The sequence below is a fragment of the Arthrobacter sp. P1_H7 genome (assembly GCF_056405215.1).
In genome coordinates, this window is sequence record NZ_JBFUCO010000002.1 from 162,978 (window position 1) to 220,648 (window position 57,671).

Genomic DNA, 57,671 nt, shown 5'->3' on the forward strand with positions numbered 1-57,671 from the left:
CCCTGGCCCGAGACCGCCACTGTGGCCCCGGTGGGGCGCCCCGGCGCGTAGCCCACGGCGATCCTGCTCGGAATGCCCTCCAGCCTGGCCATCACGGCCATGGCGGAGGCGAAGTGAATGCAGTAGCCGCTCTTCTGGATCAGGAAGTCCGCCAGCACGGACAGGCCGTTCCCGTCGTAGCCGCCCTGCACGGGGGACTGCAGGGAGTAGCTGAACTCGGTGGAGCGCAGGTACCTCTGGATGGCCATGGCCCGCGCATACGGCGAGTTGGCACCCGCCGTCACCGTGTTGGCCGTGCTGCGCACAACCTCCGGAACATTCGACGGTTCCCGGAGGAACTGCTCGGGGACTCCGCGCACCGGCCCGGAAGCCCCCGCCAGCAGTGCTGCCGTGAGCTGGGGAGTGACGGACGAGACCACGTATTGCTGGTCGCGGGAATTTGTGTCCACCCCCTTGATGCTCAGCGTGGCAGGATCCCAGCTCCAGCGCCCCGAGAGGCCGTTGACAGCTTCCGGGGCATACGGTGCCGGCAGGTACGGGCTCGTGTATTGGCCGGTGTTGACGGCCGTAAGCACTCGGATCTCGGCCGGGGCGGCCTCATGGCCGGCCTCGATCCTGCCGGTTCCCGGTTGCCGGGTCGACTCCCGGTCATCGGGTGACCAGGAATCGCCGTCAAAGTTGTCCACCGTCACCGAGCGCAGGTACGGCGTCGTCGGCGCGTTCGTGGCGAAGGTGATCCGGCCCTCGCCGGAGGGGCTGCGCAGGCTGTTGCCCAGGCTGATCATCGGATTCAGGCCGGTTGCGCCGCCGAACGGGTTCAGCCGCGAGCCCTGCGGGAACGTGCCCTGATCGAAACCCGGGATGACCAGCTGCAGCACCAGCGTGAGTGTCAGCGCCGCGACGGCAGTGACCGCGCCGCGCCGAAGCTGGCCGGGGTTGCGGGCGGTGTCGGCCAGGGTGCGGGTGTCCGGCGTGTACCAATGGCTGCACCCGAGGATCAACAGGTACCCGACGGCGGCGCCCACGAACCCCAGCACCCCCACGCTTTGCGGCTTGACCATGGCCGGCACCACGAGGATTGCCAGGATCCCCATACCGCTCGTGGCCGGCAGCGCCAGCGGGAACGCCAGGGCATCGATCAGGATCACCAGCAGCCCGAGGACCGCGCAGATCAGCATGACGATTCCGGCGTTGGGGGCCACCGGGGTGCTCTCGGCCAGGACCGTCTCGCTGGCCCGCCGGAGGAACTTCCCCAGGTAGTTCATGGTCTCCGGGGACGGGATGAACCCCGCAATGCTGTGCTGCCGGAAGAAAATGAAGGTCACGGACACAATCAGCGCCACCAGGCCCCCGGCAGTCACCAGCCAGGGCCGGGCACGCAGGGACCGGAGCACCGCGAGGGAGAACGCAACGGAGAGGACCGTACTGAATACCGGGGAGTACCAGGCCCACCCACGCAGAACGCCGTTGAATCCGAGGGCCGCGCCCGCGACGGCCACGGCGACGGCGGCCGCCATCACCCAAGGCTGGGCGCCGCGTCCGTCCGGCCGGGACGCTGCGCCGGAGGGCAGGACTGTCGGTTCTTCCGTGCCGGCCGTGCCTGTGCCGGATCCGTGGCTGCGCTGCGGGGCGAGCGTCATGGCCGGCCTCCCACGCCGCGGCGGACGTCTGCCGCGGCGGACATCGCCGGGTCTGCCTGGTCGAAGGCTGCCCAGGCGTCAGGCAGCGAGCTCTGGGCGGATACCGCCAGGGCCCGCCATCCGCCCCGCCGGAGCGCCTCCAGCACCTCGGGCATTTCGCCGGAATCCTGTGCATGGTCCGTGACCAGCAGCGCGAAGGCGTTCGCGCCGAACCCGGCGGCCGGGGACAGCGCCCGGGCCTCGGCCGGGGTCAGGCCGCCCAGAACTGCCAGGACCGGTCCCCGCAGCCGGTGGGCGGAGAGTTTGTCCATCAGGGTGTCCTCGAAGGCCTGCGGGGCATTCCCGGTGCCCGCCGCGGCCCCGGAACGGAATCCACCCGGCGCGGAGGATCCGGTGTTGGTTCCCGCCGCGGCCTCCTGCGGGCGGGCCTGGGGGCGGGGCGCCGTGCGGTCACGGTGCGGGTGGGTGTGGTGGTGGGTGTGGAGCGGGCCGGAAAGCTCGATGGCGGCCAGGCTTTCGGCGATGGACTGCAGCCCGGCCGTTCCGGTGTATTCCTCGGCTTCCGGATCGGGAGCGGACGGCGAATTCCGGAAGGCAGGCGCACCCGCGGTGTCCAGAAACCGCAGCGAGTAGTTGCGTTCCGCGAGGTGCGCCCCGATCGACATCGCCGCCGTGACAGCCCATTCGAAGGCATCAGAGGTCAGCAGGTCATGGCCGTCCCACTCCCCGCTCCCCGGGTGGCCGCCGGAGGAATGGGCACTGTGGCCGAACACGCCGTGGGGGTAGGCCGAGAGCCGCTGGTCCAGGATGATGGTGGCCTCGGGGGTAGTGACGGATTCCTCCTGCCGCACCATGAGGGACCCGTGGCGGGCGGTCGCGGCCCAGTGCACCCGGCGCAGCGGATCCCCGTGGCGGTATTCGCGGGTCATGACGTCGTCGTCGCTGGGATTGGCCCGGGCCCGCGTGGGCGTGACACCGTCGTGTCCGCGGGCGCCGGCCAGCCCCGTCTCCGGGAGCTCGATGGCTGCGGGCGTCACGGTGAGGAGGTCGCCGTCGTCAATCGCGTGGCGGTGGAAGGAGAGCCCGAAGGGATCGCTGAATTCCGCCGTGACGGGCCCGATCAGGAACTGGCCGCGCCTGGCCGAGCGGAGGTGGTATTCGTAGCGGCTGGTGCCGCCGGCGGCCGCACGGGCCGGGAACCGGAAGACGGGCGATTCGCCGAACCGGGCCGGCAGGTGTTCCTCCATGACCGCGTGGCCTGCACCGGTCCCGGTCCGCGCGACGGCCAGCCGCACCGTGGCGCGCGCGGACGTTTCAACCGGCGACGGGCTGAATTCGCGGTAGACCCGGAACCTCGGCTTCAGGACCCGGGTTCCGGCCAGGGCCAGCACCGGCAGCACCAGCAGCAGGAGGGCCAGTGCCAGCAGGTCCCGGCGCCCCATGATCTGCGCGGCCAGCAGCGACACCGCACCCGCGCCGAGCAGGCCCCAGCCGCGGCTGCTGAAGAAGTGCCCGGGGAACCGATCGCTCAACGCCACGGCGGATCCACTCCCTAGCGCGGATTGGGCAGTTTGGGCGACGGCGCGGCGGCCATGGCCGAGGCCTTCCGGCCCGGGCGGCCGGTTCCGTTGGGTGAGGCCGTCACGTCCGGGGTGACGGGAATCTTGGCGATAATGGCCCGGATGACGCTTTGCGGCGTCTCACCCGCGCTGGCCGCCTTGCGGTCGAGGATGATCCGATGGGCGAGCACCGCTTCGGCGACGCTGACGACGTCGTCCGGCAGCACGAAGTCCCGGCCCTCCAGCGCGGCGGTGGCCTTCGCCGCACGCAGGAGCTGCAGCATGGACCGGGGACTGGCGCCGAGCCGGAGATATCCGCTTTCCCGCGTGGCGCGGCCCACGGCCACCGTGTACTCCTTGATGGACCGGGACACGTACACCTGCTGCACCGTGGCAATCATGGCGGCCACTTCCGCCGCGGTGACCACTGCCGTCACGCGGGCCAGCGGAGAGGAGGCCTGGTGGGTTTCGAGCATCTCCATCTCGGACTCGCGGTCCGGGTAGCCCATGGAAATCCGGGCCATGAAGCGGTCCCGCTGCGCTTCCGGCAGCGGGTACGTGCCCTCCATTTCAATGGGGTTCTGCGTCGCCACCACCATGAAGGGCTCATCCAGCCGGTAGGACGTGCCGTCCACCGTGACCTGGTGCTCCTCCATGCACTCCAGCAGGGCTGACTGGGTCTTGGCCGAGGCGCGGTTGATTTCGTCCCCGATGACGATGTTCGCGAACACCGCGCCGTGCCGGAACTCGAAGGTCCGGGTTGCCTGGTTGTAGATGGACACGCCCGTGACGTCGGAGGGGAGCAGGTCCGGGGTGAACTGGATCCGGCTGACGGAACAGTCGATGGTGCGGCCCAGCGTCTTGGCCAGGAGCGTCTTGCCCACCCCCGGGACGTCTTCCAGGAGCAGATGGCCCTGGGCGAGGAGGACGGTGAGCGCCAGTTTGGCTGCTTCGGCCTTGCCGTCGATGACCGTATTGATCGCCGTCAGGATCCGGGTGCTGGCTGAGTGGAAAGCGTCGGCGTCCATGGCCGGCAGTTCATGCCGCGGGGGCCGCTGTCCGGCTGCGTTTGGGTCCACGGGGGCGCGGCCCGGGAGGCTCTGTCCTTGGGGGAGGATGTCGTCTACGGAAGTGCGGTGGTAATCCATCGGCAGCCTTTCAGCCCTGGTGGGTCCCGGATCTGACCGCCCGCGGCGGCCGGGCCCCGCAGTGGCGTTCACCTGTTTCCTAACGGGGAAATTACAGAGTATTAACAGACTACTAACACAACTGCCGGCCCTGACAGAGAGTTCCGGGGAAATCTGGCCTCCGGTTAGGGTGGATGGATGCTCAATCCCCTCACCCCCGTTCCGTTCCGGTCGCCTGGAAGCGACGGTACCGGACGCAGCGGGTATCCGCCCGCACCGGAACCGCTCCCCGTGCCGGTCATGGATAACCACACGCATCTGGACTTTCCCGACGCGGAACTCGAGGTGGGCGTCAAGGACGCCCTCGACGCCGCCGCCGCGGTGGGCGTCCAAGGTGCGGTGCAGGTGGGCTGCGACCTCGAATCGTCCCGGTTTACGGTCAATGCGGTCGACCTCGATTCGCGGCTCCTGGGCGCCGTTGCCCTCCACCCCAACGATGCCCCCGGCTACGCCCGCCGTGGCGGCCTGGAGGAGGCCCTGGCCGAGATTGAGGCGCTCGCCGCCCATCCGAGGATCCGGGCAATCGGGGAGACCGGCCTCGACTTCTTCCGGACCGAGGGGGAGGGCCTGGCCCACCAGCGCTATTCGTTCCGCCGCCATATCGACATCGCCAAACGGCTCGGACTGACGCTGCAAATCCACGACCGCGACGCCCATGACGACGTCGTCCAGGTCCTGCGCGAAGAGGGGGCCCCGGAGCGGGTGGTCTTCCACTGTTTCTCCGGCGGCGAGGCGCTCGCCCGGACCTGCAACGCGGAGGGCTGGTACATGTCCTTTGCCGGAACCGTGACATTCAAGAACGCGACGGATCTGCGGGCAGCGCTGGCCATCGCGGAGCCGAGCCGGATCCTGGTCGAGACCGACGCGCCCTTCCTCACCCCGCACCCGCATCGCGGCCGCCCGAACGCGAGCTACATGGTGCCGTATACGGTGCGGGCCATGGCCAATGTGACTGGGTCGGAGCTGTCCGGGCTGTGCGCGCAGATCGCCGCAAATACGGTGCGGGCGTACGGATCCTGGGACTGAACTGCCCTCATCCAGGCCCCCGGCATGGATACCGGGTATGCACGATTTCTTGGTTCCTTTATAACGCTTCGATTACAGTGGTCAACTATTAGCCGGGGTCGGGGAAGGCCTACGGATAATTTCACTCCAGCAGGGCGTGCATTGTGGCAAACAAACCACATGCGCGCTCTCGTTTTGGGTGAGGCAGTGCACGCATGTTCCGTGACGCTCGACGCAGTCTGGAGCCGCCGTTGGCGCGCTCGCGGAGGATGGCCACGTGCACTTTTCCCCGTGCCCGGAAGGTCCAAGAGATTCGGGCAATTGTGGTCAAGTTCTTCACATCGGACGGCAAGTTCAGCTTCGTCAAGGTTGGCACGCAGCTCGTGGTGCTGGTGGCACTGGTGCTGGGTCTCGTGGCCTTCGTCGGCAATAACAAGACGATCACACTCAACGTGGATGGCAAAGTCAGCTCCGTCCAGACCTTCGGCGGAACCGTCGGAGAAGTCGTCAAGAGTGCCAAGGTTGAACTGCAGCCATCTGACAGGGTCTCGCCTTCGGCGGACGCCCATGTGCAGGACGGGTCAGTCATCAACGTCAACCTCGCCAAGGCCGTCAAGGTCAGCCTGGACGGCGCCGAACGGACCATCTCCACCACCTCGCCCACCGTCGAAGGGCTCGTGACCGAACTCGGCGTGGCCAGCGCCTCGCAGGTCTCCGTGCCGAAGGACGCCCAGCTAGCCGTCTCCGGCTCCTTCGTCGCCATCTCGACGCCGAAAAAGGTGAGCCTCGTTGCGGACGGCAAGGCCGTTGCGACCACCACGACGGCGGCCACAGTGGCCAAGGTGCTCGAGGATGCCGGGCTTAAGCTCGGGGCCAGCGACCGCGTCTCCCAGCCCGGGAACGCCCCCGTGGTCAACGACATGGTGATCAAGGTCTCCAGGGTCGACGTCAGCAAGACCGCCAAGACCACCGAGCCGGTCGCCTTCGAAACGCTCACCACCGAGAGCGCCGACATGTTCAAGGGTGAGAAGAAGGTCACCCAGGCCGGTGTCGCCGGCACCACCAGCAAGAGCTTCAAGCTGGTCCTCGTGGATGGCCGCGAAGCCTCCCGGACCCTGGTGTCCGAGACCGTCAGCGCCCAGCCGGTCACCGAAAAGGTGACTGTCGGCACCAAGGAGAAGCCCAAGCCCGCCGCCAACACCGGCGCATCCGCCCCTGCCATGATGAACCAGGGCATGTGGGACAAGATCGCCCAGTGCGAATCCGGCGGCAACTGGTCCATCAACTCCGGCAACGGCTACTACGGTGGCCTGCAGTTCGACGTCAGGACCTGGCTCGGCTCCGGCGGCGGCGCTTACGCCCCGAACGCCGCGGCGGCCACCAAGGCCCAGCAGATCGACATTGCCAACCGCGTCTACGCCCAGCGCGGCCTGCAGCCCTGGGGTTGCGGCTGGGCCGCCTCCAGCTAGCAGGCCAGGCCTGCGGCTGACCGCCCGCCGCTGAACCGCCCAACTCCCGCTGCTGTCGACCACAGCCAGGGAGAACACAGGCCGGGTCCGGATTCCCTCCGGACCCGGCCTGCGGCGTACCGGCGCCGGGATAGGATACCTAGGTGACTGAACCGAGCCCCTCCGCCCCCGAAAGCCTGCCCGGAGCGGCGCCCGCACCGCTGATGGGTGCCTCCGATATCCGCCGGCTGGCAGAGGAAATCGGCGTGCGGCCCACGAAGACCCTCGGGCAGAACTTTGTCATCGACGGCAACACCATCCGGCGGATCGTGAACACCGCCGACATCCGGGCCGATGAGACCGTCCTGGAAGTCGGCCCCGGGCTCGGGTCCCTGACCCTTGGCCTGCTGGACGCCGCCCGCAGCGTGGTCGCCGTCGAAATCGATCCGGTCCTCGCCGGGCGGCTGCCGGCCACTGTCGGCGCGTGGCGGCCGAACGCCGTCGGGAATTTCCACCTTGTCCTGGCCGACGCCATGCGGGTCACCGAGCTTCCCGTCGAGCCGACCGCGCTCGTGGCGAACCTTCCCTACAACGTGGCCGTTCCGGTGGTGCTGCACCTGCTGCAGCACTTCCCGAGCTTGGAGCACGGCCTGGTCATGGTCCAGGATGAAGTCGCCGACCGGCTCGCGGCCGGGCCCGGCTCCAAGACCTACGGCGTTCCATCAGTCAAGGCCGCCTGGTACAGCAGCATGCGCAAGGCCGGCGTGATCGGCATGAACGTCTTCTGGCCCGCGCCCAAGATCCATTCCGGGCTCGTCGCTTTCACGCGCCGGGAGCCCCCTGTCACGACTGCCACCAGGGAGCAGGTCTTTGCCGTGATTGACGCCGCCTTCGCGCAGCGCCGCAAGACGCTCCGGGCCGCGCTGGCCGGCTGGGCCGGCAGTGCCGCCGAGGCCGAACGCTGCCTGCGGGCCGCCGGCGTCGACCCCACCGCGCGCGGTGAAGTGATCGACATCGCGGCGTTCGCCAGGATCGCCGAAGCCCACGGGCAGCCGGACTCCTGAGCTCCTCCTGCGTTCCCCTGGGGGCCGGTGCGTGCTTGGAGCCCGGGCCGCGATGCCATAGCGTGGAGCCATGAACGCAGTGAGAGGGCGCTTTGCCGCGAGGACTGTCCGGGTGAAGGCTCCAGGCAAGGTTAACGTCTCACTGGACGTCGGACCGCTGCGGCCGGACGGCTACCACTCCGTGGCCAGCGTCTACCTGGCTGTCTCGCTCTACGAGGAAATTGCCGCCACCAGCACCGATACCGGCGAGATCACCGTCAGCATCAGCGATGCGAGCACCGTGGACCTCGATGGGGTGGACATTCCGCTCGATCACCGCAACCTGGCCTACAAGGCCGCAGCCATCATGGCCGACGTCTCGGAACACTCCACCGGTGTCCACTTAGAGATCACCAAACGGGTGCCCGTCGCTGGCGGCATGGGCGGCGGGTCGGCCGACGCCGCCGCCACCCTGCTGGCCTGCGACGCGTTGTGGAACAGCGGGCTCTCCCGAGATGAGCTGGCCCACCTGGCCGCCGAGCTCGGCGCCGATGTCCCCTTCGCGCTACTGGGCGGCACCGCCGTCGGACTGGGCCTGGGCGATGAGCTCTCGCCGGCGCTGGTCAAGGCCCAGACGGACTGGGTCCTGGTCACCGCGGACTTCGGCCTGCCCACCCCGGAGGTCTACCGCACCCTGGACCGCCTGCGCGCGGCCGAGGGCGTGGCAGTGGACGAACCCGACGCCGTCGACCCCGGCGTGCTCACCGCCCTGCGCAGCGGCGACGCCGACGCCCTGAGCCGCGTCCTGGTCAACGACCTCCAACGCGCCTCGATCGAACTGGCCCCGGGCCTGCGCGAGACCCTGGGCCGCGGCGAGGCCTGCGGCGCGATCGCAGGCATCGTCTCCGGCTCCGGACCCACTGTCGCGTTCCTCGCGCACAGCCCCGCCGCGGCCGCCGGACTCGCCGAAGAGCTCCGCCACCACAGCCTTGACGCCATGGCAGTGCACGGGCCGGTGCACGGGGCCCGCATCATCTCCGATACGCTCCTTTAGGAGCTTTTGACGCACCGCATCTCATGACTTCACCGCTTCACTTCACCGATACACCTAAGAAAGCAGTTCCCAGTGGCACACCTGCTCGGCGGCGAGAACCTCACGGTCTCGTATGCAACCCGTACCGTCCTCGATGGCATTACCCTCGGCCTTGAAGAGGGCGACCGGATCGGCATGGTGGGCCGCAACGGCGACGGCAAGTCAACCCTGATGCGGCTGCTGGCCATGCGCTCCACCCCGGACTCCGGCCGCGTGACCAAGCGCAGCGAGGTCAACATCGGCTACCTGGACCAGAGCGACGTGCTCGACGGCGACCTCACCGTCGGCGCCGCGATCGTGGGGGACCAGGCCGACTATGAGTGGGCCCGCAATCCCCAGATCCGCGAAGTCATGGGCGGGCTGGTGTCCGACGTCGACTGGCACGCCAACGTCCATGCGCTCTCCGGCGGGCAGAAGCGGCGTGTGGCGCTGGCCAAGCTGCTGATCGAGGACCACGACGTCATCATGCTCGACGAGCCGACCAACCACCTCGACGTCGAAGGCGTAGCGTGGCTGTCACGGCACCTGAAGACCCGCTGGCGGGCCAACCAGGGCGCCTTCCTCGTGGTCACCCACGACCGCTGGTTCCTCGATGAAGTCTGCACCAAGACCTGGGAAATCCACGACGGCATCATGGACCCGTTCGACGGCGGCTACGCCGCCTACGTCTTGGCCCGCGCCGAACGCGACCGCGCCGCTTCCGTCACGGAGGGCAAGCGCCAGCAGCTGGTGAAGAAGGAGCTCGCCTGGCTCCGGCGTGGTGCCCCGGCCCGGACCGCCAAGCCCAAGTTCCGGATCGAGGCAGCCAACGCCCTGATCGCGGACGTCCCCGAGCCGCGCGACTCGACGGCGCTGAGCAAGATGGCCACCGCCCGGCTGGGCAAGGACGTCCTGGACCTCGAGCACGTCTCACTGGACTTCGTCGGCGGCGAGGCCGGGCAGAAGCTGTTCGACAACATCACGCTGCGCCTCGCTCCCGGAGAGCGTCTGGGCCTCGTGGGCGTCAACGGCGCCGGCAAGACCACCCTGCTCAAACTCCTCAACGGCGAGATCCAGCCCACCTCCGGAAAGGTCAAGCGCGGCAAGACGGTGGTCACCGCGGTCCTGACCCAGGAGGTCAAGGAACTCGACGACGTCTCGGACCTGCGCGTGATCGAAGTGATCGAGCGGGAAAAGCGCTCCTTCAACGTCGGCGGCAAGGAATTCACCGCCGGCCAGCTCGTGGAGCAGCTTGGCTTCACCAACGAAAAGCAGTGGACCCCGGTCAAGGACCTCTCCGGTGGCGAACGCCGGCGGCTGCAGCTCCTGCGCCTGCTCGTGGGGGAGCCGAACGTGCTGATGCTTGACGAGCCGACCAACGACCTCGACACCGATACCCTCGCCGCCGTCGAAGATGTGCTCGACGGCTGGCCCGGCACGCTCGTTGTGGTCAGCCATGACCGGTACCTGCTGGAGCGCGTCACGGACCACCAGATGGCGCTCCTTGGCGACGGCAAGATCCGTGCCCTGCCGCGCGGCGTGGACCAGTACCTCGAACTGCGCGAAGGGGCCCTGGCCGGCTCCACGATCACCGGCGGCGGGAATCCCGTCACCTCCGCCGGCGGGGGTTCCGCGCCCGCCGCCAGCGGCCCTTCCGAGGCCGAAAAGCGCGACGCCCGCAAGGCCAAGAACCGGATCGACCGCCAGCTGGGCAAACTCAAGCAGCAGGAAGACAAGATCCACGCCCAGATGACGGCCGGTGCCGGGGACGCCAGCAAGTTCGACGAGCTCGCCGGGCTCAACGCGAAACTCCAAGAACTGGCCGGGGAACGCGAAGCCCTCGAACTCGAATGGCTCGAGGCCCTGGAAGTGCTGGGGGAGTAGCCTCCTGCCCTCCCCGGGACATGCCCAGTGTGTGCGCCCACCGCTGGACATGTCCCTTGTAGCCCATCAAATCCGCAGGACATGTCCCGCTGCGGAGGCCAGCACTGGACATGTCCCCGGCAGGGCTAAAATCCCGCAGGACATGTCCGTCGGCGCGGGCCACCACTGGACATGTCCTTTGCAGGGCCTAGATCCCGCTGGGCATGTCGCTCGGCGCGGGCCAGGGATGGGCATGTTGGCATTATGTTCATTGCTTGGGACCAACGCTGGGCATATCCCGCTTAGGGAACGGCTCTCGGCGCGCGCCCAGGAAGACACGTTCCGCGGAGTGCGTGAATCCTGCAGGGCATGTCCCGCCGCGTAGACCAACACTGGACATGTCCACTGCAGGGCCGATCTCCCGCAGGACATGTCCCTCGGCGCGGGCCAGGGATGGGCATGTTGGCATTATGTTCATTGCTTGGGACCAACGCTGGGCATGTCCCGCGGAGTGCAGGGATCATGCAGGACATGTATCTTCGCGCCGACCAAGAATGGGCATGTCCCGTGGCGCCGGCCGCGCCGCCCTCCCGCACCTGCCGGCCGCCCTTCCGCGGCCCTGAGTCGCACGAGCATCAACCTTCGTGGCAGAATTGATTCTCGTGCCACAGGTCAAGCCTGTGCACGGTCCGCTCTGGTGTAATGGCAGCACCCCGGCCTTTGGAGCCGTGGAGTATAGGTTCGAGTCCTATGGGCGGAACTTGGCGAGACACACTGCGCAACCAAGCAAGGAGAGCCAATACGTGAGCCCCGAGAATACTGGCCCAGCCGCCGTGATCGTCCTAGCTGCAGGGGCCGGTACCCGGATGAAATCCCGTACCCCCAAAATTCTCCACGAGATCGGCGGCCGCTCCCTGGTCGGCCACGCGCTCCAGGCGGCGCGCAGTATTAACCCCCGTGAGCTGGCCCTCGTGGTCCGGCACGAACGCGACCTCGTGGCCGCCCACGTCGCCGCCCTCGATCCGCAGGCCCTGATTGTGGACCAGGACGATGTACCCGGCACCGGCCGCGCGGTCGAAGCGGCACTTGAAGCGCTCGACGCCGGAGGCCAGCTGGGCGGAACGGTCGTGGTCACGTACGGCGACGTCCCGCTGCTCACCGGCGGCCTGCTCGCCGAACTCGTCACCGCCCACGAGGCCGAGGGCAACGCCGTCACCGTCCTCACCGCCGTGCTCGATGACGCCACCGGCTACGGTCGCATCCTCCGCGCAAAAGACGGAACCGTCACGGGAATCCGCGAACACAAGGACGCCACCAGCGCCGAACGCGAAATCCGTGAGGTCAACTCCGGCATCTACGCCTTCGACGCCGCCGTGCTGCGCGACGCGCTGGTCCACGTCACCACGGACAACGCCCAGGGCGAAAAGTACCTCACCGATGTCCTGGCCCTGGCCGGCGCCGCGGGCGGCCGCGTCGCCGCCGTCGTCACCGAAGACCGCTGGCAGGTGGAGGGCGCCAACGACCGCGTCCAGCTCTCGGCGCTCGGCGCTGAACTGAACCGCCGCACCCTCGAAGCCTGGATGCGCGCCGGCGTGACCGTCGTGGATCCCGCCACGACGTGGATCGACGCCACGGTGACGCTCGACGAGGACGTCCGCCTCCTGCCCAACACCCAGCTGCACGGGAGCACCACGGTGGCGCGCGACGCCGTCGTCGGCCCGGACACCACGCTGACCGACGTCACGGTGGGAACCGGCGCCACGGTGATCCGCACCCACGGCTCCGGCTCCACGATCGGGGCGCGCGCCAGCGTGGGGCCCTTCACCTACCTGCGCCCGGGCACCGTCCTGGGCGAGACCGGCAAGATCGGCGCGTTCTACGAAACCAAGAACGTCACGATCGGCCGCGGCTCGAAGCTGTCCCACCTCGGCTACGCCGGGGACGCGGAAATCGGCGAGGACACCAACATCGGCTGCGGCAACATCACCGCCAATTACGACGGCGAGAAGAAGCACCGTACGGTGATCGGCTCGGGTGTGCGCACCGGTTCGAACACCGTGTTCGTGGCTCCCGTGCGCGTGGGCGACGGCGCCTACAGCGGCGCCGGTGCGATCATCCGCCAGGACGTCCCGGCCGGCGCCCTCGCCGTCACCCTGGCCAAGCAGCGGAACTCCGAAGGCTGGGTTGCGGCCAACCGCCCCGGTTCCGTCTCCGCCGCCCTGGCCGAGTCCGCCCTGGCCGGATCAGCCCTGGCCCAATCCGCCGCCGCGGTCGATACAGTCGCCGCGGGCGCCGCCCCAACATCCTCCACTACTCCGGCACCGACAGAAGAGGGCTAGCAATCATGAGCGAAATTACGGCACACGGCGAGAAGAAGCTGGTGCTGGCCGCGGGGCGCGCGCACCCTGAGCTGGCGAAGGAGATCGCGAAGGAGCTCGGCACCGAGCTGCTGCCCCTGGACGCCTACGACTTCGCCAACGGCGAGATCTATGTGCGGGCCGGCGAGAGCGTCCGAGGCACCGACGCCTTCGTGATCCAGGCCCACCCGGCCCCGTTGAACAACTGGCTCATGGAACAGCTGATCATGATCGATTCGCTCAAGCGGGCCTCCGCCAAGCGCATCACTGTCGTATCCCCGTTCTACCCCTACGCCCGGCAGGACAAGAAGGGCCGCGGCCGCGAGCCGATCTCGGCACGCCTCGTCGCCGACCTGTACAAGACCGCCGGCGCCGACCGCATCATGAGCGTGGACCTGCACACCTCCCAGATCCAGGGCTTCTTCGACGGCCCCGTGGACCACCTGATGGCCATTCCGCTCCTGGCCGACTACATCCGTACCCGGGTCGGCTCGGACAAGGTCACGGTCGTCTCGCCGGACACCGGCCGCGTCCGCGTGGCCGAGCAGTGGGCTGAGCGCCTCGGCGGCGCGCCGCTGGCGTTCGTGCACAAGAGCCGGGACCTCACCGTGCCCAACCAGGCCGTCTCCAAGACGGTCGTGGGCCAGATTGAAGGCCGCACCTGCGTCCTGATCGACGACATGATCGATACCGGCGGAACCATTTCCGGCGCCGTCCAGGTGCTCAAGAACGCCGGCGCCAAGGATGTCATCATCGCCGCGACCCACGCCGTGTTCTCCGATCCGGCGGCCCGCCGGCTGTCCGAGTCCGGCGCCCGCGAAGTGGTGGTCACCAACACGCTGCCGATCACCGCGGACAAGCGCTTCCCGCAGCTGACCGTGCTGTCCATCGCGCCGCTGATCGCCCGCGCCATCCGTGAAGTGTTCGACGACGGTTCCGTCACCAGCCTGTTCGACGGCCAGGCCTGAGCCGGCCGGCGGAGGGACCGGTTTCAGAAACCGGTCCCTCCGCTGGTAGCCTTGTACCGAAACCTTGGCGAGGGAGCGCGCCGGCATTCCGTATTGAATTCCGTATTGATGGGAAATTAATCGGAATCCGGACTGCTGGTCTCCGTGATCGACTGGGTCTGAATCTCCTTCTGAAGGGCAGCCGCACGGCAGCCCGGCGTTGAAGGTCGTAAACAGACCTCCGCCCTTGCTGAACACCGTTTAGTCCCACAGCTTGAAATCCCACGAGGAGATATCCATGTCTGAGCAGAAGCTCGCAGCAGAAGTCCGCACCGAATTCGGCAAGGGCTTCGCCCGCCGCGCCCGCATGGCCAACCTGATCCCGGCCGTCATCTACGGCCACGGCGCCGAGCCGATCCACATCACCCTGCCGGCGAAGGCCACCACCCTGGCCGTCCGCACCGCCAACGCCCTGCTGACCCTGGACATCGACGGCGAGCAGCACCTGGCCCTCGTCAAGGACATCCAGCGCAACCCGATCAAGCAGATCATCGAGCACCTCGACCTGCTGACCGTTCGCACCGGCGAGAAGGTCACCGTTGACGTGCCCGTTCACCTCAGCGGCGAACTGGCTCCGGGCAACGTGCACAACCTGGAAATGACGGTCGTTTCCGTCGAGGCCGAGGCAACGCACCTGCCGACCGCCATCGAGGTCAGCATCGAAGGCCGCAGCGCCGGCGAGCACATCCACGCTTCCGACCTCGTCCTGCCGAAGGGCTCCACCCTGCTGGCTGACCCGGAAGCACTCGTCGTCAACATCTCCGAGGCCACCGAAAACGTCGAAGAGGGCGAAGAGGGCGAAGCAGCTGCCCCGTCAGCCGAAGCCGCAGCCGAGTAATTCCGGCGAATTTGCCGGCGGCCGGGTCCCTCAGGGGCCTTGGCAACCCCGGATCCGAGTACAGCCACAACCGGCACAACGTCGGCCAGATGGTCCTGGACGAACTCGCCTCGCGCGTCGGCGGCGGCTTCAAGTCGCACAAATCGCGGGCCCAGGTCCTCGAAGGGCGCCTGGGCATCGGCGGGCCGCGGATCGTGCTGGCCAAGCCGCTGTCCTACATGAACGTCTCCGGCGCCCCGGTGTCTGCCCTGGCCCAGTTCTACGGGATCGATCCGGCCCATGTCATTGCCGTCCATGACGAGATCGACATCCCCTTCGACACCGTGCGGCTCAAGATCGGCGGCGGCGAAGGCGGCCACAACGGACTGCGCGATATCTCCAAGGCCCTGGCCACCAAGGACTACCTGCGCGTGCGGGTGGGCGTCGGGCGTCCGCCCGGACGGATGGAGACCGCGGACTTTGTCCTGCGTGACTTTTCCGCGCCGGAGAAGAAGGAACTGCCCTTCCTGATCGACTCAGCCGCCGACGCCGTCGAAGTCCTGGTCCGGGACGGCCTCACCGCCGCCCAACAAAAGTTCCACCCCGCCAAGGCGACGTAGCGCCTCTCGGACGTCAACGCAGGCAAAATAGCACGCGGCCAAAATGCCCCGACGGCGTGCCGGCCCGGCCCGCGGCAGGCGCCGGACAATTTAGTTGCATCCGTATTGTGGGTTTTCTTTCCAAGCTTTCGGCATTCCAGCTATGATCTGTCTACTCTCATGTCGGGGGATAGGGATACGCTACTTCTAAGTGGGCAGTCCGGGGTTGCTGTCTGCAAAGCGGTACGAAGGAAACTACATGTCGAGGGATTCGCTGGGCTGGGGGAATGTTTCCACTACATTGGCACCCGCCGAAGAAGAACATGCTGCCGGCCAGGTCGCGAGACACGGCTGGTCCGGTTTGGCGCGGAACGCTGATGCCGAGCGTGTCCGCCAGGAACTGCTGGCCCACGACCGGATGGGCGTCGTCATCACGGGCGACCGCGGTGTGGGCAAAACGCTTGTCGGCAGGACTGCCCTCGCGGGCTTCGGGCCCGAGGTTTACACCATCCAGCTCCGCAGTTCAGGGCCAGGTTCGGCAACGCCGTACGGCTGCCTCGCCTTCACCCTTGCGCGGCTCCCGCAGAGTTCCCTGGGCTCGCCGACCGCCATCCTGCACGGCATTACCTCGCTGATACGCGACGACGCCGCCGGCCGCCAGTGCGTGATCCTGCTGGACAACGCCGGCGCCCTCGACGAACTCAGCACCGGGGTCCTGCTCAACCTGCTCCAGACCCGGACCGCCCGGTTGATCGCAACTGCCCAGCGCACAACCGACCTTCCGCCCGACTTCTACTGGCTCATCACCTCAGGCCAGCTTGCCGAGGTCCGGCTCGCCAACCTGACCGAACTCGAGACCCTGGAGGTGCTGCAGTCAGCCTTGGGCCACCGGGTCTCGACCGCCCTGGCAAGCCAGCTGCACCAGCTGGTCGGCGGCAGCCCCACGCTCCTGCAGGCCGTCGTCTCCGAACAAATCGAACGCGGAAACCTCGTCCTGTCCGGATCCGTGTGGACACTGCTCGATGAAGTTGTGCTCGATGGCCGCACGGCGCTGGAGGATATTGTCCGGGCCAGGTATGCCAGGGAAACACCCGTGGCCCGGGAAGTCATCGACGTCCTCTCCTGCGCCCGGACCCTGCCCCTGTCCCGGCTCGCCCGGATGTACAGCCCCGGTGTTATCGCCGACATGGAAGAGGCCGGCCAGATCGTGGTCGACCGCGCGGACCGGCACCTCGTCACGCTGGGCGACCGCTACCTCGGCGACATTGTCCGCAATTGGCTCAGCGTGGAGCGCCGGCTGGAGCTCCGGGACAAGGTCCCCGGGCACCAGGAACACGAGCTGGACGAGCTGACCGTGGAAGACCTGCTGGCCTACGCGGCGTGGACCCACGACTGCCACGCCCAGCTGGCACCCGCCCATGCCGTGGCGGCTGCCAGTGCCGCCGTGAAGCTCTTCGACCCGAAATTTGCCCTCAAATGTGCCGGCAGCCTCTCACCCTCGGACCCTGAGTGGGCCGAAGGACAGCTGCAGAAATCGGCCGCCTACCTCCAACTTGGCCTGCCGCTGCAGGCCATGTCCGCGCTGGACGACGTCTCCGAACGGCAGGTCAACGACCTCGCGGCGGAGAACTTTGCCGAATTCATCGCGGCCAAGGCTGACTGCATGGCCTGGCTGGACGACCGCTCCGGCCAGGTCCCCGAACTGCTCCAGCAGGCCAGGGTCCGGCTCCAGGACCTGAGCCTGGACGAGCCGTCCGCCGCCCCTGCTGCGCTTGCCAGGGCCGGGCTTTGCCTGGATCTGTGCGAGTTCAACTATTTCTCCTTCATCGGGGATTTCAAGCCCATGATGGAGCGGCTTACCACCGCGGCCACCACGGACGTCCCGGGGGCCGATCCCGTGCACCGGCTCAGGTCGGCCATCATCCTGATGGAGGCCTGGTCCATGACCGGTCACGAACTCGATGCCCGCAAACTCATGCGGGAAATCGGCGGGCAGCTGGGCGAGTGGTCCAACGTGCCGCGCATCCGCGAAAACTTCGCGTGGCGCTCGTTCAACGTGCTGCTCCTCTCGGGCCTGTGGCGCCAGGCCATCGACATGCTCAAGGACGCGAGCGGCCGGGCCGGGCACGGGCTGCATTCCGGCAGCGCCGCAACAGACCTCGCCGTCGGGCTCGCCTATGTCTATGCCGGCCGCGGGTACATGGCACTGGATCCGTTGCTGGCCGCGATCGCCCAGCTGGAGGTCCGGGCGAGCCTGCAGTCCCTGCGCCAGGCCTACGCCGCCACTGCTTTTGCCTATGCCCAGACCGGCAATTCGATCCAGGCCACGGTCTACCTGGACCGGGCCCGCTCGGCTGACGGCCCGGCCCGCTTCACGGTTGGCAGTGCCACCGAGTTCTGCATGGATATGGCGTCGCGGTGGCTCGGTGACCCCGAGGCCAAGGACCGGCTGATACGGTCCGCGGAGGAACATTTCCGGAAGGGCCGCTACACACTGGCCGGCATCTGCATGCTCGGGGCCACCGTCAACGGAACCGTCAAGGATTTTCTTTTCATGGAGGAAATCGCCGGGTTGCGGCAGGGACCGCTTGCCGAGCTGTCCCGGACGGTCGCCGTCGGCAGCCGGAAGAAGGACGCCGCGATCATGCTCGAAGCCGCCGAGCAGGCCGCTGGCCTCGAGCTGGACGCCGTCCAGGCCCGGTGCGCCGCGCTCGCGTTCGACTTCGCCAAGGGCGCCGGGCTGACCGCCAGCGCCAACGCCGCCTACAGCATGCTTGAGAGCCTCTCGGAGTCCGTACCGGCGCTGCCCGTCATGCCACGCAACAAGGGCCCGCTGCTGACGGACCGGGAGCGGCAAATCGCCACCCTGGCCGGGAACGGGGTCTCCAACAAGGACATCGCCCTGGAAGTGGGCATTTCCGTCAGGACTGTGGAGGGCCACCTGTACCAGGTGTTCACGAAGCTCGGCGTTTCTTCGCGAAGTGATCTGCTTGGACTCATCTAAGGGGCCGGCGGGAGCTCCCGGCACGGTGCCGAACCGCGCCTTGACCGGGAGGTCGGAAGATTTGATGTCGGCAGTGGAAGCCCTCCAGGGCGGCAGTCATGTGGCCGTGTTCGTCCTCGGCGACAGCGGGATGGGCAAATCAAGGCTCATCGATGCCGTTGTCGGGGAGCTGGGCCCGGAGGTGACGCCGGTGCCGATCCACGGCAGCGCGTCGCTGACCAAGGTGCCCTACGGTGTCCTCGGCCCCTTCATCGTCGGACTGCCGGTCCAGGAAGCAACATCGCAGCTGGCCGTGTTGAGGACGCTGTGGGCGCATCTGGAGGAGCAGAAGCGGGCCACCCAGAAGCCCCTCCTGCTGGTCGTCGACGACGCACACGATCTCGACGAGGCGACGGCCGGAATCCTTGCGGAGCTGGCGGCGGCCGGCTGGGCGAAACTGCTCGTGGGCGCCGCCGCCCGGCCCGGGCTGCCGGAACCGCTCCTGCAGCTCTGGTTTGAAGGCATCGCCGAACGGCACGACCTCCGCCCGCTCACCCTCGCGCAGACCACAGAGATGCTGGAGGGCGAGCTCGGCTCGCAAGTGCTGCCAAACGTCGCCGAGATCCTCTGGGAGGCCTCCGGCGGCAACCCGATGCTCCTCAACGGGCTCCTGGACGACGCCAGGAACGACGGCACGCTGCTGCGGCGCAACGGTGTCTGGTTGTTCACCCGGCACCTGAACAGCCACGGCGACCGGCTGACCGACGTCGTTCGCCGCCAGTTGCTGATGCGCTCGCCGGAAGAACGGCAGGCCTTGAACCTGGTGGCGCTGGCCGAACCCGTGTCCCGGGAACTGATCGAGTCTGTGGCCGGCGAAGAGGCCGTGGGATCGCTGATCGACAGCGAACTGATCCGGGTCACGGACACCGGGTCGGGTGAGCTGCGGCTGTGGCATACCGTGTACGGCGACACGCTGCGGAACCTGATTTCGCCGGCCAGAAGCCTGCAGCTTCGGCAGAGCCTGCTGCGCAAGATGGACAGCGAGCCGACGTCGGCCGAGGGACTGTTGCGGCATGTGAGCTGGTCGATCGAATGCGGCGCGGAGGTCGAGGACCGGCAGCTCCTGAGGGCCGCCGTGCTGGCAAGCCGGCTTTACGAGGACGAGCTCGCCCGCAAGGCTGCCGTCCTTGTCAAGGATCCGGAACTGAAGATGGCGGCCCGCGCCGTGATAGCACGGACCCGCTACAACGCTTCTGACTACGCGGCGGCCCGGGACATCCTCGACGCCGATTTCGGCCAGGGAAACAGCATCCCCGGGCTCCTGACCGGATCCCTCCTGTGGGCCGCAGCGATGTCAGCACTGGGCCACACGCCGGCAGAGATCATGAAGCGGGCACAGGCGCTCCGACGCGCCGCCGAACGCCTCGCCGCCGCCCGGCCGGACGACGCCGAAGCCATTCACCGTGCCACGGAAGAGCGTCTGGAGACCATGGAAGCCATGGTCCTGGCGCTGGCAGGCGAGTACGCGGCCGCCCCGGCCGCGGCGGCGTCCGCCGAGGACGCGGCTGCCGGCACCCCGCCGTCGAACACCCTCGTACAGGCGTTCCGGCTCTGCCTCGACGCGGAGCGGCTCCTGGCCAGCGGCAAGGGACTGAGCGCCCTCGCCGCGATGACCCGGGCCATGGAGGCCGCCGGGGCCGATCACGATGAGCTCTACTTCCTCACCGACTTCCTCGTGGTCCGGTCCGCAGCCGCCGCAATCCACTCCGGCGACTGGCAGGGGGCGGAAAGCCTCCTGACCGGCTTCGTCGCCGGTTCCGGGCCCAACTTGATTTCCTTCGGCGGGGGAGTGCATGCGGCTCACGGCATCATCCTGCTCTACCAGGGCAAGGCTGCCCAGGCCCTGAACACGCTCAGTGCCGCGCTCGAAGCGTTGCGGTTGACCGACCCCCAGCAGCTGTTCGCGCTCACGGCGGCCATGGCCTTCGCGGCAGCCGCCGAAGTCGGTGCCCAGACGAAGGCGGAGCTTCTCCTCGCCGACTTCGAGGCAGCCCCCGCGGCCTTGCCGAGGTACATGCGCTCGCTGGCCGCGATGGCCGTGGTCTATGGAAAAGCCCGGCTCGGGAACTACCCCGGTGCCATCGCGGAACTGAAGCGGCTCGGCCGCCCGTACCCGGAGGTGGACACCGCCGGCCTTGAGCTCGACGCGCTGGCCTTTTGCCTGGCCCTGGGGGACACGGACTCTGCGCCGAGGCTGCTCGAACTCCGGGCCGGGCTTGAGGGCCGAAGGCCCGCCGCGATCTGCGCCTACGCCGCAGCCATCAGCACGGACAACGCCGCCGACCACCTTGAGGCCGCGAAAACCTGTGAGGCGGCGGAGCTGTGGGCCTTTGCCGCCCTTGCCTACGACGCCGCGGCGCACGCCTACCGGGCCGCGGGTGACACCCTCAGGGAGCGCATGGCCAACTCCCAGCGGAAGCGGTGCCTGGACCGGGCCGACGACCTTCCCGGCGACGAAGCGGCCAAGAGCGATGACTCACTCGGCATACTGACCCGCCGCGAGCGCGACATTGTGGCGCTTGCGGTACGCGGCCTCACCGACCGGCAGATTGCCGCGGAGCTGCAGGTGTCCGTACGCACGGTTGAAGGCCATCTCTATCGCAGCTACGCCAAGCTCAACGTCAAGGGCCGTGAACAGCTTCCCGGCATCGGCGGGCACTAGCGGCAGGCAAAGGGAGAGGTGCGCTTGGGGCCGTATCCGGAGCGACGGCGGCCCCTGGCGGGCCGTAGCTCCCGTGTCCGGGCCGCTACGGTCGCCGGACACGTGCAGCAGGATTGCGACTACTTGGTTTGGGCCTTGCGGTGGCGCCGGTCCAACTGAGTACAGCTACGTAGAGCGGGCCGAATACTCGCTGCGTAATCGAGTACTACTTACGCATCCGGAAAATACGCGTAGTCCCTACCGTTGAGGTATCACCGCTCACACTTTGATTGCGAAGGTCTCTCATATGTTCCAGCAAGACGCCGGCTTGCCAGCGGGCAGCGGCCAGACAGAAGTAGTTTTTCCGGCGCAAAGAAGCGGTTACGGCCGCAGTAAAGACAGACCCTTCACGCGCCAGGAAGTCGTTGCCGACATTGTCGGGACCCTGACGTCGGGTTCTGGCTGCGGCATAGTACTCGTGGGCGACCACGGGGCCGGCAAGTCCTTTATCGCCCAGCGCGCCCTTGAGCAACTCGGCGACGAGTACCTGGTAGTCCAGGTCAGGGGCAGCTCCATATCCTCCAAGCTTCCCTACGGTGCCCTGAGCGTCCTGCTCAACGACCTCGACGCCTCCCACCTCGAGCACCCGCTGATGGTGCTGCGTGGACTGACCCAGCTGCTCCACACCAAATCCGAGGGCCGGCAAATCGTCCTCTTCGTGGACAACGCCCACGACCTCGACGAGCTCTCCAGCATGATGGTGGCCCAGTTGAGCGCCGGGTCCCATGTCACGTTGCTGGCGGCGTGCGTGGACATGCCCCACATCGGCGGCGACATCATGGGCCTGTGGAAGGATGACCTGCTCCGACGGGTGGACCTCGGACCGTTCGACTTCGAAGAGACGGCAGCAACGTTGCACCACGAATACGGCGGCCGGTTCTCCCTCACCGCCGCCCGGGCGCTCTGGAGCGCGAGCGGTGGCAACCCCTTGTTCCTCCATTCCCTGGCCCGGGAGCAGATCAAGCTGGGCACAGTCGTCCGCCAGGACGGCGTATGGTTCCTGGGCAACGGCCCCATCGCCTTGACCGGAGAGATCCGGGACGTCGTGAAGGCACGCCTCAACCGGCTCGGCAACGGCCAGCGCGACGTCTTTGAACTGCTGGCACTCGCCGGGGCGGTCCCGCTGCAGACTCTCATGCTCATCGCCAACCCGCAGGATATGGACGCGCTCCAGGAACGGGCCCTGATCCGGGTCACCCATGACCATCCGCCGACGGTCAGCGTCGCCAACCCGGTCACCGCCGGCATTGTCGCTAACGTGGTCCCGCCCGGGCGCAGCGCCGAACTCCGCCGCCGGCTCACGGCCGTGCTCCAGGAGTCGGACACGCCCGACACCGGTGGCTCGGCCGGTGTCGCCTGGGCTCTGGACTGCGGGGAAGAGGTGAGCACCGGGGTGGCCCTGGCGGCCGCCCACGCCGCGAACGGTGCATCCGACCACGCCGCCGCCTTGCGATTTGTCCAGGAGGTCGAAGGCAGCGAACCTGCCGCCCTGATCGCCATCGAAACAGCAAATGCCCACATCTCGGTGAACAACGAGGAGTCCGCGCGCCGGGTGTTGGAGGCACTGGATGACGACGCCTGCGCGAAGCTTCCCTTGGCCGAGTGGACCGCCTTGCAGCTCCTGCGAGTGGAACTGGACAAACGCAGCACCGCGCCGGGCGCCGATCCCGAAGCGCGGATACAGGAGTTCGCGGAGCGGCTGGCTGCCGAGCCCGCGGCGCAGAGTTCAGGTGTAGTTGCAGCCCGGGAGCGGCTGCGGCTGGCCGAGGCTGGGCTTGCCGCCTTCCGTGGACGCTACGCCGAAGTCCTGGCCATAACAGACGGTGTGGACGCGGGGGACCTGGGCAGCGAACCAAGGATTTTGACCGCCAGTGTGCGCAGCGAGGCCCTGGCCGTCACCGGCAACGTGGTGTGGGCGCTGGCCCTGGGCCAGCAGATCCTGGCGGCCACAGCCAGCGTGCGGCTCACGGACCATGCCCTTCGTGAGATCAGGGGCAGGTTCCTGCTCCTCCTGTTGCTCTCGGGCAAGTTCAAGGAAACGTCCGTCTATCTCGAGGAGATGTACAGCGGCGGAGAGCCTCAGACCAGGCTGGGAGGGATGTTTGAGATTGGGCACGGCGTCATGGACCTGCATGCCGGACACCTCGACGACGCCTTGTCCCGGCTTCAGGCAGGCCGCTGGCAGCTTCGGGCGCAGGACCCCGACGCTTTGGGTGGCCTGGCTGCGGCCGTGTGTGCCTACGCCGCCGCACTCCAGGGCGATGAGGAAGCGGCCGGCCTGCTACTTGGCGATCTTGCCCAGGTGCGGCGGCCCGCGGCCTGGCTGGTAGAACGGCTCACACGCTATTTCGAACTGTCGGCCCAGGCCGAGCTCGGTCAGAGGGCAATGTCCATCCGTGCACTCTCGGCCGAAGCGGGCAACGACGCCGAAACCTCCGCACTGGCTCCCGCGCTCCTGTTCCAGTCCGCCGCCGCCCGGCTGGGGGACCGCCAGGCGGGCCAGAAGCTCGGCAGCCTGAGCGGGAAGGTGACCGGACAATTCGCGGCCCTGTGCTCGCGGCTGGCCGAAGGCATGCGGGAGGCTGACAGCGAACAATTACTGGGGGCATCCAAGGACGCCGAGGCATGCGGCAACACCGTGTTCGCCAGGGATGCGGTGCGGAAAGCCGTCGGCTGCGCGAACGACGCCGGCAACCGGATCGCCCTGCGGATCGCCCAGCGGGCGCAGCAGTCCCTCGATGACAAGTTCGGCAGTCCGAAGAACGGTCTGCGTTCCCTCACAACCTCAACCCTGACGGCGAGGGAATGTGAAGTGGCGGTCCGGGCCGCTGCCGGTACGTCCAACCGCAAGATCGCGGAACAGATGCACGTATCGGTCCGCACTGTGGAGGGACACCTCTATCAGGTGTATTCGAAGCTGCACGTCGCCAGCCGATCGGAACTCAAAGATGTCATCTCGACTCCGGCAGACAGCGCCCGGCTCGGCTGACGCCGGCAGGCTGCAGGCGGCATCCCGGGCGGCTATTCAAGACGGGCAGAAGCTGGCAGGAAGAACCGGCGATGGAAAGCCTGGCTGAGACCTCAGCGCTGATCGAGCGCTCGGCGCTGGTCAAGGACCTGGTGCGTTGCCTGCGTGACGACACCCGATCAGGTGCGCTCATCATCGGCGGCGCAGGCGCGGGCAAGACCGCCGTCGTCAAAGCTGCCATCCGCGAACTCGAGCCCCACCGCCGCCTGATTCGGCTGACCGCCACCCCGGCCCTGGCCAGCGTTCCTTTCGGTGCCCTGGCGCCGTACTTGTCCCGGCTTCCTGACCGGGAACTCGACTCCAACGCCGCCGTCGTAGAAGCGATGGCGGGCAGCCTGAAATCCGAGGCGGACCGCCCTCTGTTTGTGGTCGACGACGCGCATTGCCTCGACCATGGGACCGTCCGGCAGTTGGCGCAGGCGGCGGCGACTGGCGCCGCGGGAATCCTCGTGGCCTGCCGTCCCGGGCCGATGATTCCGGAAGAGTTCCTCGCGCTCTGGGACGACGGGATTATCGCCAAGTTCGACCTTTACCCGCTGAGCCGGACCGGAACACACCAATTGTGCGAGCAGGTCCTGCGGGCCGACGTATCTCCGTGGGTCAGTGCGTTGTTCCATAAGGCGGCCGACGGCAATCCGCTCATGCTGATGTCCCTGATCCAGCATGCCCGTGCCAGCGGCGCTTTGGGCCTCCGGCACGGCGTGTGGTTCCTACTGGCCAACCCCGACATGGCCCAAGTGCCGGCCGCCGACGTTGTGGACCGGCAGTTGCGCTCCATGACACCGGAGGAAAAGACCGCAGCGACGATCGTTGCCCTGGCAGGACCCCTATCCCTGGCCCAGATTCTGCGGATCAGCGGTCCCAAGGCCGTCGACGCCCTGGACACGGCGGGGATCATCGCTGTCTCCAAGGGGCATGACCGGTTGGTACGGCCCGCCAGCCCGATCCTTGCCGAGATCATCCGCCACCGGGTCCCGGCCGGCCGCAGTTCGGCCCTGCGTTCGAGCGTGTTGTCGCTTCCGTCGACGCGGGCCGCGGCGCCGGGAGCGGCCCTCAACCGGCTGCGCTGGTCCATGGACTGCGGCGTAGAGATCCCTCCGCTCCAGCTCCTGCAGGCCGCCGTCGCCGCGAACACGGACTTGGACCCTGCAACCGCGGCCCGGGCGGCTGGCGCCATCCGGGACGCCCGGTTCCTCCCCGAGGCCCGGATCCAGCTGGCCTATTCGCACTTCATCGCCGGGCACACCGAGGCCGCTGTCGCGTGTCTCGAGGCAGCGCGGCCGGTGCCCTCCGGACGGCCGTCCTACCTTGCTGCCCTGCTCGCAGCCCGGCTCGGGTCTGACACGCCGGCCCGGCAACAGCATGCCGATGCCGGCACGCAACGCCCAGGCTTGGTGTTGCCCATGCAACCAGGGCTCTTGGAATCGCGGGCACGGGATTCGCTGTCTGCGGAAATCGCAGCTTGCACCGGCGGTCCCGGACACGCTCCGGCAGGACGGCCGTCGGACGGGACAACCGCCGGGGGACTGGCCACAGAGCTTTTGAGTCGCCCGTGGGATGGCAGGTTCACGGCAGTTGGAACCGTGCTGCGCGAAATCATCGACGCGGCCGGCGCCTATCCCGAAATCCGGGTACCGGCAGTTTCCCTCCTCGCCGAACTTTTGACCGCCCAAGGCCAACTCCGGGCAGGGCTGCGTTTGGACGGCGAGGCATGGGGCGGGGCCCGAAACGCGAGCCTGGAGCTCCCCCTGGTCTACGAGGACCTCGTGGTGCGCCACTGCTTGAATCTAATCTCGGCCGGCGACTGGGACCGGCTCGGAAATGTCCTGGACGATTACGCGGCCCGTGAGCCTGGACGGCTGCTGTACAGCGGCGGCATGCTGCACCTCATGCGGGGATATTCGCGGTTGCGGCAGGGCAGGATGCGTGAAAGCCTGGCCGAAGTGCGGCTGAGTGTGGAGGAACTGACTATCGCCGACCCGTTGGGCCTGTTGCCGTTTACGCGCGCCGTCGCGGCCTATGCCGCAGGCGCCGTCGGTCGCCACCATGAGGCCCGCCAGCATGTGCTGGCCTACCGGCTTTCGGTGTACCGGGAGCCGAAAACCCTTCACCTGCTGGCAGAGGCGTACTGCCGGGCGGCTGAACCCGGAGAGGGGCCTGGAGGGAGCGGTGCCGGGGCGTTGGCGCGGCTGGCGGACGAGGCCCTGCACGAGAGCCTGCGGGGCGTTGAAACCGATATCAGGCGGCTCGCGCTCCGCGGCGGTGACACCTCGGGCGCCGAGGCCCTCGCCCTCAGCAGCGGAGCGGTCGACGGCCCGGAGGCCCGGCTGGTGGAGTCCTACGCGCGAGCGGTGTCGGCGTCCGATGCGTCCGACCTCATTGGCATCAGCGACGACGCGCTCAATGCAGGGCACGGGCTCCTTGCCCTTGAAGCCGCCCAGCAGGCGGAGCGTATCCTGGCAGACGACCCGGAGCGGTGGAGGCTTACCGCGGTCCAGCGTCGGGTCCATCACCGCCTCGTGGAGGCCGGAATGTCCGCGCAATTAGAGGTCGTCCGCAGCGATCACGGCGCCCCGTTGACTGCCCGTGAGACCGAAGTCCTGGAACTGGTGTCGGGCGGGTCCACGAACGCCGAGATCGCCACCGCGCTCTGTGTGTCCCTACGGACCGTGGAGGGGCACTTGTCCCGGATCTTCGCCAAGCTCGGCGTCGGCCGGCGGGCGGACCTCCTGGACCTCGGCTCTCTGAACTCCGGACCCTGAGCTCCGGACCCTGAACCCCGCAAGCCTGGGCGGCGGCAGCGACGGCCGCTGCATACAGCACGGGTGGACCGGGGGACCGGGGGGAGTATCCCCAAGTAGTGTCATGGCACTTGGGCTGACAGAAGTCGGGTAAACGCTACTCGTGTGCAAATCCGATCCGGGCGATTCACTTAAGTCAGTCCCAAGAATAACGTACAGAGTTTGACTGAATGTATAGCGTCTCAAATTACAAGGTCTCAAAGTACGAGGTCTCATAATGAGGAAAATTCAGGGAGGCCAACGACGGCTGGCATGATTTGCAGGAAAGTTTGGTCCCCAGGAGCCTCTTGCCTGCTGAAGCAGCCACTGCCACCATTAGAGGTGGTCGGGCCGTAACCTCCCTACCCCAAACTCCTTCGTTGGAATCGTACGGTGCCCTAGCCGGCAGCCGTGCGCCAAGGTCGGAGCCGGCGGCGTCAGAGCCTTCTGAGACCGAGGCTCTCCCCCCAGCCGCCGCCGGCTCCCTTAACGGGGATGCTCCCGGGTCCGCGCCCCTCTGAGGCGCGGACCCGGCGTGAGCGACGCCGAGGGTCGGTTCAAGTGATCACTCAGGGCGTGAACCCGTCTCACTTCGCCCTCGGACTCCGACCGGGCACTGATCCTCCCAGTCAACTGCTGCACCGTGTGGCGCGCCCCAGCTCTCCGGGCGTCTCACCCCCGATACCCGCAATCTTCCTCCGCGACGCTTTCGCTGGGTCCACGGGGAATTGCCCATGCCCGACGGCGGCCGGCGTCGCCTCGATCTCCGGAGGAACACAGGGCCTCCGTCGCGGAGGACCTGGTGTCGGACGGGTTTCGAATTCACCCGGGTTCTCCGGGTACTCCGGCGGAAGCGGCACGTAGCGACTACTCGTAGGCTACAGCTCCAGCGGGTAGTCCGCCGTGTCAGGCGCAAAGACGAGGCCGGGAATTTAGGTGGAACCTACTCGTGTGCCTCCGGCATGCGCCTCATAGGTTTGCGATAGCAATCAACCAGTAACCGCTTGGCTACGAATTGGGTCTCAAAATGCGCTCTCATCTGCCTTCCGCCCTGCCGTCCGCCCTTCACGGCTTTGCATCCCGCGCCGGAGTCCGGCTGTGACTGCCGTCCGCGAATCGGATGCCGTCCGTGCCCTGACCAGGTCTGGCCTCGAAATCCCGCGGGTTGTCACCCCTCAACGGTTGCATTACCGGGCCCGGGCCATGGGGGAAGGCACTCGCTGGAGCAACAAGTACCGCCGGATCCTGGTCGCCAGCGATGTCTGCGTCATCCTCGCCGTCGCCCTCATCGCCCAGGTGGCCCGGTTCGGGCTCGACGAGGCTCGGGTCGCAGTCGGATGGCTCGACGTCGGCTACCTGCAAATCTCGGTCCTTATTGCGGCGGCCTGGATGTTTGCCTTGGGTGCGTACCGAACCCGTGACCCCCGAATCGTGGGGATCGGTGTTGACGAGTACAAGCGCGTGGTCAGTGCTACGGTAGCTCTCTTGGGCGTCCTCGCCATCCTTTGCCTCCTGTTCCAGGTCGACATCGCACGCAGCTACTTTGCGTTGGCCTTCCCTCTCGGCGTGGCTGGTCTCATAGGCTCCCGGTGGGTGCTCCGCCGCTGGCTTACCCGACAGCGCACCAAGGGGCATTTCCTTTCGCAGGTCCTGGTGCTCGGGAAGCCCAAAGACGTGAGCTATGTCGTCAACCAGATTGAAAAGAAATCCGGAGCCGCCTATCACGTTGTGGGAGTATGCCTGACGGGAAATTCCGGGATGAAATGGCTGAGCTTCGGCCGGCGGGCGGTTCCGGTCGTGCCCGAGGCCAGCTCCATCGTCGAGGCCGTCCGTGAATTCGGAGCCGATGCGGTGATCGTGGCCGGCCCGGGCAAGGGCGGCGGTAAGTACATCCAAGAACTTGGCTGGCAGCTGGAGGAATCGGCCACTGAACTGATCCTCACCACCGGACTGACGAACGTGGCGGGCCCACGGATCCATGCCCGCCCGGTCGAGGGCTTGCCGCTCATGCACGTCGAACTTCCGCAGTACACGGGGGCTCGGCACACTCTCAAACGCCTCTTCGACATCGTTGCTTCTGCCTCGGCCCTGCTTTTCCTGCTTCCGGTCTTCCTGCTGCTCGCCATCCTGATCAAGCGCGATAGCCACGGCAAGGTGTTGTTCCGCCAGGAGCGGGTGGGCAAGGACGGCAAGAAGTTCCTGATGATCAAGTTCCGCTCCATGGTGGAATCCGCCGAGGACGACCTGTCCGGGCTGTTGGATCAGAACGAGGGCGCCGGAATGCTCTTCAAGATGCAGCACGACCCCCGGGTCACTGAGGTCGGCCGCTGGATGCGCAAGTACTCCCTAGACGAGCTCCCGCAATTTTGGAACATCCTCAGGGGCGACATGAGCCTGGTCGGTCCCCGACCACCGCTTCAGCGCGAGGTCGACGGCTATAAGAACCGGGTGCACCGCCGCCTCTACATCAAGCCTGGACTCACGGGCATGTGGCAGACGAACGGCCGATCGGAATTGAACTGGCGGGACAGCGTCCGCCTTGACCTGTACTACGTGGAGAACTGGTCACTCGCCGGCGATCTGATCATCATCTGGCGCACCGCACTACAGATGATCAAACCCGTCGGCGCCTATTGAACGCCAGCACTGGCACAAACTCCCCTTAGACAGCCACTGGAAGTAAGGACATCCACATGAAGCCTCGCATTGGCTACGCAGCCGGAGCTTTCGACCTATTCCACGTCGGACATCTCAACCTTCTCGCCCAGGCCCGCCAGCGCTGCGACTACCTCATCGCGGGAGTGGTTTCCGATGAGCTGCTCCGGGCAACCAAAGGCCGGGCTCCCGTTGTTCCGCTGGCCGAACGACTCGAAATCGTCAGGAACATCCGGTACGTGGACGAAGCGGTGGCCGAAGTTCATCCGAGCCGCCTCGACACCTGGCGGGACAACCACTTCGACGTCTTCTTCAAGGGGGACGACTGGCGAGGTACGGAGAAGGGGATCGCGCTCGAACAGCAGCTGTCGAGCGTGGGCGTGGAAGTCGTCTACTTCCCGTACACGATGCACACCTCCAGCACGGTTTTGCGCCGTGCGCTGGGGCAGATTCTGGAGTTTGAACAAGGCAGCGCATCAGCGAATTTTGCCTAGCTGCTCACTTAGAAATTTTCCGAGGGGGGAAATTCAAATGGTCTCAACTGCACGTTCCGGGTTTGGTGGCGGCTTCGGTCTCCCATCACCCGACCCCAGGGTGGACATCCTGGGCATCCGGATAAGCGCGGTCAATATGTCGCAGGCCCTTGACCGCCTGGTCCGCCACATCAGCGGCGGCCACCGGGGTTACGTCTGCGTCACGGACGTCAACGCGTTGCTCCATGCCCGCCGCGACCCGGCACTCCGCAGGATCTTCAACACGTCGACCATGACCGTTCCGGACGGTGTGCCCCTGGTGTGGGCCGGTAAAAGTGCAGGTGCAGACTGGATGGGCCGGGTGTGCGGGCCTGATCTGATGCCGGCGCTCCTCAACGCGGCGGCCGAGCACGGATGGTCATCGTACTTCCTGGGCGGCGCGCCGCACGTCGCCGAGGAGATGATCGAGAACTTCCGACGCACCATCCCCGGCCTTGAAGTTGCCGGATGCCAATCGCCGCCCTTCCGTGAGCTTACTGCGGAGGAGGAAACGGCGCTGGTCCAGGAGATAAACGACTCGGGCGCCCAGATCGTATGGGTGGGTCTGGGCGCACCCAAGCAGGAAACCTGGATGGACTACTACCGTGGCCGGCTCACCGCGTCGCTGTTGGTCGGCGTCGGCGGGGCCTTCGACATGCACGCGGGGCGGGTCAGCCGGGCTCCTCGCTGGATGCAGCGCAATGGCCTCGAATGGGCTTACCGGTTCTCCCAGGAGCCCCGCCGGTTGTGGAAGCGATACACCCGGAACATCCCCGTCTTCGCGCTGGCGCTGTGCCGCCGCGCTCCCAAGCTCGTGGAATCTGCATGAAAGTCATGACCGGAGCCCACGCTGCGGCCGGCGCGGCGGGTGGGCGTCGCGCCGGATCGTGGCACGCCGGAGCGGTGAAACGGGTTGGCTGGGGGCTTGGAGACCAGGCGCTGAGCAGCTTGACCAACTTCGCCGTTGGAATCCTCGTGGCCAGATCCGTCAGCGTTCCGGATTTCGGCGCCTATGCACTGGCTTTCGCGGCTTACTGCTTCATCCTGGGGATCTCCCGGGCCCTCGCAACGGAACCCTTCGCCGTCAGGTTCGTCATTTCCGAGCCGGAGCAGCTTCACCGGGCCCGGGTCGGCGTCGCCGGTGTAGCGCTCCTTACCGGTGTTGCCTTCCTGGCTCTGGCTGCGGCGCTCAGTCAGATGCTGCCAGCGGAGTATCGATTCCTCGTCCTTTGCTTGGGGGTCGTGCTCCCAGGGTTGCTGGTCCAAGACAGCATGCGCCAGATTCTCTTCGCTGCCGGGCAGGGAAGGTCAGCCTTTAACAACGATTTGCTCTGGGCAGTGCTGATGGTGCCGGCCTTTGGCATCGTCTTTCTGTCCGGAAGCGTCAACGCGGCGACCTTGATCCTGGCTTGGGGCGCCGCGGCGAATGTGGCCGCGATTGCGGGATGTTACCGGTGCCGCGTCGTGCCGGGTGTCCGAACGGCCGGGTCCTGGCTCCGCTCCCAGCGCGGCCTGTGGCCCCGCTACCTCCTCGAGGGGGCAGCCATCAATGGTTCCCAGCAGATCATGTTCATGGCAATTGGCGTCTTTGCCGGCCTCGCGGCCGTAGGCGAAATGAAGCTGGTCCTGGTGCTGCTGGGACCCGTCAATGTCCTGGTCCAGGGAATCGGGGTGGTGGCGGTGCCGGAGGCTGCGAGGGCGATCGCTGGTGGACACTCCCGCTTGATGCGAGTCACTGCCGGATTTTCCCTGGCCGTGGCAGCCGGTGCGCTGTTGTGGGGACTCACCGTCACGCTGCTGCCTGGTTCCTGGGGGACAGCACTGGTGGGTCAGGGCTGGCAAGCGGCGTCGGCGCTTGTCGTTCCCATGTTCGTGGTGCAGGTATTCAACGGGGCAAACACCGGCCCCGTAGTTGGCCTCCGCAGCGCGGGGGCCGCAAGGCGAAGCATGTGGACCCGGATGGCGACGTCGTCTCTGGTTGTCATTTTATCGGTCGCGGGGGCAGCCACCGCCGGAGTGCAGGGAGCAGCGTGGGGGCTTGTCCTGGCCGCCGCCCTCAACGCAATCCTCTGGTACCTGCAGTTCAGGAATGTCATCAAGCAGTATCCATTCAAGGCTGACAAGTCTGATTTCGTCCGCCACCCGGTGGAACGGTCTCAACCCGGAGAGGTGGGTGTCCCTGATGAATGAATCGTGGTCTGTTTGGCATGGAACCAAACAAGTGATCAGGATGCACTGGCCCATAATCGTTGCACTCATGCTTGCAGGTGGGCTTGTCGGTGCAGGATTGGCGCTGCGCAACCCAGTCACCTACACCGCCCGGGCCGAGCTCGTCACCGGGAACTACTCGCTTCCGGTGGAGGTTGCCTCTCAACCGGCAATCGCCAAGGCGGGCGCCCTTGGCCTCGAGCTCCCCGCCGAAACCCAGGCGCGCATCATCGCGAGCCCGACCGTCGTGGACGTGGCAGCCCAAGCCCTGCGCCTTGATGACAGGGGAGCGTCGGCTCTCCGGGGCAGTGTCAAAGCAACGGCGACGACGGACAATTCCTTCGCCATCTCAGCCGCCGGTCCAACCCCGGAGGAAGCGTCGGCGAACGTGAATGCAGTCGCCGCCGCTTTCCTGCAGTACCGGGCCGACATTGGCCGTGCTGACATGAACGTCCTGGCGGAGCGGGCACACGCAGCTGCCAAAGACAGCCTTGCGTCGGCGGCCTCGCTCGCCGGTCCGCTCGCCAGCGCCCAGGCATCCAATCCCGGATATGCGGCGAGCATTGTGGCCAAGCGGGAAGAACTGGAACACGCAGCGAGCAGCGCAGAGTCCACCGCGGCGGCGCTGGACAATGCTGTGAAGAACTTCAACGGCGGCGGTTCCGTGGTGCGGCCCGCGACTTCGGCTGAGGTCGATGAATCGCCGTCGATGCTCATGTTTATCCTGCTCGGCCTTGCGGTCGGCCTGATGGGCGGCTTGGCCTTTGCCGTTATCCGTCGACAGGTCAGCGATCGGATCATGGACCGGCGCGACATCATGCGGGCCAGCGGGCTTACCGAGATTTTCGAACTGGGCGGACAGCGGGACGGCCACGACTCCGTTCAGATGCTCCTCCGCTCCGTGGAGCAATCGAGCGTCAAACTCGGAATTTCCTCCGCGCAGATAGCAGTCAGGCCGCTCACCCCTGACAAGCACGGCGCTGCCGGCCTGCTGGGGCTGGCCGCCGGCGGGCATGCGAGTCTGGGGTCCGTGGCCGTCGTTGCGCTCCGCAGGGAGACCGGGGCCGATATCGCGCACCAGCTCGCCACGGGCCGTGGATCCAATCCGCTGAGCGCTTTGACCGGTCACGAGCTCGCCACTGTCAACAGTGAGATCGGCTGTGAAGCTTCAGCCGTCTTCGGCACCACGCCGACTCCGACCGGAACTTACGATATTTTGCTGCTGGCAACCGGACCTCATTTCGGCACCGGCGGCAACCAGGACAGCCTGCCCGCTGGCTTCTCCGGCCCCACAGTACTGGTGGTGCATGCACGGAAGGACCGGGTCCAGGATCTCGAACAGGCCGTTAGCGAGCTAAACGCGGCCAACTTCCCGGTGGTCGCGGTCCTGATGGTGGACCAGGCGAAAGACAAGGCAAGCAAGAGGGGGACCGGGCGGACAGAACGCCCAAAACCGCACAGGTTCAGCGCTGAGGGTACGAGCACCCGCCCCGCATCGCACTCCGAGATGCCGAATGTTGAGGCGGGGCGCACGACGGCGGGGACCAAGTCATGACCATGCTCCGGACCTTGCCGGGAGCCGGGGGGAGCCTCCTCACTGGACAGCCCCGGGACGGTCGGCCACCCCAGGCTGGGTCCGGATTCAGTCGGCTCACTGACCGGACAGCCTTCGTCGTGGTCCTCCTGGTCTGGGGTCTGTTGCTTCTCACCGTGCAGCCATGGTCGAAAGCGGACCCCGGTGCCGGAGCCGACAGCAGCAGCACCCTCAAAGGCGCCCTGCTGATGCTTTGCATTGTGGCGCTCTTGATGGTGCTGCCGCCCCGGGCAGGGCTACGCATTCCACCGCCCCTGGCCCTGTACCTGCTCTACGGAACGTATGTGGTGATTTCGTCCGCCGTGCAGCCCGACGCGCTGCAATCCATGTTCCGAGGCGCCCGGCTTGTCACGGGCCTGTTCGTACCCGTCTTGCTCTGGTCCGTCGTGCGCGGGCGCTTCCGGCTGATGGTCTACGGGACCGGGGCAGCCTATGCGGGCTTGGCATTGACGGTGTTGGCCGGTGTAGTCCTGGCGCCGGGGCTGGCCTGGCAGGAGGGCCGACCCTTCCAGTCAGCCCGCCTGATTGGGGCTTTCCTGCCCATGATGGCCCCGCGTGTCGGGGAAATAGGCGCTGTCCTTGCGGGTTTGACGGTGCTTCTGTGGGCGCAGCGGAAAATTGGCCTGCTGGTCCTGGTCCCGGCCGTCGCCGTGGGCACCGCCCTCATCGTTTTCAGCCATACGCGGACAGCGGCACTGGCCCTGTTGCTGGGGCTGTTGGTGGCGTTCGGCGTAACCCTGGCTTCGCCGGGCGGCCGACGCGGGATGGGACTGGTTGGCGGGTCACTCTGCCTGGCACTCCCGTTCCTGCCCGGAATCATCGAATGGGCCCTCCGGGACCAGGACAGCCAGCAAATCCAGAAGTTGAGCGGTCGCACAACGGTGTGGGAATTCATTCTCAGCCAGCCCTACGATCCACAGGTGTTCTGGCTCGGTCACGGTATCGGGAACAAGAAGATTCTTCTTCGCCGTGGAGAAGGCGACATCAACGTCATGGCGATCGACAACAGCTGGCTGGACAGCTTCTGGGAGGCCGGCGCTTTGGGGACCGCCCTCGTCGCCATTGCCGTACTGGCTGCATTGGTCTACGCCCTCAAAACACCCGGATACGCCGCCAGGACGTTCGCCGGATTCCTGATGACCTATGTCTTGGTCGCATCTGTCAACGAGAGCGGTCTTTGTGACTTCTCTTCGATGACGCTCCTGGTTCTCGTTTCAGTCCTGATAAGTGCAGTGGACAGGGCTGACAAACGGGATCGTGCCGCCGAAAATCCGGTCCGGCATGGTCACCCCCACCATCGGTTGCGCCGGTCTTCCACGCAGCCAGGGACAATCTAAGAGAGGTACGAGATGTACACGAGAGGCATATTGCGCCCTGCCGGAGTGGTGGCGGCTCTGCTGCTGCTGCTTGGAGGACTTGTTTCCCCTGCCTTCGCACGGGAGACGGCGCTGTCAGCTACCAGCTCATCTATATGGCAGACCAATAACTCGGTCCGGGCCCTGGCCTACGCCAAGGGCAAACTCTTTATCGGCGGCGAGTTCACTTCGGTGCGGCCGCCCGGGGCAGCCGCGGGAACCCAGGAGAGCTCCCGGACCTACCTCGCCGTCGTGGACGCCGCCAGCGGGAGCCTGCTTTCCTTCGCGCCCCAACCCAACGGCAGGGTCTGGTCGCTGGCCGCGTCGGAGGACCAAAGCAGGGTTTACGTCGGCGGCGACTTTACCCAAATCGCGGGGCAGTCCCGCCAACGGTTGGCGGCCTTTGACACCACCAGCATGGCCCTGGTTTCCACCTTCAGGCCCAATGTGAGCTTCCGCGTGGCCACCATCGCTGCCCAGGCAAATAATGTCTACTTCGGCGGATCGTTCGGAGTCGTGTCAGGCGTCGCCCGGAACCGGCTGGCTGCAGTGCAGGCCAGCGACGGAGCGCTTCTGCCCTGGAACCCGGACGCCAACGCCGACGTGAAAGTGGTGCGTCCCGCGCCCGACGGGAGCAAAGTCTACGTCGGCGGCGCCTTTGAAACTATCGGCGGCATCAGCTCCTGGGCGGTCGGCCTCGTCGACAGCGCGCAGGGCGCCTTGCTGCCCTTCCCCGCAGCGACGGCGGTTCCGCCCAAGACCACCGCCTGCCAATCAACAGTGCGTGACATCATCACCGATCAGAACACCGTCTACTTCGCCAACTCTGGCAACGGCGGAGGGTGCTTTGACGGCACCTTCGCCGCGGACCTGACCAGCGGCGCCTTGAAGTGGAAGAACAGCTGCCTCGGCGCCACCGAAGCCATCGCCCTCGTTGGCGGATGGCTCTACAAGGGCTCCCACGCCCACGACTGCAGCAGTGACGGAGCCTTCCCCCAGGGACCAAACCGCATGCTGCTGGTTCAGCGCCCCGATGACGGAAAACTTGCCGGCTGGTACCCCCAGACAAACGCGGCCGGCACCACCAAGGTCGGTCCGCTGGCCATGGCTACCGATGGCAAGCAGCTTTGGGTGGGCGGCGACTTCACTCTCGTCAACGGAGCCGGCCAGCAGGGTGTAACACGGTTCCAGGCGGATCCCGAGACAGCGCCGACCAAGCCTTTGACTCCGACTGCCTCAAGCACGCGCCCAAACCAGGTCAAGGTCACCTTCAAGGCCACGACGGATAAGGACGACGAAAACCTGACCTACAAGTTGTACCGTGCAGGCACTACCGCCCCGATCTTCACCCAGGTGATCCGCTCCCGCTTCTGGGACATCCCGACCCTGACGTTCATCGACAAGAACCTTACCGCCGGAACGCAGGCAGCGTACCGGGTTGAGGCATCTGACGGCACAGTAGCGGTGCTGTCCTCGTGGACCCCGTATGTCACTGTTGCCTCGCAGTCCGCGAGCTATCAGGACACGGTGAAGGGCGACGGAGCCAGTAGCCTCTGGCGATTTGAGGAGGCCAACGGTACGGCGGCGGCGGACTACTCCGGTAGCAACGCCGGTACCTACCAGGCCATGAACCTGGGCGGGGCCGGAATCCTGGCCGGCACCACGTCTGCTGAGCTGACGAACAGCAACAGCAACATGGCGAGCAGCCTGTCCCAGACCGGTCCGCAGACCTTTACCGTGGAATCCTGGATCAAGACCACCACAACTTCCGGCGGCCGGATTGTCGGCTTCGGTAACAGCCAGTCGGCCCAGAGCGGCAATTACGACCGCCACATCTTCATGCAGAACAACGGCAAGGTGGTCTTCGGCGTGTGGACCGGCTCCGCCACCACGGTCACCAGCGGGGCCGCACTCAATGACGGGAAATGGCATCACCTCGTCGCCACCATGATCCCGGGCCGCTCTGAACTGTTCGTGGACGGCGTCAGCCAAGGCACCAACACTCCGACAGTTGCTCAGGGATACGACGGGTACTGGCGGGTTGGCGCGGACAACCTCAACGGCTGGCCGAATCAGCCAGCATCGCGTGCCATGGTGGGCAGCGTCGACGAAGTTGCGATCTACCCGGTCCAGCTGACCGCGTCCGACGTCCAGTGGCACTACAACCTCGGCAGCGGCAACAAAGCCCCGGTTGCGTCCTTTACCTCCGCCTGCACTGCGCTCAGCTGTGATCTGGACGGCTCGGCGTCGGCAGATTCAGACGGAACCATCTCGGAACTGGCATGGGATTTCGGCGACGGACAGACCGACGTCGGCGCCACGCCGTCCCATACGTACGCAACGGCCGGAACTTTTCAGGTTCGGCTGACCGTGACTGACAACCTCGGGTCGAGCACCACGGTCACTCAACCGGTCTCCGTCACCGCTCCCAACCAAGCGCCCGTGGCCGCCATGACCGCCACGTGCAATGCACTCAGCTGCTCCTTCGACGCCTCAGCGTCGTCCGACCCGGATGGCACTGTAAGCTCCTGGCTGTGGGACTTCGGCGACGGGCAGACGGGCACGGGCAAGACGGTGACCCATGCGTACGCCACGGCTGGAAACTATTCCGTGAAGCTCACTGTGACTGATGACAAGGGCGCCACGGCGGAGGCCACCCAGGACGCCACACCCCAGCTCGCTCCGGCTGGCTCGGCACTCGCCACAGATACCTTTGCCAGGGTCGTCGCACAGGGGCTCGGCACCGCTGATCTTGGGGGAGCATGGACAGTGAGCGGTGCGGCCAGCCGGTATTCCGTTACCGGCGGCGTGGGCAACTGGATCATGCAGGGGCCGGGGAACGCACCGGGCGCCTACCTGAAAAATATCMTCGCGGCCGACACAGACCTCTCGTTCAAGGTCTCACTCGATAAGCCGGCCACCGGCGGTGGCGTTTACATGGCCGCTGTGGGACGTTCGGTTGCCAACCAGGGTGAGTACCGGGCCAAGGTCCGATTCACCTCGGCCGGCAGGATGTCCCTCGCCATCGTCAGGACCACTGCCGCTGGCGTTGAGACCTACCTGGCGCCGGAAACCGTGATCGCAGGCCTGACAGGCACCAACAGCCAGCAGCTCGGGGTCCGCATCCAGGTCACAGGCCAGGGAACCACCGCAATCAAGGCCAAACTGTGGGCAGCCAGCGGCGCGGAACCGGTTGCGTGGCAGCTGGAAGCCACTGATACCACGGCCGAACTTCAGGCGCCCGGCTACACCGGCGTCCTGTTGCAGCTGTCGGGCTCAGCAACCAACGCTCCCGTCACGGCCCGGTTGTCAGAATTGTCTCTGACCACTCCCCGTTGAGATAGGAACTAACCGTGCATCAGTTCATAGACGCCAGCGGCGCTGGCGGAGATGTCCCCGGCCGGCGCCGCGTACTCATCAGTGCGTACGCGTGCGGCCCGGGGATGGGCTCGGAGCCCGGTGCAGGCTGGGCATTTGCCTTGGCGGCCACCCAGCACAGCGAGGTTTGGGTGATCACCAGGCGCCGTTTTGAACCGCTGATCAGGGACGCCATCGCTGCGGACCCCGGGCTGGAACCGAGGCTCCACCCGGTGTACCTGGATCTGCCGGACTGGTCCCTGCGTCTCAAGAAGCACCACCGGGACGTCTATTGGTACTACCCCCTGTGGCAACGGCTGGCAGGGCAGAAAGCACTCGAACTGCATCAGGAGGCACGGTTCGATGTGGCCCACCACGTGACCTTCGCTTCGGACTGGATGCCCTGTGGTCTGATGGCACTTCCGTCGACCGTGCCGCTGGTGTGGGGCCCGGTCGGGGGTGCCTCCTACGTCCCAGCCAGGCTCCTGCGCTGGCTGGGACTCAGGGGAGCGCTGGGCGAGCTCGGCCGGCGCGTGGCAACTGCGGCGAGTCGGCGGATTTTCGCGGAAAGGATGGCCCGCCGCGCCCAGGTTGTCGTGGGCCTGAATGAGGACGTCCGGCGGCGTTTCGCCGGCGCGGCCTCCGTCGCGGTCGAACCAAACGCAACGGTGGAACCTGCAGGGGCGGCCGTCGTCCGCAGCGTCGCCCCCGCCCACGTCCCCACGGCGATATTCGTCGGCCGCCTGGTGTCTTGGAAGGGAACCAGGCTCGCCGTGCATGCGCTAAGCCATCCGTCGGCGGCGAACTGGAGGCTGGAATTCATTGGCAGCGGCCCTGACCAGCGCTGGATTGAAGCGGAAGCTGCCCGGCGCGGCCTGGCCGACCGGGTGACCTGCCGGGGCCAGCTCCCGAGACAAGCTGTCCTGGCAGCGCTGGCCGATGCCGACGCCATGCTTTTCCCCGCCCTGCATGATTCCGCGCCTTGGGCTGTGGCGGAGGCCTGCGCGGCGGGCTTGCCCGTGATCTGCCTCGATTTGGCTGGCCCGCCTGTCCTTGTCCGCAAGACGGCGGAAGGGATCAGCCACATCGTCGATGTCGGACCGGGGTTGCCTGCCCGATTGGCCGCTGCACTCAGCGCCGTCGAGGCGTCACCGCGGCCGGCTCCGTCGAATCGCTGGTCGTCCTCCCGACTACCTCTTCTTCTTGATGACTGGTACGGGCATGCCCAACAGCTCCCGGCAAACGGGGCCGCCTCAGGCTTCGGAACGAGCGACGCTGAGGGGGTGACGGGTCTTGCCTCGACACTTCCCTGAAGAAGCTCCTGCGCAAGGGTGGCTCTCCCGGCGGCAGCTCCTGACCGCTGCAGGAACGGCAGCCCTACTGACCGCTTGCGGGACTGGGCCATCCAACAGCCGGCGCCCCACGGCCGGAGCGTCCGAAGCGGCACAAAAAATGCACACTCTGACGGACCTGATGTCCACCAAGCCGTTTTACATCGCCCATCGCGGCTCGGGCGACAACTGGACCGAACACACTGCCGGGGCCTATGCCCACGCTCTTCAGGGCGGTGCGATGGCCATTGAGGTCTCCGTCAGCGCCACCAGCGACGGCGTGCTGGTCTGCCACCACGACAGCAATACCGAACGGATGACGGGCCGCAACCTGCAGATCGGAGAGGTGACCTATGAGAGGTTGGAAGTACTCCGGAACGACTCACGCGCATGGATCGGTCCGCAGACGCCCCTTGAGCCCATTCCCCGGCTCAAAGACGTGCTGGATGCACACGCGGCCACCAGCGTGATCTTTATCGAAGACAAACAGGGGGGAAATACGCAAGCCCTGCTTGACCTGATGGATAGTTATCCGGATTCCAAAGAGCACTTCGTATGGAAGCAAACGGCAGGCGGGAAACATTACGCAGAGGCGAAGGCCCGCGGGTACAAGACGTGGGGGTACTTCGTCGACAACGCCGAGAACCGGTTCGCAAACTTCGCGGGCCGCTTTGACTACCTGGGCATTTACCACGGTGCCACGGATGACGAAATCAAGGCTCTAGTGGCCTACGGCAAGCCCGTCATCTGCTGGGAAATACACACCCGCTGGATGCGCGACAGGGTGACCGCGCTGGGCGTGTCCGGGCTGATGTCATCGAATTTTCCGTATGTTTCGGGCAGCGCCGCGATCAGTGCACGGGACGACTTCGCGTCCGGAGTACGTGCGGCGGGGGACTTGCCCTGGATCCTGGTGCCCACATACCAGCCCACTCTGCAGCCCGAGTTTTCCTCCGTCAGCCTCAACAACGAGGCAAGTTCAACGTACACCTTGGGTTCCATGGGCCCCGTCACAAGAGATACCTACTCACTGGCTTTCGACATGCGCTGGCCCATGGCGGTTCCGGACAAGAGCGGCACCGCGGGCATCGCATTCGGCCAAGCCAATGATCAGCCGTACCGTCCAACGGCGAGAGCGACTGTGGGCGGCTATCACCTGACCCTGGACACAGCAGGCAGCATGCGGCTCTATTCCCGCGACGCCGGAGCGGTGGAGGGGGAATTGCTGGGTGAGGCACAGTCAGACGCACCGATGGTAGGCGCCTGGATGCGCTTCCGCGTGGACGTCACCCCGAGCACAATTACGTTCATCCGGCTGGACGGGGCCGTAGCCAGCGCGATCGCCAACAATTCGTCGCACCGGGGAGGCTACTTCGCGCTGAACAAAAACTATCAAGGCAAGCAGCCGGTGGAGTTCCGCCAGATCGAGGTCAGCTGAATTGGAAGATCGCCTCTCGACGTCCTAGGGCCGGGGAGTTCCCTTGCGCGCGATGACATCAGCGTAAATGGCTTCGAGTGCGCTCAGGTTGCTTTCCGGCGTGAAGAGGCTGAGATAGTCCTGACGGGCAGCCGCGCCGGTGAGCAGCGACACGGCGGGGTCGTTGATCTTGAGCAGAGCCGCCCGAAGGGAATCCGCATTTCCCGGCTCGAACGTGAAGCCGTTCTCGCCGTCGCGCACCAACTCTGGGAACACTCCCTGGCCCGGCACAACCGCTGGGACGCCATGCGCGAATGCCTCCACGACGCTCAAACCGAAAGTCTCGAAGGCCCGGGACGGGTTGGCAAGGTAGCGGGCGTTGAGCAGCAGGTCCAGCGCGTCAGCGCGGTCCAGCGAACCCAGGAAACGGATGGACGATCCGTGCTCGGCCGCCTCCTCTTCCAGCTCCGGGCGCAGGGGTCCGTCGCCGGCAATCATGAGGGTGCCCAACGAGGAATCCCACGCCTTGATCAGCGTTGAGACGCCCTTCTCCACGGAGAGGCGTCCAAGGTAGAGGCCGTAGGACCCTGCACCCACACGGACCTGGGCAGGGGAGGGAATGAAATGCGGTTTTATGGAGATCTGTCCCGCTGGGAGACCGGCCTCCATCATGATTCCGCGGGCAAACTTACTCATCACTATGAATCGGTCTACGCCGCGCTGCCAGGTGCCCAGAGCGCGGTGCGTTCCAATCGACAGGGCGAGCGGAGCGGTCGCCAGGCGGCTGTTCCGATAGCACGCGTGGACCAGTGCCGGCGTCGGTGGACCGTTCAAACACTTGAAGCACGGCTGCCCGTCGCGGAGCAGCGTTCCGGCGGCGCAGACAAGCCGATAATTGTGAAGCGTTGCAACGACCGGGACGGACATTTGCCGGGCCGAGGTCAGAATGGACGGGCTAATGAGCGGAAAGGAATTGTGTAGATGGATGACGTCAAAACGCTGCCGGCTGAGCACGGCGTGCATGGCGGCCTGATCCTGCAGAGACCACGTGACGCGGAGCGGTAATTCTGCTTTCCGGGTGGCCGGCATCGAAGCGATGTCATCACTGCGGCGGGCGTATTCGACCACCTCGTGCCCGGCACTCTCAAGCAGATTGCGCTCCTGCTTTACTACGGTGTCCTCTCCGCTAGGATGATCGGAGCGGTAGCGGTTGTGGACCATTAAGACGCGCAAGTGGTTCCGTTCGCAGTCGGTGATTTGAGACGCATGCTATCGGATTCAGCGGGTTCTTGCTAGAGAGGGACAAGTATGTGAGCCGTGCCGGTTCGGGATACCCGGGGGCCTTGTTGCTGGCCGTTGTTCTCATGCTGAGCGGCTGCAGCGGGGAGGAACCTGCGCGCCCAACGAGCATTGCCCCCACAACGGCGACGGCGGTCGCCACCGCCGCGGGCCCGGTGTCCGAAGAGCCTGGTACTTATGCCGCCGCACCCTGCACAGTCTCCGTGGAACCGGGGGCAGATCTCGCCCAGGTGGCGGATTCCCAGCCCGAGGGTGCCGTGGTTTGCCTGGCGCCAGGGCGCTTCACCGTGGACCGGCCCATCCGGCCAAAGACCTCACAGACTTTCCGTGGCAGCGGGAAGACTGAGCTGGCCGGCGACGTTCCTGTCGAAGGATGGGGAGCCGAGGGGGCAGTTTGGACTGCCCGCGGCCATTTGCCGGCGGACTATGAAAAGTCCGGGCAATGTGAGGATATCCATTCGAACCCCTGCCAGGTCGCAGAAACCCTTTTCCTGGACGGCCGCCCCGTGCGGCGGGTCATGACAAGGAACGCCGTCGGCCCAGCTACTTTTTATGCGGATTACGCGGCCAACGTCCTCTACCTGGGACAGGATCCAACTGGCCGTGCTGCCACTCTGGCACGCACGAGAACCGCGATTACTTCGACCGCGCCAAGGGTCTCGATCGAGCACCTCACCGTTCGTGGATTTGCCAATTTGGCCCAGCGGGGCGCCGTTGTGGTCGGCGGCCAGGACTGGACAATTCGTGATTCCGTCATCACGGCTAATCACGGCGTCGGCCTCATGATGGTGCAGGCAGACAGGGCACGCATCACCGGCAATACCATTGCGCGTAATGGCCAGCTGGGCCTAGGCCAATACCGTTCCCAAGGTGTTCGTATTGAAAACAACCACATCGTCAACAACAATACGGCGGAATTCTGGCGCGCGGACTGGGAATCGGGCGGTATTAAAGTCACCAGATCGTCCTCGACCATTGCCAACAACGATATTAGTAACAACCTTGGCGTGGGCGTCTGGGTGGACGTGGCCGGGGACGGCGTCGGAATCACTGAGAACAAAATTGCCGGCAACGCCGCCGACGGCGTCCGTTACGAAATAAGCCGGAACGGGCGCATATCCGGTAACGCCATCACGGGGAACGGTCTGGCCTTGAAGCGCGGAGCTGGAACGGGCCTGCTCACCGGGGCGGGAATCACCGTGAACACCAGCAGCGATGTCACGATCGAGAAGAACGCTGTCTCTGGGAACCTCAACGGGATAGGTATCCAGGCCCGGCCGCGGGGCGATGGTCCGTGGGGCGAGTACGTGCTTAAAAATGTGGTGGTCGCGGAGAACCACATCGATCTGCGAGGCCCGGCCACCGCGACCACTGGGTACGTCGAGGCCGGTTCGTTAACGCGCCCGCCGGACCTGGGCGGCATCAGGTTTCAAGGCAACCTGTACGTCCTCAAGGACACCGCTGCACCCAAGTTCCGTTTCCGGGACAATGCACTGGATTTCGAAGGCTGGCAGGGTGCCGGCAACGACACCGCAGGAGCGGTCGCTCCGGCCTGATCAGACCTCGACTTTCCACCCCCGGAACAGCCTGCCTACCCGAGCCAGACATTGCTGTCAACGACCAACTCGATGCTGTTCTGCAACAATTCCTTGCTAGAGTGTCCAACCGTAATGCCTCTTGCATTTGCCCGAGACGCGATTTTCGCTGGGGGAGTCGCGGCTAAAGGGCGCACAGACGGGCTCGCCGACAGAAAGAAATTCCACATGAAGTTCCCCCCTGTTAAACCCATGCCCGATGTGAAGCCACTCCGTCCCGGACGCGGCCTCCGGGCCGTTGCCGTGGCCTCGCTTGCAGCCGTGTTCAGCCTCGGATTCATTGCCCCGTCCTCCGCTGCCACTCCCGTTGTGGATGCCACGGTCGCCGCCGGCGCCTCGATCCAGGCCGTGATCAATGCAGCGCCCGAAGGTGCCCGCATCGGGCTGTCGGCCGGTACCTACCGGGTCAGCAGCCCCATTAGTCCCAAACGAGGACAGAAGCTGCTGGCACTTGGTGGCGCAGGCACTGCAGTCATCAAGGGCTCCAACGTTGTCACGGGATGGATCAAAGACGGCTCCAACGCCCGCTGGTACAAGAACGGCCTGCTGCCGGCTGCCTACTCGGACGCCGGGCAGTGCGAAGTCAACAGTGGCTTGGAAGCCAACCCCTGTCAGAAGCGGGAGCAGGTGTACCGGAACGGCGTCGCCATGAACCGTGTGATGCAGCTTGCATCTCTGCGCTCCAATGGCTTTTTCCAGGATTACCAAAACAACCGCACCTGGCTGGGGACTGATCCCGCTAATGCGACTATGGAAATTGCGCGAACACCGCATGCCATCAATTCCTCGGCCCAGGGCGTTACCCTGAGCGGCCTGACGTTCAGCAACTTTGCCACGCCGTCCCAAAAGGGAGCGGTTTTGGTTGGCGGCTCCGACTGGATCGTTGAAGGCTGCCTCTTCAAACGAAACCATGCCATTGGTCTGCAGTTGGCCAAAGCGCACCGGGCTATTGTCCGCAACAACACCATGGTGGAAAACGGCCAGCTTGGAATGGGTCACTACGCCTCCAACAGCACCGTTGTTGAAAACAATGAGATCGCGAACAACAATACCGCAGGTTATTGGGGTGCGGACTGGGAATCCGGAGGATTTAAAGGCACCTATTCCAATGGCGTGACGTTCCGCGGCAATAACGTCCATAACAATCGGGGTACCGGCGCCTGGTTTGACATCAACAACATCAACGTCAACATTCTTGGAAATTCCATCAATAACAATTACGCCGATGGAATCCGGTACGAGATCAGCTACAAGGCGCTTATCAGCGACAACAGGCTGGCCGGGAACGGCTACGGTCTGGCCACCGGCGGCGGACGGGGCAGCGACTACTCGCTGTACGCGGTGGCCGCCATCAACGTCAACTCCTCACCCGATGTTGAGATCCGGCAGAACGTTATCGGGAAAAACCAGAACGGCATCGCCGCGCAGATGCGCAACCGGGGCAGCGGTACCTACGGCGCCTGGGACCTGCACAATCTCTACGTCCACAACAACGATGTAACCCTCGCCACCGGAACCCGGACAGGCGAAGGCGTTCAGGGATTGGGTACGCTGTCTCCCGTTTCGCCGACGACCTACTACGCCTCAAAGAACAACCGCTTCGACTTCAACACCTACCGGATGGACGCCACGGGCGCCAAGCGCTTCTCGTGGAATAAGTCGTACATTTCATTCGAGTCGCTTCGGGCCACCGGCCAGGAGCGCAACGGACGGGTGGTTCCGGCCACCTAGCTGCCGTCCGCTCTGCGGCGGGAGCGCGAACGCTCCCGCCGCGTCGCCGTGACGGACTGCGTCATCCCGCGCATCTTGAATCCTGAAAAATGCTCGCATGTGTGATCTGCCTCATCTATGCTGTCAGCACAGATCGTGTGGAGCCCTTACCGGGGTCCGGACATTTGCCGTTCATCATCGTTCGAGACTTCGGGGGACTGTGTGACTAAACGTGCGCTTATTACCGGTATTACGGGCCAGGACGGTTCGTATCTGGCCGAACTCCTCCTCAAGAAGGGCTACGAGGTCCACGGCCTCATTCGCAGGGCTTCCACCTTCAACACTGTGCGGATAGAGCACCTGTATGTTGATCCGCATGAGCCGGATGCGAAACTCTTCCTCCACTACGGGGATCTCAGTGACGGGGCCCGGCTTGTCACCCTGATCGCGAAAATCAAGCCCGACGAGGTCTACAACCTGGCGGCCCAGTCGCACGTCCGGGTCTCTTTCGACGAACCGGAGCACACAGCTGACACCACAGGCGTGGGCTCTGTGCGCATGCTCGAAGCCGTGCGTCTGGCGGGAATCAAAACCCGGTTTTACCAGGCATCCTCGTCTGAGATGTTCGGCGCTACGCCGCCGCCGCAAAACGAGGAAACGCCGTTCTACCCGCGCTCTCCCTATGGAGCCGCAAAGGTGTACAGCTACTGGGTGACCAAAAACTACCGTGAGGCCTACGGAATGTACGCCGTCAACGGCGTCCTGTTCAACCATGAGTCCCCTCGGCGCGGCGAAACCTTTGTCACGCGCAAGATCACCAGGGCTGTGGCCGCCATCAGCGCCGGGCTTCAGGACACGCTCTATATGGGCAACCTGGATGCGGTCCGTGACTGGGGTTACGCCGCCGAATACGTCGAAGGCATGTGGAGGATGCTGCAGGCCGACGAGCCCGATGATTTTGTGCTCGCTACGGGGGCCGCCTACACGGTCCGGGACTTCCTGGAGATTTCCTTCAGCCACGCCGGACTCAACTGGGAAGACCACGTCGAGTTCGACGAGCGCTACCTGCGTCCCACCGAAGTGGATGCGCTGGTGGGCGACGCGTCCAAGGCAAGAGAAAAGCTTGGATGGAAAGCAACGGTCGAAACCCCTGAGCTGGCCCGCCTGATGGTTGAGGCCGATATGGAAGCTTTGAAGCATCCCGGCGGATGGATCGACACCGTTGACCTCGGCAGTTGGGCGCCCGGGGATGACTGAGGCCGCACGCTTCACGCCCGGCCCGCTTGAGCGGGACGCCCCCTTCTACATCGCTGGACACCGCGGCTTGGCAGGATCGGCGCTGTGGCGCACCCTGGTCAAGGCAGGGTTCACAAATCTGATCGGCCGTGGCTCGCAGGAGCTGGATCTGAAAGACCGCGACGCCACCTTCGCCTTCTTCCGGGAAACGAAGCCGAGGTACGTGGTCCTGGCTGCGGCCAAGGTCGGCGGGATCATGGCCAACAAGACCTATCCCGCGGATTTTCTGAGCGAAAACCTCCAGATCCAGGTCAACGTGCTGGACGCGGCCCAACACGCGGGAGTCGAGCGGCTTCTATTCCTCGGATCGTCCTGCATCTACCCCAAGCTGGCACCCCAGCCCATCAAAGAGGATTACCTCCTCACCGGGCATTTGGAGCCGACCAACGACGCATACGCTATAGCGAAAATCGCAGGCATCCTCCAAGTCCAAGCTATCCGGCGCCAGCACGGGTTAGCCTGGATCTCGGCCATGCCGACGAACCTCTACGGCCCGGGCGATAATTTCTCGCCCCAGGGCTCACACGTGCTACCCGCCCTCATCCGCCGCTACGCGGAAGCCGCGGGTTCGGAGTCCGTGACGAACTGGGGCACCGGAACACCGCGCCGGGAGTTCCTGCACGTCGATGACATGGCCGAGGCTTGCCTGCACCTGATGGAACATTATGACGGCCCGGAACACGTCAACGTTGGCACGGGGACGGATGTGAGCATCGCCGAACTGGCCACACTGGTGGCAGATGCCGTCGGCTTCACGGGAACGACAGTCTGGGATACGGCCAAACCTGACGGGACACCGCAGAAGCTCCTCGACGTCTCCAAACTGGCGGACGCCGGCTGGAGGTACCGTATTCCCCTCGAGAAGGGAATCGGCGGGACCGTGGAGTGGTACCGGCTGCAAGAGTCGGTCCGGCAATAGCGTCAACGGACACCGGACGGACGCAGGGTCCCTCGTCCACCCTCCGCCCGGCGGTTCTGCCAGTGGCCGCGGTTCTTCCCGTCCTCAGAGCTCTGCGGGAGGCGCTGCCTGGGCCCTGTCCGCTGCGCCGTAACTTCGCATTTCGCCGTACCAGCGGGGCAACGCCAGCAGGAGAAAGCACACGTTGATGCCGAAAAAGACCGCATAGACCACTGAAAAAACCGGCGGGATCGCCCACAGGAAAAATGCCAGGCAGAGCACCCCGTATTCAGTGGGCAGGACGGCCAAAGAATAGAGAACGGATGAGCTGCCTTCCCCGGCCAATCGGGTCGAGGTGGACCCGCGGTGCGCCCGCCTCATCTGGTCGGTCAAAATGATCGTGAAAAAAAGCACCACGGCAAGCAGCTGGTAGAGCAACGGTACGGCCAGCCATGGGCCCCGCTCGACGTACCCCTGGTACCAGGCCACAAGCACCGCCAAGTGCAGGGAAGCCATCTTAACCGCGTCGACAACGTGATCCAGCCACTCGCCGGCAAAACTTCCCCCGCCGCGCAGCCTGGCCAGCTGGCCGTCCGCCGAGTCCAAGGCGTAGCCGAGAATAAGCAGCAGGGCCACCAGCACACTGACGACCGGCGTCGCCGGGGCAAACGCGATCAGACCTATCCCTGAGAAACTGCACAGGGCGCTCACCGTTGTCACGCCGTTGGGCGTCATATGCAGCTTGAACGCCAGCGCGGCAAAATGGCGGCCGGCGGGACGGTTCAGGAAACGCGCGTAGGCGGAAGCGCCCTTGGACGTTTTTTGCTTCGACCGCAGGGCCTGAACCAGTTGACGGTGGGAAGTTGAGGGGGCCAGCGGCGGCTGGGTCTGTTCTACCTGCACGGCGAAGTTTCGGTCGCGGCCCAATTCCGAAGCCCGGACACTGCGGTTATCCATTGCATGAAGTCATCGTAGCGGCCTTGACCAGCAGGAACTATGAATATGCCCAGCCGTATTTCTGCATGACGCGGGGCACGATTTCCTCCCCAGCCGGGCGGCGCGCTGGTGCGGAGTGAGCGCGGCATCATGTTTCTTGATGACTTCCGCGCCGTGGCGTTCCTTGGACACCAACTTCTGCTGCGGGAGCAGATAGTTCGTGAACAGCCCGTCAAGCTCCCAGATCTCGTTGAGCTTCTCCAGTTCCGCGGCGGTGTCATAGCGGTAGTAGCCGACCAGTTCCACGTGGGCGCCATCGTTCCTTGTTCCCGGGACGGTGCCCGGCTCTCCGCACCTTTTCCATGAGTCAACGCGGGGACATCCACGCATGGGATAATTAGGTTTAATCTGCGTGACGTAATGGCGCCGCCAGCCTCCCGGCCGGCGCGGTGTACGCCGCAGCGAACGCCGATCCAGGAGTCTCCGCCATGGTTGCCACCCCAGCCCACCTCCGCCGCTCTGCCGCCGCGCTCGGAAACGAGGAGGTCCTGAGGATCCGCAACGACTTCCCGATCCTGCAGCAGCACGTCAACGGCAGGCCGCTTGTCTACCTGGACTCCGGTGCCACCTCGCAGAACCCGCTCAGCGTGCTCGCGGCCGAGCAGGAATTCTATGAGCAGCGAAACTCCGCGGTCCACCGCGGGGCACACCACCTCGCCGTCGAGGCCACCGAGGCGTTCGAAAACGCCCGGGAAACGGTGGCGGACTTTGTCGGTGCGGAGTGGGATGAGCTGATCTGGACCTCCAACGCCACGGAGGGCCTGAACCTGCTCACGTACTCCTTCCTCAACGCGTCCCTGCCGGGCGCCGGGCCCGAAGCGGCCCGGTTCGCCCTGGCCCCGGGCGACGAGCTCGTCGTCACGGAGATGGAGCACCACGCCAACCTGATCCCCTGGCAGGAGCTGGCGGCCCGGACCGGCGCCGTCGTGAAGTTTATCCCGATCGACGACGCCGGCGCCCTGGACCTGGAGGCCGCCGCCGGCATCATCGGCCCGCGCACCCGCGTCCTGGCGTTCACGCACGCGTCAAACGTGCTCGGCACCATCAACCCGGTGGCCGCCCTGGTGGCCCTGGCCCGGTCCGCCGGGGCCCTCGTGGTGCTCGACGCCTGCCAGTCCGCGCCGCACCTGCCCCTGGACGTCAAGGCGCTCGACGTCGACTTCGCGGTGTTCTCCGGCCACAAGATGCTCGCCCCCACCGGCATCGGCGCCCTCTATGGCCGCTCGGAGCTGCTCAACGCGATGCCGCCGTTCCTGACCGGCGGCTCCATGATCACCACCGTCACGATGGAACGGGCGGGTTTCCTGCCCAGCCCGCAACGCTTCGAGGCCGGCACCCAGCGCATCTCGCAGGCGGTGGCTCTCGCCGCGGCGGTAAACTACCTCAGCGAAACCGGGATGGACCGCATCCACGCCTGGGAAGCCGAACTCGGCCAGCGCCTCGTGCGCGGCTTGGAATCCATCCCCGGGATCCGGGTGCTGGGTCCCGCGGCCGGGCAGGAAAGGATTGGCCTGGCGGCATTCGACGTCGCAGGCGTCCACGCGCACGACGTCGGCCAGTTCCTGGACAGCCGCGGCATCGCCGTGCGGGTCGGCCACCACTGTGCCCAGCCCCTGCACCGCCGGCTCGGGCTGACGGCGACGACGCGCGCCAGCACGTACCTATACAACACCACGGACGAGGTGGACGCGTTCCTGAACGCGGCCGCCGATGTCCGTGCCTACTTCCAGGCCTAGGACGGACACCCATGAGTCTTGACCAGCTTTACCAGCAGATCATCCTCGAACACGCCAAGGCCCGGCACGGCAGCGGCCTGGCCGCCGCGGACGCACCCAAGGAGGCCAGCTGCGGCCAGTCGCACCAGCTGAATCCGACCTGCGGCGACGAAATCACAGTCCGGGTGTCCGTGGCCGGCGGGAAGGTCAGTGAGCTGCGCTGGGACGGCGACGGCTGCTCAATCTCGATGGCCTCGGCGTCCGTGCTGACGGACCTCGCCGAGGGCATGACCGTCGCGGAACTCCGCACCGTCATCGACAGCTTCCGCGAGGTGCTGCGCTCGCGCGGCAAGGTGCCGGCCGACCCCGAGGTGCTCGGCGACGCCGCGGCGTTCGAGGGCGTGTCCCGCTACGCTGCCCGGGTCAAATGCGCCATGCTCTCCTGGGTGGCCGCGGAGGACGCCCTCGGCCAAGCGCTGACGGCCTGACGGCAACACGTCAGGGCCGGCCCAAGCCCTTGTAGGTCCAACCGGCGGCCCGCCACTTGGCAGGGTCCAGGACGTTGCGGCCGTCCAGGATGCGCGGCGCGGACACGAGCGCCTTGGCCGCGTGCGGATCCAGCTCCCGGTACACCTGCCACTCGGTCAGCAGCAGCACGGCATTGGCCCGGTGCAGCGTCGTCTCAAGGTCCGGTTCCAGCTGGAGTTCGGGGAACCGCTTGGCGGCGTTGTGCAGGGCCTGGGGATCGGTGACCGTCACCACTGCGCCCTGCAATTGCAGCTGCGCGGCGGCGCTCAACGCGGGGGAGTCCCGGACGTCGTCGCTTTCGGGCTTGAACGCCGCACCCAGCACGGCGACCCGCTGGCCCAGCAGGGACCCGCCGCACAGTTCGCGCGTCAGCTCCACCACCCGGGTCCGGCGCCGCATGTTAATCGCATCCACTTCCCGCAGGAATGTCAGGGCCTGGTCCGCCCCCAGCTCGCCGGCGCGGGCCATGAAGGCACGGATGTCCTTGGGCAAGCACCCGCCGCCGAATCCGATGCCTGCGTTCAGGAACTTCCGCCCGATCCGCTCGTCGAGCCCGATCGCATCAGCCAGCCGGGTGACGTCAGCGCCGCTGGCTTCGCAGACCTCGGCCATGGCGTTGATGAAGGAGATCTTGGTCGCGAGGAACGAGTTGGCTGCCGTCTTCACCAGTTCCGCCGTGGCGTAGTCCGTCACCAACCGGGGTGTCCCGCCGGCGAGGGGGGTCTCGTAGACCCTGTCGAGGACGGCCACCGCGGGATGGTCTTCGCTGCCGTCCGGCGTGCCGTAGACAAACCGATTCGGGTTCAGGGTGTCCGTCACGGCATGGCCTTCGCGCAGGAACTCGGGATTCCAGACCAGCGAGGCGCCGGGCTCTGCGTCCGCCAGCACCTCGGCCAGCCCCGCGGCGGTTCCCACAGGTACCGTGGATTTCCCGGCGACGACGTCGCCGGGGGAGACGTATTCAGCGAGCGAGGCGACGGCGGCGTCGACGAAGCGCAGGTCGGCGCCGTTTTCGCCGCGCTTCTGCGGCGTTCCGACGCAGATGAAGTGGACCTCGGCGCCGCGGGCGGCCGCCATGTCGGTGGTGAACCGCAACCGGCCCGACTCCTCAAGTTGGGACAACAGGTCGTCGAGCACGGGTTCGTAAAAGGGGGCGTGGCCCGCTGAAAGCTGGGCCACCTTGTGTTCGTCGACGTCGATTCCGACAACGTCGTGACCCAGCTTTGCCATGCATGCAGCATGTACCGCGCCCAGGTAACCGCAGCCAATGACCGAGATCCGCATAGTTCCGATTTCCTCCTGTCGGGCCCTGTTCACAGGGTACGTGGTGGACGTCGGGATCGAACAGCCTCTCGGCGTACCATGAACAGCCTGGCCGCCAGCGCGCCGGCCATGGCGCCGATCGTGTTCGCGGCGACGTCGGCAGCGGAGGGAAAGCGCGCCGGCAGGAATGCCATTTGACCGAGTTCGATCACGACGGAGAGCATGAACCCGGCGACGGCCCCGCCCCACCAGAGCCGCAGGCCAAGGATTATGGCGACCAGGGCGCCCAGCGGAGCAAACAGGACCACGTTCGAGGAAAATTCCACGACCCCGTAGTCGAACCAGGGAGGGACGCCCCAGCGGTGCAGTTGCCGGAGCCACCGATTGAGGTAGTTGGCCGCGCCCCGGTCAACGGGCACCGGCCAGAAGGCAATCAGGCCGAGGACCGGAACACAGGCGCACAGGCCCCAGATGGCGACGCGGCGGGGTAGCAACTGGCGTCCCCTTTCAGCGGTGCACCTTTTTGCTGATTCTAGCGGCCGGCACGCCTCGAAAGCAGGGAAACCGGCACACCGGCGGGCATATGACCGCCGGTGTGCCGGATGCTAGCTGAGCAGCCCGGCCACGCCTATCGCCGCCGTCGCGGCCCCCAGCAGCATGGAGATGCTGACCAGGACCACATGGACGGTCAGGAAGCGTGTGGCCTTGCCGTTGGCATCGCGGGCACGCGGATCCTTCATGACCCGGCGCAGGAACTGCGGCCAGACAACCAGGGACCAGACGCCGGCGACGATCAGGACGACGGCGAGGACCGTGGGCAGTTCCACTGGGTCAGTGGCTTTCGAGCCAGGCCTGGGCCTGCTGGGACTGCAGGTTCAGGGCCTTGCCGACCATCGGTTCTGCGGCGTCGGCGATCTTGCCGCCAAGGAACGGCACCGAGGAGGTCACGTCGCCCTCGAGCTCGATCCGGGTGCTGCCGCCGTCGGACACGAGACGCTGGACAGCGTTCACGTCCAGCGGTGCGCCGGAGACCTTCAGGGAGATCGTGCTCTGCCGGGAACCGTCGGCGGAGGGGGCCTCCCAGGCCTCCAGCTGCGTCACCTTCAGGCTTGCGCCGACAAATTTCCGGGCGATGTCCGGCATCCGGGTGGTGGGGATGGTCCGCACGGTAGTGGTGCTGAAAGCGCCGGCGGGGTCTCCGTCGATGGCGAAGGATTCCAGGGTGCCGCCAACGAGTTCGCTCGTGTGGCGCAGGAAGTCTTCATTGACGAAAACCGCGGTAACGCGGTCAACGCTGTGCGGAACGGTGGTGGATGCACTCAGGGCCATAGGGGGTCCTCCGTGTTGTGGAAGTGGACGATTCGGGCTCCAACATCCTACGTCGTGTGCCCGGCTGGCTCCGATTCGAGACTTTCCAGATCCCGGGCGGCGGCGGTGATATTCCGTGACATGGCGGGAAAAATGATGCTGTGGAACGGCAGCACCGCGAGCCAGTAGAGGCGGCCGCTGAGGCCCTTGGGGAAGAAAATGGCGCGCTGGCGGTAGCGGCTGCCCGTCCCCTCCGGCTCCACGGAAAGTTCGAGCCAGGCCCGGCCCGGGGCCCGCATTTCGGCCCGCAGCCGCAGCAGCCGGCCCCGGTCGATCCTCTCGACCCGCCACCAGTCCACCACCTCGCCCTCGGCCAGCAGGTGCGGGTGCCGGCGGCCCCGCAGCAGCCCCGCCCCGCCCGTGAGCTTGTCCAGCCAGCCGCGCACCTGCCAGGCGAGCGGCAGGGAGTACCAGCCGTTCCGGCCGCCGATTCCTTCGATGACGGTCCAGACATACTTGGGGTCCACGTCGCTTTGGAAGCTGCGCTCGTCCACGTACACGGCGTGGCCGGACCAGTCCGGGTCGCTCGGCAGGGGATCGGCGTCGACGCCGGCGCTGGCCCACGTGGTCTCCACCTGGCCGTCGCGTTCCTTGCCCAGGGCGAGGGCCACGGCCCGCCGGTAGGGGGTCAGGCCGCCCTCCGGCACAGGGATGTACGCATCGATGTCGTGCTCGGCGGCGACGGCGTCGTGCTGGAGCGATTCGACCAGCGGCAGGGACATGGAGAGCGGGATCGGGGTGGTCAGCGCCACCCACAGACCGGCCAGTTTGGGGGCGGGCACCGGCAGCGCCAGCACCACCCGGTGCGGCAGGCCAGCCTCGGCGGCGTATTCCTGCATCATTCCGGCGTAGCTGAGCACCTGGCGGCAGCCGATGTCGAAGGTCCGGTTGATGGTTCCTTCCAGCGACGCCGCGGCCACGAGGTAATACAGGACGTCGCGGACGGCGATCGCCTCGATCTTGTTGCGCACCCAACTCGGGGCCGGCATCAGCGGGAGCGTCTCGGACAAATGCCGGATCATTTCGAACGACGCCGAGCCTGAGCCGATCACGACGCCGGCCTGGAAGACCACTGCGTCCACCGGGCTGTCCAGGAACACCTTCCCCACCGCCTCGCGGGAGCGCATGTGGGTGGACAGTTCGGCGCCGGCCGGGTGCAGGCCGCCGAGGTAGACGATCCGGTCCACGCCGGCGGCGGCCGCGGCCCGGGCAGCCGTCCCGGCCATCGTCTTTTCCTTGGTCTCGAAGCCGGCACCGGCCGCCATGGAATGGACCAGGTAGTACAGCACGTCGACGCCGTCGAGCGGCCCCCGCCGGGCGCGGCTTCCAGGAGCCGGGGGACGAGCCGGCCGCCGATGTACCCGGTGGCCCCGGTGACGAGCACGGTCTTCGGGGATGCGGCCTTCGCGGTGGCTGCCTGCGGGGCTGGAGCAGGAGTTCCAGCGGGTTCAGGGGTTGCGGTTGTGCCGTTCATGGTGACTCCTTGTCAGCCAGCGGTTGGCGGGTGGCCTACCAAGCCATTCGGTGCGGGGCCGGCGTTGGATGGGCCCGAGTTGGATGGGCCCGCGCTCCTCCAGCCAGCCTAGCCCCGTCGGCGGTGCCCCGGGCAGGTCTCGTCGGCCGGGCCCGTCGGCGGGCCCCGGGGCTCCGCGGTAGGCTTGGAGGGCCCGGGATTCTCACGAATTTCGGCTATTCGTGTTGCCTGCACCCCGTGATCCCATCAGGAGCAACAGCTATGAGCCTCAACGGCCCCTCTCTCACCGGTTTGCGCCGTGTCCTCGCCGAAGACCGGAACTACGCCCGGATCCAGGCCGAGGCCGCCCGCGGGTTCGCCGGCCGCAGCGAGGATTACCAGATCAGCGCCCCGGCCGGAATGCGGTCCACGTTGCTCGCGGAAATGGCGGACGGACTCGCGGCCCTGGCGGGGAACGAAGCTGGCCCTGCCGAAGCCGGCCCTGCCGAAGCCGGCTCAGCCGGGGCGGGCCGGGGAGTGCCCGTGGTCCTGGCCGTCACCGCGACCGGCCGCGAGGCCGAGGACCTGACCGAGGCCCTGCGCGCATTCCTGCCGGCCGATGCCGTCGCGGAGTTCCCCAGCTGGGAGACGCTGCCGCACGAACGGCTCTCCCCGCGCTCGGACACCGTGGGCCGGCGGCTGTCCGTGCTGCGGCGGCTCGCGCACCCCGAATCGTCCACCGCCGGTGCGTTGCGCGTGGTGGTGGCCCCCGTCCGCGCCGTCGTGCAGCCGATCGTCGCGGGCCTGGGCGAACTGGTGCCGGTGACCTTGAAGGTCGGCCAGGAGGCCCCCTTCAGCGGTGTCGTCAAGAGTCTCGCCGACGCCGCCTACGCCCGGGTCGACATGGTGACCCGCCGTGGCGAGTTCGCCGTCCGCGGCGGCATGCTGGACGTCTTCCCGCCCACCGAGGACCACCCCATCCGGGTCGAGTTCTTTGGTGACGAGGTGGACCAGATGCGCTGGTTCGCCGTCGCCGACCAGCGCTCGCTGACCGCGCCGGGCCTGCACCATCCCACCGAACTCCATGCCCCGCCGTGCCGCGAAATCCTGATCACGCCCTCCGTCATGTCCCGTGCCGCCACCCTGAAGTCCCAGCTCCCGGCCGCCGCGGACATGCTGGAGAAGATCGCCGGCGGCATCGCCGTCGAGGGCATGGAATCGCTGGCCCCCGTGCTGGTGGACGCCATGGTGCCGTTCCTGGACCAGCTCCCGGCGGGTTCCATCGCGGTGGTGATCGAGCCGGAGAAGGTCCGCACCCGGGCCCACGACCTCGCCGCCACGAACGAGGAATTCCTCGAGGCTGCCTGGTCCACGGCGTCCGACGGCGGGACGGCGCCGCTCGACCTGACTTCCGCGGCATCCGTTGCCTTGCACTCGGCCAGCTTCCGTTCGCTGACCGATACCCGCACCGCCGCGCTCGAGCACGGCGTCTCCTGGTGGTCCATCACGTCGCTGGCCAGCGACGAAGAGCTGCTGCCCGACGTCGACGTGCTGAACCTGCACGCCCGGGAACCCCGCGGCTACCAGGGCGACGTGGCGGAAATGATGGACTTCATCGGCTCCCGCGTCCGGGACCAGTGGCGGATCGTCGTGGTCACCGAGGGCCCCGGCCCGGCGCAGCGCCTCGCCGAACTCTTCCACGACAACGACATCCCGTGCGCGCGGGTGGACACGCTCGAGGCGGATCCGCAGGCCGGGCTGATCGAGGTGACCACCGCCGCCGTCGGCCGCGGCTTTGTCCTGGATCCGCTCAAGCTGGCGCTGCTGACCGAGGCTGACCTGCTGGGCCGGACCTCGGCCGGGTCCACGAAGGACATGCGCCGGATGCCGTCCAAGCGGCGGAACGCCGTGGATCCGCTGCAGCTGGTGGCCGGCGATTCCGTGGTGCACGAACAGCACGGCATCGGCCGGT

Annotated in this window: 39 protein-coding genes, 1 tRNA gene and 1 pseudogene (2 of these 41 cut by a window edge); 30 read left to right on the forward strand and 11 right to left on the reverse strand. The window is 66.5% G+C overall.

Features of this window, described 5'->3' with window-relative positions; translation table 11 throughout:
• The 3 genes in view from AC1DXI_RS01510 to AC1DXI_RS01520 are tightly spaced (at most 14 nt apart) and all read right to left on the reverse strand, a layout consistent with a single transcriptional unit that may run on beyond the window.
• Window positions 1–1,640, reverse strand: partial view of a transglutaminase TgpA family protein gene (locus AC1DXI_RS01510; protein WP_476937153.1) — the 5' portion only. Its footprint begins 901 nt before the window's first position; only the first 1,640 of its 2,541 coding nucleotides appear in the window; it begins with the start codon at window positions 1,638–1,640; the stop codon falls past the left edge of the window.
• The gene (locus AC1DXI_RS01515) at window positions 1,637–3,178 is read right to left on the reverse strand and encodes a DUF58 domain-containing protein (RefSeq protein WP_476937154.1); all 1,542 of its coding nucleotides are present in this window, start codon (window positions 3,176–3,178) and stop codon (window positions 1,637–1,639) included. Before AC1DXI_RS01515 ends, AC1DXI_RS01510 begins: the two co-directional genes overlap by 4 nt.
• Before the next feature lie 14 nt (window positions 3,179–3,192).
• Entirely contained in the window at window positions 3,193–4,347 is a 1,155-nt protein-coding gene (locus AC1DXI_RS01520; RefSeq protein ID WP_476937155.1) for an AAA family ATPase, read from the reverse strand.
• 177 nt (window positions 4,348–4,524) lie between these two features.
• On the opposite strand from AC1DXI_RS01520, the gene AC1DXI_RS01525 reads away from it, so the two are divergent.
• The 23 genes from AC1DXI_RS01525 to AC1DXI_RS01635 all read left to right on the forward strand — a co-directional run bounded on the left by AC1DXI_RS01525 (window position 4,525) and on the right by AC1DXI_RS01635 (window position 41,599).
• Window positions 4,525–5,412: a TatD family hydrolase gene (locus AC1DXI_RS01525; protein WP_476937156.1), complete on the forward strand. Its 888-nt coding sequence runs from the start codon at window positions 4,525–4,527 to the stop codon at window positions 5,410–5,412.
• A gap of 302 nt (window positions 5,413–5,714) precedes the next feature.
• Window positions 5,715–6,860: a ubiquitin-like domain-containing protein gene (locus AC1DXI_RS01530; RefSeq protein ID WP_476937157.1), complete on the forward strand. Its 1,146-nt coding sequence runs from the start codon at window positions 5,715–5,717 to the stop codon at window positions 6,858–6,860.
• A gap of 203 nt (window positions 6,861–7,063) precedes the next feature.
• A complete protein-coding gene (gene rsmA, locus AC1DXI_RS01535; protein WP_476937363.1) occupies window positions 7,064–7,903 on the forward strand; it encodes a 16S rRNA (adenine(1518)-N(6)/adenine(1519)-N(6))-dimethyltransferase RsmA in 840 nt (279 codons plus the stop codon).
• A 70-nt stretch (window positions 7,904–7,973) separates the two neighbouring features.
• Window positions 7,974–8,936, forward strand: a complete 963-nt coding sequence (locus AC1DXI_RS01540; protein ID WP_026537751.1) for a 4-(cytidine 5'-diphospho)-2-C-methyl-D-erythritol kinase — start codon at window positions 7,974–7,976, stop codon at window positions 8,934–8,936.
• 72 nt (window positions 8,937–9,008) lie between these two features.
• Entirely contained in the window at window positions 9,009–10,838 is a 1,830-nt protein-coding gene (locus AC1DXI_RS01545; RefSeq protein WP_476937158.1) for an ABC-F family ATP-binding cassette domain-containing protein, read from the forward strand.
• Window positions 10,839–11,505: 667 nt separating this feature from the next.
• Window positions 11,506–11,577, forward strand: a tRNA-Gln gene (locus tag AC1DXI_RS01550).
• A gap of 43 nt (window positions 11,578–11,620) precedes the next feature.
• The gene (gene glmU, locus AC1DXI_RS01555) at window positions 11,621–13,156 is read left to right on the forward strand and encodes a bifunctional UDP-N-acetylglucosamine diphosphorylase/glucosamine-1-phosphate N-acetyltransferase GlmU (RefSeq protein ID WP_476937159.1); all 1,536 of its coding nucleotides are present in this window, start codon (window positions 11,621–11,623) and stop codon (window positions 13,154–13,156) included.
• 5 nt (window positions 13,157–13,161) lie between these two features.
• Window positions 13,162–14,142: a ribose-phosphate diphosphokinase gene (locus tag AC1DXI_RS01560; RefSeq protein ID WP_018774662.1), complete on the forward strand. Its 981-nt coding sequence runs from the start codon at window positions 13,162–13,164 to the stop codon at window positions 14,140–14,142.
• 277 nt (window positions 14,143–14,419) lie between these two features.
• Window positions 14,420–15,019 (forward strand): 50S ribosomal protein L25/general stress protein Ctc, encoded by a 600-nt coding sequence (locus AC1DXI_RS01565; protein ID WP_028276489.1) that lies wholly within the window; start codon window positions 14,420–14,422, stop codon window positions 15,017–15,019.
• A gap of 11 nt (window positions 15,020–15,030) precedes the next feature.
• A complete protein-coding gene (gene pth, locus AC1DXI_RS01570) occupies window positions 15,031–15,618 on the forward strand; it encodes an aminoacyl-tRNA hydrolase (RefSeq protein ID WP_476937160.1) in 588 nt (195 codons plus the stop codon).
• Window positions 15,619–15,856: 238 nt separating this feature from the next.
• Window positions 15,857–18,601 (forward strand): helix-turn-helix transcriptional regulator, encoded by a 2,745-nt coding sequence (locus AC1DXI_RS01575; protein WP_476937161.1) that lies wholly within the window; start codon window positions 15,857–15,859, stop codon window positions 18,599–18,601.
• Window positions 18,602–18,626: 25 nt separating this feature from the next.
• Complete coding sequence (locus tag AC1DXI_RS01580; protein WP_476937364.1) at window positions 18,627–21,302, forward strand: LuxR C-terminal-related transcriptional regulator; 2,676 nt, start codon at window positions 18,627–18,629, stop codon at window positions 21,300–21,302.
• Between the two features lie 286 nt (window positions 21,303–21,588).
• Window positions 21,589–24,330 carry a LuxR C-terminal-related transcriptional regulator gene (locus tag AC1DXI_RS01585; RefSeq protein WP_476937162.1) on the forward strand — a complete coding sequence of 914 codons (2,742 nt, stop codon included), beginning with the start codon at window positions 21,589–21,591 and terminating at the stop codon, window positions 24,328–24,330.
• Between the two features lie 71 nt (window positions 24,331–24,401).
• Window positions 24,402–27,131 (forward strand): helix-turn-helix transcriptional regulator, encoded by a 2,730-nt coding sequence (locus AC1DXI_RS01590; protein ID WP_476937163.1) that lies wholly within the window; start codon window positions 24,402–24,404, stop codon window positions 27,129–27,131.
• A 1,116-nt stretch (window positions 27,132–28,247) separates the two neighbouring features.
• Window positions 28,248–29,786, forward strand: coding sequence for a sugar transferase (locus AC1DXI_RS01595; protein ID WP_476937164.1), 1,539 nt, complete (start codon window positions 28,248–28,250; stop codon window positions 29,784–29,786).
• A 56-nt stretch (window positions 29,787–29,842) separates the two neighbouring features.
• Window positions 29,843–30,298 carry an FAD synthase family protein gene (locus tag AC1DXI_RS01600; protein ID WP_476937165.1) on the forward strand — a complete coding sequence of 152 codons (456 nt, stop codon included), beginning with the start codon at window positions 29,843–29,845 and terminating at the stop codon, window positions 30,296–30,298.
• 37 nt (window positions 30,299–30,335) lie between these two features.
• Window positions 30,336–31,145, forward strand: a complete 810-nt coding sequence (locus tag AC1DXI_RS01605) for a WecB/TagA/CpsF family glycosyltransferase (RefSeq protein WP_476937166.1) — start codon at window positions 30,336–30,338, stop codon at window positions 31,143–31,145.
• Window positions 31,142–32,506, forward strand: coding sequence for a hypothetical protein (locus AC1DXI_RS01610; RefSeq protein WP_476937167.1), 1,365 nt, complete (start codon window positions 31,142–31,144; stop codon window positions 32,504–32,506). Before AC1DXI_RS01605 ends, AC1DXI_RS01610 begins: the two co-directional genes overlap by 4 nt.
• A gap of 67 nt (window positions 32,507–32,573) precedes the next feature.
• Window positions 32,574–34,079 (forward strand): hypothetical protein, encoded by a 1,506-nt coding sequence (locus AC1DXI_RS01615; RefSeq protein ID WP_476937168.1) that lies wholly within the window; start codon window positions 32,574–32,576, stop codon window positions 34,077–34,079.
• 119 nt (window positions 34,080–34,198) lie between these two features.
• Window positions 34,199–35,455, forward strand: coding sequence for a hypothetical protein (locus tag AC1DXI_RS01620; RefSeq protein WP_476937169.1), 1,257 nt, complete (start codon window positions 34,199–34,201; stop codon window positions 35,453–35,455).
• Between the two features lie 30 nt (window positions 35,456–35,485).
• Window positions 35,486–38,812, forward strand: a complete 3,327-nt coding sequence (locus AC1DXI_RS01625; RefSeq protein WP_476937170.1) for a PKD domain-containing protein — start codon at window positions 35,486–35,488, stop codon at window positions 38,810–38,812.
• 14 nt (window positions 38,813–38,826) lie between these two features.
• Window positions 38,827–40,143, forward strand: a complete 1,317-nt coding sequence (locus AC1DXI_RS01630; RefSeq protein WP_476937171.1) for a glycosyltransferase — start codon at window positions 38,827–38,829, stop codon at window positions 40,141–40,143.
• Between the two features lie 160 nt (window positions 40,144–40,303).
• A complete protein-coding gene (locus AC1DXI_RS01635; protein WP_476937172.1) occupies window positions 40,304–41,599 on the forward strand; it encodes a glycerophosphodiester phosphodiesterase in 1,296 nt (431 codons plus the stop codon).
• Between the two features lie 24 nt (window positions 41,600–41,623).
• On the opposite strand, the gene AC1DXI_RS01640 is transcribed toward AC1DXI_RS01635, so the two are convergent.
• Window positions 41,624–42,799 carry a glycosyltransferase family 4 protein gene (locus AC1DXI_RS01640; RefSeq protein WP_476937173.1) on the reverse strand — a complete coding sequence of 392 codons (1,176 nt, stop codon included), beginning with the start codon at window positions 42,797–42,799 and terminating at the stop codon, window positions 41,624–41,626.
• A 281-nt stretch (window positions 42,800–43,080) separates the two neighbouring features.
• Between AC1DXI_RS01640 and AC1DXI_RS01645 the strand changes: the two genes are divergently transcribed.
• From AC1DXI_RS01645 to AC1DXI_RS01660, 4 genes are all read left to right on the forward strand, one after another.
• Window positions 43,081–44,433: a right-handed parallel beta-helix repeat-containing protein gene (locus AC1DXI_RS01645; RefSeq protein ID WP_476937174.1), complete on the forward strand. Its 1,353-nt coding sequence runs from the start codon at window positions 43,081–43,083 to the stop codon at window positions 44,431–44,433.
• A gap of 207 nt (window positions 44,434–44,640) precedes the next feature.
• Window positions 44,641–46,203 carry a right-handed parallel beta-helix repeat-containing protein gene (locus tag AC1DXI_RS01650; protein WP_476937175.1) on the forward strand — a complete coding sequence of 521 codons (1,563 nt, stop codon included), beginning with the start codon at window positions 44,641–44,643 and terminating at the stop codon, window positions 46,201–46,203.
• A gap of 201 nt (window positions 46,204–46,404) precedes the next feature.
• The gene (gene gmd / locus AC1DXI_RS01655; protein ID WP_476937176.1) at window positions 46,405–47,439 is read left to right on the forward strand and encodes a GDP-mannose 4,6-dehydratase; all 1,035 of its coding nucleotides are present in this window, start codon (window positions 46,405–46,407) and stop codon (window positions 47,437–47,439) included.
• A complete protein-coding gene (locus tag AC1DXI_RS01660; RefSeq protein WP_476937177.1) occupies window positions 47,432–48,397 on the forward strand; it encodes a GDP-L-fucose synthase family protein in 966 nt (321 codons plus the stop codon). Before gmd ends, AC1DXI_RS01660 begins: the two co-directional genes overlap by 8 nt.
• A gap of 84 nt (window positions 48,398–48,481) precedes the next feature.
• On the opposite strand, the gene AC1DXI_RS01665 is transcribed toward AC1DXI_RS01660, so the two are convergent.
• A complete protein-coding gene (locus AC1DXI_RS01665; protein WP_476937178.1) occupies window positions 48,482–49,333 on the reverse strand; it encodes a CDP-alcohol phosphatidyltransferase family protein in 852 nt (283 codons plus the stop codon).
• Between the two features lie 9 nt (window positions 49,334–49,342).
• On the reverse strand, window positions 49,343–49,618 hold the full coding sequence (locus tag AC1DXI_RS01670; protein ID WP_476937179.1) for a hypothetical protein: 276 nt from the start codon (window positions 49,616–49,618) through the stop codon (window positions 49,343–49,345).
• A 182-nt stretch (window positions 49,619–49,800) separates the two neighbouring features.
• On the opposite strand from AC1DXI_RS01670, the gene AC1DXI_RS01675 reads away from it, so the two are divergent.
• Together AC1DXI_RS01675 and sufU are read left to right on the forward strand one after the other, a co-directional pair.
• The gene (locus AC1DXI_RS01675) at window positions 49,801–51,108 is read left to right on the forward strand and encodes an aminotransferase class V-fold PLP-dependent enzyme (protein WP_476937180.1); all 1,308 of its coding nucleotides are present in this window, start codon (window positions 49,801–49,803) and stop codon (window positions 51,106–51,108) included.
• A gap of 11 nt (window positions 51,109–51,119) precedes the next feature.
• Entirely contained in the window at window positions 51,120–51,575 is a 456-nt protein-coding gene (gene sufU, locus AC1DXI_RS01680) for a Fe-S cluster assembly sulfur transfer protein SufU (protein ID WP_026537740.1), read from the forward strand.
• 10 nt (window positions 51,576–51,585) lie between these two features.
• On the opposite strand, the gene AC1DXI_RS01685 is transcribed toward sufU, so the two are convergent.
• The 5 genes and pseudogenes from AC1DXI_RS01685 to AC1DXI_RS01705 form a co-directional block, all read right to left on the reverse strand.
• A complete protein-coding gene (locus tag AC1DXI_RS01685; protein WP_476937181.1) occupies window positions 51,586–52,899 on the reverse strand; it encodes a UDP-glucose dehydrogenase family protein in 1,314 nt (437 codons plus the stop codon).
• A 29-nt stretch (window positions 52,900–52,928) separates the two neighbouring features.
• Entirely contained in the window at window positions 52,929–53,372 is a 444-nt protein-coding gene (locus AC1DXI_RS01690) for a VanZ family protein (protein ID WP_476937182.1), read from the reverse strand.
• A 111-nt stretch (window positions 53,373–53,483) separates the two neighbouring features.
• On the reverse strand, window positions 53,484–53,705 hold the full coding sequence (locus tag AC1DXI_RS01695; RefSeq protein ID WP_476937183.1) for an SCO4848 family membrane protein: 222 nt from the start codon (window positions 53,703–53,705) through the stop codon (window positions 53,484–53,486).
• A 4-nt stretch (window positions 53,706–53,709) separates the two neighbouring features.
• Complete coding sequence (locus tag AC1DXI_RS01700) at window positions 53,710–54,207, reverse strand: DUF2505 domain-containing protein (protein WP_026537737.1); 498 nt, start codon at window positions 54,205–54,207, stop codon at window positions 53,710–53,712.
• 47 nt (window positions 54,208–54,254) lie between these two features.
• Window positions 54,255–55,720, reverse strand: a pseudogene (locus AC1DXI_RS01705) (SDR family oxidoreductase).
• A gap of 261 nt (window positions 55,721–55,981) precedes the next feature.
• On the opposite strand from AC1DXI_RS01705, the gene mfd reads away from it, so the two are divergent.
• Window positions 55,982–57,671: the beginning of a transcription-repair coupling factor gene (gene mfd, locus AC1DXI_RS01710; protein WP_476937184.1), read on the forward strand. It continues 2,012 nt past the right edge of the window; 1,690 of the gene's 3,702 nt are visible here — the first part of the coding sequence; the start codon lies at window positions 55,982–55,984; the stop codon falls past the right edge of the window.

Bases quoted from the DNA above. Each gene is read 5' to 3' on its own strand.
- AC1DXI_RS01520 (WP_476937155.1), bottom strand. From the start codon at position 4,347: ATGGATTACCACCGCACTTCCGTAGACGACATCCTCCCCCAAGGACAG.
- AC1DXI_RS01525 (WP_476937156.1), top strand. From the start codon at position 4,525: ATGCTCAATCCCCTCACCCCCGTTCCGTTCCGGTCGCCTGGAAGCGAC.
- rsmA (WP_476937363.1), top strand. From the start codon at position 7,064: ATGGGTGCCTCCGATATCCGCCGGCTGGCAGAGGAAATCGGCGTGCGG.
- AC1DXI_RS01540 (WP_026537751.1), top strand. From the start codon at position 7,974: ATGAACGCAGTGAGAGGGCGCTTTGCCGCGAGGACTGTCCGGGTGAAG.
- AC1DXI_RS01560 (WP_018774662.1), top strand. From the start codon at position 13,162: ATGAGCGAAATTACGGCACACGGCGAGAAGAAGCTGGTGCTGGCCGCG.
- AC1DXI_RS01565 (WP_028276489.1), top strand. From the start codon at position 14,420: ATGTCTGAGCAGAAGCTCGCAGCAGAAGTCCGCACCGAATTCGGCAAG.
- AC1DXI_RS01575 (WP_476937161.1), top strand. From the start codon at position 15,857: ATGTCGAGGGATTCGCTGGGCTGGGGGAATGTTTCCACTACATTGGCA.
- AC1DXI_RS01585 (WP_476937162.1), top strand. From the start codon at position 21,589: ATGTTCCAGCAAGACGCCGGCTTGCCAGCGGGCAGCGGCCAGACAGAA.
- AC1DXI_RS01590 (WP_476937163.1), top strand. From the start codon at position 24,402: ATGGAAAGCCTGGCTGAGACCTCAGCGCTGATCGAGCGCTCGGCGCTG.
- AC1DXI_RS01600 (WP_476937165.1), top strand. From the start codon at position 29,843: ATGAAGCCTCGCATTGGCTACGCAGCCGGAGCTTTCGACCTATTCCAC.
- AC1DXI_RS01605 (WP_476937166.1), top strand. From the start codon at position 30,336: ATGGTCTCAACTGCACGTTCCGGGTTTGGTGGCGGCTTCGGTCTCCCA.
- AC1DXI_RS01610 (WP_476937167.1), top strand. From the start codon at position 31,142: ATGAAAGTCATGACCGGAGCCCACGCTGCGGCCGGCGCGGCGGGTGGG.
- AC1DXI_RS01615 (WP_476937168.1), top strand. From the start codon at position 32,574: ATGCTTGCAGGTGGGCTTGTCGGTGCAGGATTGGCGCTGCGCAACCCA.
- AC1DXI_RS01635 (WP_476937172.1), top strand. From the start codon at position 40,304: ATGTCCACCAAGCCGTTTTACATCGCCCATCGCGGCTCGGGCGACAAC.
- AC1DXI_RS01640 (WP_476937173.1), bottom strand. From the start codon at position 42,799: ATGGTCCACAACCGCTACCGCTCCGATCATCCTAGCGGAGAGGACACC.
- AC1DXI_RS01650 (WP_476937175.1), top strand. From the start codon at position 44,641: ATGAAGTTCCCCCCTGTTAAACCCATGCCCGATGTGAAGCCACTCCGT.
- AC1DXI_RS01660 (WP_476937177.1), top strand. From the start codon at position 47,432: ATGACTGAGGCCGCACGCTTCACGCCCGGCCCGCTTGAGCGGGACGCC.
- AC1DXI_RS01665 (WP_476937178.1), bottom strand. From the start codon at position 49,333: ATGGATAACCGCAGTGTCCGGGCTTCGGAATTGGGCCGCGACCGAAAC.
- AC1DXI_RS01675 (WP_476937180.1), top strand. From the start codon at position 49,801: ATGGTTGCCACCCCAGCCCACCTCCGCCGCTCTGCCGCCGCGCTCGGA.
- sufU (WP_026537740.1), top strand. From the start codon at position 51,120: ATGAGTCTTGACCAGCTTTACCAGCAGATCATCCTCGAACACGCCAAG.
- AC1DXI_RS01685 (WP_476937181.1), bottom strand. From the start codon at position 52,899: ATGCGGATCTCGGTCATTGGCTGCGGTTACCTGGGCGCGGTACATGCT.
- AC1DXI_RS01700 (WP_026537737.1), bottom strand. From the start codon at position 54,207: ATGGCCCTGAGTGCATCCACCACCGTTCCGCACAGCGTTGACCGCGTT.